This window comes from Candidatus Nitrosocosmicus agrestis, from assembly GCF_008389435.1.
GTDB classification, from domain to species: Archaea; Thermoproteota; Nitrososphaeria; order Nitrososphaerales; family Nitrososphaeraceae; genus Nitrosocosmicus; species Nitrosocosmicus agrestis.
This window is the reverse complement of record NZ_VUYS01000002.1, coordinates 115,343-173,013: the sequence shown is the minus strand read 5'-3', so window position 1 is coordinate 173,013 and position 57,671 is coordinate 115,343. Positions and strand designations below refer to the sequence as shown.

Annotated in this window: 63 protein-coding genes and 1 tRNA gene (2 of these 64 running past the window's edge); 32 read left to right on the top strand and 32 right to left on the bottom strand. The window is 34.2% G+C overall.

All coding sequences use genetic code 11. The features are described 5' to 3' along the window. Both F1Z66_RS01795 and F1Z66_RS01790 read left to right on the top strand, forming a co-directional pair. Position 1, top strand: a 1-nt sliver of a protein-coding gene (locus tag F1Z66_RS01795) for a cupredoxin domain-containing protein (protein WP_159357400.1). 380 nt of this gene lie to the left of the window's left edge; a 1-nt sliver of its 381-nt coding sequence is all that appears in the window; the start codon falls outside the window, past its left edge; the stop codon is cut by the window's left edge — 1 of its three bases falls inside, at position 1. 155 nt (positions 2-156) lie between these two features. Then, the gene (locus tag F1Z66_RS01790) at positions 157-690 is read left to right on the top strand and encodes a HemK2/MTQ2 family protein methyltransferase (RefSeq protein ID WP_149861884.1); all 534 of its coding nucleotides are present in this window, start codon (positions 157-159) and stop codon (positions 688-690) included. 119 nt (positions 691-809) lie between these two features. Here F1Z66_RS01790 and F1Z66_RS01785 read toward each other — a convergent pair whose 3' ends face one another. Together F1Z66_RS01785 and F1Z66_RS01780 are read right to left on the bottom strand one after the other, a co-directional pair. Continuing rightward, positions 810-1,835, bottom strand: a complete 1,026-nt coding sequence (locus F1Z66_RS01785; RefSeq protein WP_230207406.1) for an isocitrate/isopropylmalate dehydrogenase family protein — start codon at positions 1,833-1,835, stop codon at positions 810-812. A 45-nt stretch (positions 1,836-1,880) separates the two neighbouring features. Continuing rightward, entirely contained in the window at positions 1,881-2,465 is a 585-nt protein-coding gene (locus tag F1Z66_RS01780; protein WP_149861883.1) for a hypothetical protein, read from the bottom strand. A gap of 86 nt (positions 2,466-2,551) precedes the next feature. On the opposite strand from F1Z66_RS01780, the gene F1Z66_RS01775 reads away from it, so the two are divergent. Beyond that, positions 2,552-2,956, top strand: coding sequence for a ribonuclease HI family protein (locus F1Z66_RS01775; protein ID WP_159357399.1), 405 nt, complete (start codon positions 2,552-2,554; stop codon positions 2,954-2,956). Between the two features lie 296 nt (positions 2,957-3,252). On the opposite strand, the gene F1Z66_RS01770 is transcribed toward F1Z66_RS01775, so the two are convergent. The 3 genes from F1Z66_RS01770 to F1Z66_RS01760 all read right to left on the bottom strand — a co-directional run bounded on the left by F1Z66_RS01770 (position 3,253) and on the right by F1Z66_RS01760 (position 5,844). Further along, positions 3,253-4,374 carry an OBG GTPase family GTP-binding protein gene (locus F1Z66_RS01770; RefSeq protein ID WP_149861881.1) on the bottom strand — a complete coding sequence of 374 codons (1,122 nt, stop codon included), beginning with the start codon at positions 4,372-4,374 and terminating at the stop codon, positions 3,253-3,255. A gap of 69 nt (positions 4,375-4,443) precedes the next feature. Further along, positions 4,444-4,998 (bottom strand): hypothetical protein, encoded by a 555-nt coding sequence (locus F1Z66_RS01765; RefSeq protein ID WP_149861880.1) that lies wholly within the window; start codon positions 4,996-4,998, stop codon positions 4,444-4,446. A gap of 87 nt (positions 4,999-5,085) precedes the next feature. Further along, entirely contained in the window at positions 5,086-5,844 is a 759-nt protein-coding gene (locus F1Z66_RS01760; RefSeq protein ID WP_159357398.1) for a coenzyme F420-0:L-glutamate ligase, read from the bottom strand. Between the two features lie 125 nt (positions 5,845-5,969). Here F1Z66_RS01760 and F1Z66_RS01755 point away from each other — a divergent pair, with 125 nt between their 5' ends. Together F1Z66_RS01755 and leuD are read left to right on the top strand one after the other, a co-directional pair. Further along, positions 5,970-7,241, top strand: a complete 1,272-nt coding sequence (locus F1Z66_RS01755; RefSeq protein WP_149861878.1) for a 3-isopropylmalate dehydratase large subunit — start codon at positions 5,970-5,972, stop codon at positions 7,239-7,241. Further along, the gene (gene leuD, locus F1Z66_RS01750; RefSeq protein ID WP_149861877.1) at positions 7,241-7,729 is read left to right on the top strand and encodes a 3-isopropylmalate dehydratase small subunit; all 489 of its coding nucleotides are present in this window, start codon (positions 7,241-7,243) and stop codon (positions 7,727-7,729) included. The genes F1Z66_RS01755 and leuD overlap by 1 nt, the downstream gene beginning before the upstream one ends. Before the next feature lie 108 nt (positions 7,730-7,837). Here leuD and F1Z66_RS01745 read toward each other — a convergent pair whose 3' ends face one another. From F1Z66_RS01745 to F1Z66_RS15155, 3 genes are all read right to left on the bottom strand, one after another. After that, the gene (locus F1Z66_RS01745) at positions 7,838-8,290 is read right to left on the bottom strand and encodes a hypothetical protein (protein WP_149861876.1); all 453 of its coding nucleotides are present in this window, start codon (positions 8,288-8,290) and stop codon (positions 7,838-7,840) included. 269 nt (positions 8,291-8,559) lie between these two features. Continuing rightward, positions 8,560-9,129 (bottom strand): hypothetical protein, encoded by a 570-nt coding sequence (locus F1Z66_RS01740; protein ID WP_149861875.1) that lies wholly within the window; start codon positions 9,127-9,129, stop codon positions 8,560-8,562. 76 nt (positions 9,130-9,205) lie between these two features. Further along, positions 9,206-9,382, bottom strand: a complete 177-nt coding sequence (locus F1Z66_RS15155; protein ID WP_154670464.1) for a hypothetical protein — start codon at positions 9,380-9,382, stop codon at positions 9,206-9,208. Positions 9,383-9,603: 221 nt separating this feature from the next. Here F1Z66_RS15155 and F1Z66_RS01735 point away from each other — a divergent pair, with 221 nt between their 5' ends. The 5 genes from F1Z66_RS01735 to F1Z66_RS01715 all read left to right on the top strand — a co-directional run bounded on the left by F1Z66_RS01735 (position 9,604) and on the right by F1Z66_RS01715 (position 13,796). Then, entirely contained in the window at positions 9,604-10,938 is a 1,335-nt protein-coding gene (locus F1Z66_RS01735) for a YcaO-like family protein (protein WP_159357397.1), read from the top strand. Beyond that, complete coding sequence (locus F1Z66_RS01730; RefSeq protein ID WP_149861873.1) at positions 10,926-11,591, top strand: TfuA-like protein; 666 nt, start codon at positions 10,926-10,928, stop codon at positions 11,589-11,591. Before F1Z66_RS01735 ends, F1Z66_RS01730 begins: the two co-directional genes overlap by 13 nt. A 48-nt stretch (positions 11,592-11,639) precedes the next feature. Next, positions 11,640-12,227 (top strand): hypothetical protein, encoded by a 588-nt coding sequence (locus F1Z66_RS01725; protein WP_149861872.1) that lies wholly within the window; start codon positions 11,640-11,642, stop codon positions 12,225-12,227. A gap of 207 nt (positions 12,228-12,434) precedes the next feature. Further along, positions 12,435-13,025, top strand: coding sequence for a metallophosphoesterase (locus tag F1Z66_RS01720; protein WP_149861871.1), 591 nt, complete (start codon positions 12,435-12,437; stop codon positions 13,023-13,025). 342 nt (positions 13,026-13,367) lie between these two features. Further along, positions 13,368-13,796 (top strand): hypothetical protein, encoded by a 429-nt coding sequence (locus tag F1Z66_RS01715; RefSeq protein ID WP_149861870.1) that lies wholly within the window; start codon positions 13,368-13,370, stop codon positions 13,794-13,796. A 73-nt stretch (positions 13,797-13,869) separates the two neighbouring features. Here the strand turns inward: F1Z66_RS01715 and F1Z66_RS01710 are convergent, their stop codons facing one another. The 4 genes from F1Z66_RS01710 to F1Z66_RS01695 all read right to left on the bottom strand — a co-directional run bounded on the left by F1Z66_RS01710 (position 13,870) and on the right by F1Z66_RS01695 (position 17,915). Further along, a complete protein-coding gene (locus tag F1Z66_RS01710) occupies positions 13,870-14,202 on the bottom strand; it encodes a hypothetical protein (protein ID WP_149861869.1) in 333 nt (110 codons plus the stop codon). Positions 14,203-14,252: 50 nt separating this feature from the next. Next, positions 14,253-15,431, bottom strand: a complete 1,179-nt coding sequence (locus tag F1Z66_RS01705; protein WP_159357396.1) for a PQQ-dependent sugar dehydrogenase — start codon at positions 15,429-15,431, stop codon at positions 14,253-14,255. A 169-nt stretch (positions 15,432-15,600) separates the two neighbouring features. Continuing rightward, positions 15,601-16,869 (bottom strand): ABC transporter permease, encoded by a 1,269-nt coding sequence (locus F1Z66_RS01700; RefSeq protein WP_149861867.1) that lies wholly within the window; start codon positions 16,867-16,869, stop codon positions 15,601-15,603. A 350-nt stretch (positions 16,870-17,219) separates the two neighbouring features. Further along, positions 17,220-17,915, bottom strand: a complete 696-nt coding sequence (locus F1Z66_RS01695; protein ID WP_149861919.1) for an ABC transporter ATP-binding protein — start codon at positions 17,913-17,915, stop codon at positions 17,220-17,222. Positions 17,916-18,217: 302 nt separating this feature from the next. Between F1Z66_RS01695 and F1Z66_RS01690 the strand changes: the two genes are divergently transcribed. Then, entirely contained in the window at positions 18,218-18,415 is a 198-nt protein-coding gene (locus F1Z66_RS01690) for a hypothetical protein (RefSeq protein ID WP_149861866.1), read from the top strand. A 78-nt stretch (positions 18,416-18,493) separates the two neighbouring features. After that, entirely contained in the window at positions 18,494-18,943 is a 450-nt protein-coding gene (locus tag F1Z66_RS15150; protein WP_159357395.1) for a hypothetical protein, read from the top strand. Between the two features lie 117 nt (positions 18,944-19,060). On the opposite strand, the gene F1Z66_RS01680 is transcribed toward F1Z66_RS15150, so the two are convergent. From F1Z66_RS01680 to F1Z66_RS01650, 8 genes are all read right to left on the bottom strand, one after another. After that, the gene (locus F1Z66_RS01680) at positions 19,061-20,554 is read right to left on the bottom strand and encodes a dihydroorotase (protein WP_149861864.1); all 1,494 of its coding nucleotides are present in this window, start codon (positions 20,552-20,554) and stop codon (positions 19,061-19,063) included. 21 nt (positions 20,555-20,575) lie between these two features. Then, the gene (rpiA, locus tag F1Z66_RS01675; RefSeq protein WP_149861863.1) at positions 20,576-21,298 is read right to left on the bottom strand and encodes a ribose 5-phosphate isomerase A; all 723 of its coding nucleotides are present in this window, start codon (positions 21,296-21,298) and stop codon (positions 20,576-20,578) included. Between the two features lie 85 nt (positions 21,299-21,383). Then, entirely contained in the window at positions 21,384-22,358 is a 975-nt protein-coding gene (locus F1Z66_RS01670) for a hypothetical protein (RefSeq protein WP_149861862.1), read from the bottom strand. Between the two features lie 74 nt (positions 22,359-22,432). Beyond that, positions 22,433-22,603 (bottom strand): 50S ribosomal protein L37e, encoded by a 171-nt coding sequence (locus F1Z66_RS01665; RefSeq protein WP_149861861.1) that lies wholly within the window; start codon positions 22,601-22,603, stop codon positions 22,433-22,435. A 60-nt stretch (positions 22,604-22,663) separates the two neighbouring features. Further along, positions 22,664-22,897 (bottom strand): LSm family protein, encoded by a 234-nt coding sequence (locus F1Z66_RS01660; RefSeq protein ID WP_149861860.1) that lies wholly within the window; start codon positions 22,895-22,897, stop codon positions 22,664-22,666. Positions 22,898-22,971: 74 nt separating this feature from the next. Beyond that, the gene (locus F1Z66_RS01655; protein WP_149861859.1) at positions 22,972-23,706 is read right to left on the bottom strand and encodes a creatininase family protein; all 735 of its coding nucleotides are present in this window, start codon (positions 23,704-23,706) and stop codon (positions 22,972-22,974) included. Between the two features lie 14 nt (positions 23,707-23,720). Then, on the bottom strand, positions 23,721-23,846 hold the full coding sequence (locus F1Z66_RS16180; RefSeq protein WP_255437874.1) for a hypothetical protein: 126 nt from the start codon (positions 23,844-23,846) through the stop codon (positions 23,721-23,723). A 4-nt stretch (positions 23,847-23,850) separates the two neighbouring features. Further along, positions 23,851-24,717, bottom strand: coding sequence for a formyltetrahydrofolate deformylase (locus F1Z66_RS01650; RefSeq protein ID WP_149861858.1), 867 nt, complete (start codon positions 24,715-24,717; stop codon positions 23,851-23,853). A gap of 398 nt (positions 24,718-25,115) precedes the next feature. Between F1Z66_RS01650 and F1Z66_RS01645 the strand changes: the two genes are divergently transcribed. The 4 genes from F1Z66_RS01645 (at position 25,116) to F1Z66_RS01635 (ending at position 27,594) form a co-directional block, all read left to right on the top strand. Next, positions 25,116-25,724 (top strand): hypothetical protein, encoded by a 609-nt coding sequence (locus tag F1Z66_RS01645; protein ID WP_195907446.1) that lies wholly within the window; start codon positions 25,116-25,118, stop codon positions 25,722-25,724. Positions 25,725-26,224: 500 nt separating this feature from the next. Next, positions 26,225-26,395, top strand: a complete 171-nt coding sequence (locus F1Z66_RS15750) for a hypothetical protein (protein WP_195907445.1) — start codon at positions 26,225-26,227, stop codon at positions 26,393-26,395. Between the two features lie 70 nt (positions 26,396-26,465). Beyond that, positions 26,466-26,726, top strand: a complete 261-nt coding sequence (locus tag F1Z66_RS01640) for a hypothetical protein (protein ID WP_149861856.1) — start codon at positions 26,466-26,468, stop codon at positions 26,724-26,726. A gap of 466 nt (positions 26,727-27,192) precedes the next feature. Next, a complete protein-coding gene (locus F1Z66_RS01635; protein WP_149861855.1) occupies positions 27,193-27,594 on the top strand; it encodes a hypothetical protein in 402 nt (133 codons plus the stop codon). A 101-nt stretch (positions 27,595-27,695) separates the two neighbouring features. Here the strand turns inward: F1Z66_RS01635 and F1Z66_RS01630 are convergent, their stop codons facing one another. Beyond that, positions 27,696-28,148: a 50S ribosomal protein L15e gene (locus tag F1Z66_RS01630; protein WP_149861854.1), complete on the bottom strand. Its 453-nt coding sequence runs from the start codon at positions 28,146-28,148 to the stop codon at positions 27,696-27,698. Between the two features lie 186 nt (positions 28,149-28,334). Further along, positions 28,335-28,514 carry a 30S ribosomal protein S30e gene (locus F1Z66_RS01625; protein WP_149861853.1) on the bottom strand — a complete coding sequence of 60 codons (180 nt, stop codon included), beginning with the start codon at positions 28,512-28,514 and terminating at the stop codon, positions 28,335-28,337. 148 nt (positions 28,515-28,662) lie between these two features. On the opposite strand from F1Z66_RS01625, the gene nadA reads away from it, so the two are divergent. Then, positions 28,663-29,613 carry a quinolinate synthase NadA gene (nadA, locus tag F1Z66_RS01620; protein WP_149861852.1) on the top strand — a complete coding sequence of 317 codons (951 nt, stop codon included), beginning with the start codon at positions 28,663-28,665 and terminating at the stop codon, positions 29,611-29,613. A 476-nt stretch (positions 29,614-30,089) separates the two neighbouring features. Here nadA and nadC read toward each other — a convergent pair whose 3' ends face one another. Genes nadC through F1Z66_RS01605 form a run of 3 tightly spaced genes read right to left on the bottom strand, consistent with a single transcriptional unit; the run spans position 30,090 to position 31,982 of the window. Next, complete coding sequence (gene nadC / locus F1Z66_RS01615; RefSeq protein ID WP_201448547.1) at positions 30,090-31,088, bottom strand: carboxylating nicotinate-nucleotide diphosphorylase; 999 nt, start codon at positions 31,086-31,088, stop codon at positions 30,090-30,092. A 6-nt stretch (positions 31,089-31,094) separates the two neighbouring features. Beyond that, positions 31,095-31,283, bottom strand: a complete 189-nt coding sequence (spt4, locus tag F1Z66_RS01610; protein WP_149861851.1) for a transcription elongation factor subunit Spt4 — start codon at positions 31,281-31,283, stop codon at positions 31,095-31,097. Between the two features lie 42 nt (positions 31,284-31,325). Then, positions 31,326-31,982 (bottom strand): DNA-directed RNA polymerase, encoded by a 657-nt coding sequence (locus tag F1Z66_RS01605; protein WP_149861850.1) that lies wholly within the window; start codon positions 31,980-31,982, stop codon positions 31,326-31,328. A 161-nt stretch (positions 31,983-32,143) separates the two neighbouring features. Between F1Z66_RS01605 and F1Z66_RS01600 the strand changes: the two genes are divergently transcribed. Together F1Z66_RS01600 and F1Z66_RS01595 are read left to right on the top strand one after the other, a co-directional pair. Further along, positions 32,144-33,217 carry an Mrp/NBP35 family ATP-binding protein gene (locus F1Z66_RS01600; RefSeq protein ID WP_149861849.1) on the top strand — a complete coding sequence of 358 codons (1,074 nt, stop codon included), beginning with the start codon at positions 32,144-32,146 and terminating at the stop codon, positions 33,215-33,217. 337 nt (positions 33,218-33,554) lie between these two features. Further along, positions 33,555-34,415 (top strand): DUF359 domain-containing protein, encoded by an 861-nt coding sequence (locus tag F1Z66_RS01595; protein WP_149861848.1) that lies wholly within the window; start codon positions 33,555-33,557, stop codon positions 34,413-34,415. 510 nt (positions 34,416-34,925) lie between these two features. Here the strand turns inward: F1Z66_RS01595 and F1Z66_RS01590 are convergent. From F1Z66_RS01590 to F1Z66_RS01580, 3 genes are all read right to left on the bottom strand, one after another. After that, positions 34,926-35,981 carry an adenylate/guanylate cyclase domain-containing protein gene (locus F1Z66_RS01590; RefSeq protein WP_149861847.1) on the bottom strand — a complete coding sequence of 352 codons (1,056 nt, stop codon included), beginning with the start codon at positions 35,979-35,981 and terminating at the stop codon, positions 34,926-34,928. 392 nt (positions 35,982-36,373) lie between these two features. Continuing rightward, positions 36,374-37,444 (bottom strand): hypothetical protein, encoded by a 1,071-nt coding sequence (locus F1Z66_RS01585; protein ID WP_149861846.1) that lies wholly within the window; start codon positions 37,442-37,444, stop codon positions 36,374-36,376. Positions 37,445-37,503: 59 nt separating this feature from the next. Next, positions 37,504-37,959: a hypothetical protein gene (locus F1Z66_RS01580; RefSeq protein ID WP_149861845.1), complete on the bottom strand. Its 456-nt coding sequence runs from the start codon at positions 37,957-37,959 to the stop codon at positions 37,504-37,506. A gap of 363 nt (positions 37,960-38,322) precedes the next feature. Here F1Z66_RS01580 and F1Z66_RS01575 point away from each other — a divergent pair, with 363 nt between their 5' ends. The 5 genes from F1Z66_RS01575 (at position 38,323) to F1Z66_RS01555 (ending at position 42,184) form a co-directional block, all read left to right on the top strand. Beyond that, entirely contained in the window at positions 38,323-38,835 is a 513-nt protein-coding gene (locus F1Z66_RS01575) for a hypothetical protein (protein ID WP_149861844.1), read from the top strand. A 120-nt stretch (positions 38,836-38,955) separates the two neighbouring features. After that, a complete protein-coding gene (locus F1Z66_RS01570) occupies positions 38,956-39,906 on the top strand; it encodes an iron-containing alcohol dehydrogenase (protein ID WP_149861917.1) in 951 nt (316 codons plus the stop codon). A 67-nt stretch (positions 39,907-39,973) separates the two neighbouring features. Beyond that, a complete protein-coding gene (locus tag F1Z66_RS01565) occupies positions 39,974-40,573 on the top strand; it encodes an SRPBCC family protein (protein WP_149861843.1) in 600 nt (199 codons plus the stop codon). An 86-nt stretch (positions 40,574-40,659) separates the two neighbouring features. Next, positions 40,660-40,748, top strand: a tRNA-Lys gene (locus F1Z66_RS01560). A 95-nt stretch (positions 40,749-40,843) separates the two neighbouring features. After that, complete coding sequence (locus F1Z66_RS01555) at positions 40,844-42,184, top strand: hypothetical protein (protein WP_149861842.1); 1,341 nt, start codon at positions 40,844-40,846, stop codon at positions 42,182-42,184. 43 nt (positions 42,185-42,227) lie between these two features. Here the strand turns inward: F1Z66_RS01555 and F1Z66_RS01550 are convergent, their stop codons facing one another. Continuing rightward, positions 42,228-43,478, bottom strand: a complete 1,251-nt coding sequence (locus F1Z66_RS01550; RefSeq protein ID WP_149861841.1) for a hypothetical protein — start codon at positions 43,476-43,478, stop codon at positions 42,228-42,230. Positions 43,479-43,576: 98 nt separating this feature from the next. Between F1Z66_RS01550 and F1Z66_RS01545 the strand changes: the two genes are divergently transcribed. Genes F1Z66_RS01545 through F1Z66_RS01525 form a run of 5 tightly spaced genes read left to right on the top strand, consistent with a single transcriptional unit; the run spans position 43,577 to position 49,598 of the window. After that, entirely contained in the window at positions 43,577-43,705 is a 129-nt protein-coding gene (locus F1Z66_RS01545; RefSeq protein WP_149861840.1) for an AbrB/MazE/SpoVT family DNA-binding domain-containing protein, read from the top strand. Between the two features lie 3 nt (positions 43,706-43,708). Further along, entirely contained in the window at positions 43,709-43,942 is a 234-nt protein-coding gene (locus tag F1Z66_RS01540) for a hypothetical protein (RefSeq protein WP_149861839.1), read from the top strand. Continuing rightward, entirely contained in the window at positions 43,932-46,481 is a 2,550-nt protein-coding gene (locus F1Z66_RS01535; RefSeq protein ID WP_159357393.1) for an ArsR family transcriptional regulator, read from the top strand. Before F1Z66_RS01540 ends, F1Z66_RS01535 begins: the two co-directional genes overlap by 11 nt. Then, positions 46,478-48,496 (top strand): DNA polymerase domain-containing protein, encoded by a 2,019-nt coding sequence (locus tag F1Z66_RS01530; protein WP_149861837.1) that lies wholly within the window; start codon positions 46,478-46,480, stop codon positions 48,494-48,496. Before F1Z66_RS01535 ends, F1Z66_RS01530 begins: the two co-directional genes overlap by 4 nt. Then, on the top strand, positions 48,480-49,598 hold the full coding sequence (locus F1Z66_RS01525; protein WP_149861836.1) for a hypothetical protein: 1,119 nt from the start codon (positions 48,480-48,482) through the stop codon (positions 49,596-49,598). Before F1Z66_RS01530 ends, F1Z66_RS01525 begins: the two co-directional genes overlap by 17 nt. A gap of 327 nt (positions 49,599-49,925) precedes the next feature. Here the strand turns inward: F1Z66_RS01525 and F1Z66_RS01520 are convergent, their stop codons facing one another. Next, positions 49,926-50,441, bottom strand: coding sequence for a hypothetical protein (locus F1Z66_RS01520; RefSeq protein WP_149861835.1), 516 nt, complete (start codon positions 50,439-50,441; stop codon positions 49,926-49,928). Positions 50,442-50,572: 131 nt separating this feature from the next. On the opposite strand from F1Z66_RS01520, the gene F1Z66_RS01515 reads away from it, so the two are divergent. Together F1Z66_RS01515 and F1Z66_RS01510 are read left to right on the top strand one after the other, a co-directional pair. Beyond that, entirely contained in the window at positions 50,573-50,938 is a 366-nt protein-coding gene (locus F1Z66_RS01515) for an ArsR/SmtB family transcription factor (protein WP_201448546.1), read from the top strand. 10 nt (positions 50,939-50,948) lie between these two features. Further along, entirely contained in the window at positions 50,949-53,180 is a 2,232-nt protein-coding gene (locus F1Z66_RS01510) for a heavy metal translocating P-type ATPase (RefSeq protein WP_149861834.1), read from the top strand. A 340-nt stretch (positions 53,181-53,520) separates the two neighbouring features. Here F1Z66_RS01510 and F1Z66_RS01505 read toward each other — a convergent pair whose 3' ends face one another. Further along, on the bottom strand, positions 53,521-54,846 hold the full coding sequence (locus tag F1Z66_RS01505) for an MFS transporter (protein WP_438502933.1): 1,326 nt from the start codon (positions 54,844-54,846) through the stop codon (positions 53,521-53,523). Positions 54,847-55,394: 548 nt separating this feature from the next. Here F1Z66_RS01505 and F1Z66_RS01500 point away from each other — a divergent pair. Next, positions 55,395-56,393 carry a hypothetical protein gene (locus F1Z66_RS01500; protein WP_149861833.1) on the top strand — a complete coding sequence of 333 codons (999 nt, stop codon included), beginning with the start codon at positions 55,395-55,397 and terminating at the stop codon, positions 56,391-56,393. A gap of 897 nt (positions 56,394-57,290) precedes the next feature. Here F1Z66_RS01500 and F1Z66_RS01495 read toward each other — a convergent pair. Next, positions 57,291-57,671, bottom strand: partial view of an MFS transporter gene (locus F1Z66_RS01495; RefSeq protein WP_149861832.1) — the end only. It continues 1,257 nt past the right edge of the window; the window shows 381 of its 1,638 coding nt (coding positions 1,258-1,638); its start codon lies beyond the right edge, outside the window; the stop codon is at positions 57,291-57,293.

Genomic DNA, 57,671 nt, shown 5'->3' with positions numbered 1-57,671 from the left:
AAATTTTTTTTATATTTTACTAATTCCAATTATTTGTTATGCACTGTAGTTGATTACTTTTTTAACCAAAGTAATTCGAACGAGTATTCAAATCATCAGGGCTTGTGAAAGAATTTGCTCATATTTTAAATTATTAATACTCTTGATAAATTCTAGATGTACAAGCCTGCAGAAGATACATTTTTTTTGGAAGATGCCCTTAAATTCTATAAGGGAAAATGCGCCTTGGAGATAGGAATCGGATCAGGTTATCTCACTCATGGTTTGTGCAAAAATTATAATCTAGTTGTTGGAACTGACATCTCTTTTAATTCGCTGTTATTTGCTAAAAGCAATTATTTAAAAAATGACAATAATGTATTCTTAGTTTGTACTGATTTAGCATTCCCTTTGCAAAACAAGTTTGACCTGATCATTAGTAATCCTCCATATTTGCCTCAAGGATCGGTGCAATTTGAAGATAATACGGTTCATGGGGGTGCAAAGGGTATTGAGGTAAGTTTGAAATTAATAAAAAATTGTCTCCCTTTGTTAAATAGAACTGGAAAACTTTTGATAGTCCGTTCAAATTTATCTGATTTGAGAAGAATGGATCAAATGATGCAAGAACTTTCCATCAATAAGCGAGTGGTAGCAAGAAAAAGGCTATTCTTTGAAGAGTTAGAGATTCTCGAATTATCTAAAAAATAAGCGGTTCAGCCTAATATTGCTGAATCTGTTATCTATCTACCTATCTACCTATAAATCTATTAATAATAATAAAATATTGTATTTGCATACAGACAGCCTGTTATGCAGATTCATCGAATCTATTTTCTCAAAAGACTAGCAGATCGATTTGCTATTTCATCAGCCATTTTGGACAGTGATGTACTTCCACCCATATCATAAGTTAGAAATTTCCCTTCGTTAATGATTTGTTCAGTGGCAGAAAAAATAGACTCTGATATAGATTTCTCCCCTAAATATTCTACCATCCATGCACCTGATAAGATGGTTGCAACTGGATTAACCTTATCTTGTCGAGCATGTTTGGGTGCACTTCCGTGTGCAGGTTCAAACATTGCATATGTGTCACCGTAATTTCCTGAATATACGTTACCAATGGAACCAACATGACCTGAAGCACATTCTGATATGATGTCCATGAACAGATTAGTGCTTAATAAAAGACTATCATTGAACCTTTCAGGATTCTTTACTAATTGTTGCGTCATATTGTCTATATAATACTCTTCAACCTCGATATTTGGAAATTCTTTGTTTATTTCGTTGACTGCGTTCCAAAAAATTCCATCGGTTTCTTTGAGAATATTTCTCTTTGTAATTGCAAATATTTTTTTGAATTCCTTTTGCTTTGCTAACTCAAATGCTTTTCTTACCACTCTCCTACAACCTTTTCCGGTAGTTTTCCTGATGGCAACGGCAGAATCTTCGCTGGTCTTGAATTCAATTCCGGCATACAGCCCTTCTGTTGACTCTCTTACACAGACAAAATTTAGATGCAATTTTGATATATTGTACGTCTTTATGGGGCGAATATTTGCATATAATTGAAATTTTTGTCTAATACTTACAGCTACGCTTCTTGGAGCTTCCGGGTTCGGAACTGTAGTAGTTGGACCTTTAAAACATGCGTTAGATTCTTTTAGTAAATTCCAAACTTGATCTGAAATGTATGAGTTACCCTTGTTTTTCTCCCACCATTCTGAACCTGCATCACATGTTATTAATTCAACTGCTGTATTGCATGATTTCAATACCTTGATCATGGCGTTTACTAACTCGGGACCTGTACCATCACCGTTTATAATAACTGCTTTCTTGTTGGTCAAATGACTACAAAAAATATGTGATGATATTTATATCTATTTTTTCAACTATTTTGAAATGAAATCAATTCTACCAAAAAATGTATTAGAGAAAGGCGGAAATTGGCTATTGTTGACTATTTTGGTAAACTCGCCCTTGTCAGAGTAGTAGGAGTAATTTATGTTATAGTCGGCCAAGTCTATCGTACTGTTAACATATTTCCCAGAAGCGTTATCAACCAAATCTAATGTTTTGTTATCGTATGAATACACTTTCATTAGATCTGGCAATGACAATTGAACTGGTCTTATGTATTGGACGTGTAAAGTGTCGCCAACGGAATCTGTGTGGATGGGTCTCATACATTCCTTTCCTTCCTTTGGCTGCTTGCCTAGAGTATCTGGGAACAAATATTGCTTATTATCTACATATACTTGGACTCTTGGATAAACGTTGTAACTGTCCAAGTTATGTGCTTTGAGACATACGCTGAGTACCTGCGGGGGTGGTACAATTTGAGTGAACACAAGACCAAACAAAACTGCCGCACCAATTATTATAGGCGGCAAGAGCAAGTCTTTTTTTCCCATTTTTTGAAAAAAGTTCTTCTTTGGGGCTTGTTCTCTAATCTTTCTCTTTGGCACACGATTCATTATATTACATTAATATAAATTCTTTAGAATTATTCACGAATTATAATATTAATAATTAAATTGAAAATGCTTTTAGATATTATTTGTTGTTAAGTGTACATATTGATGGCGCCAGTCGTGGGAATCCCGGATACTCCGCAATCGGTATTCTGATTAAGGATGATGGGGGGAAGACTATAACAGAGTATGGTGAATATGTGGGCATCAAAACAAACAACCAGGCCGAATATTTGGCACTAAAAAAGGCCCTGGAAATTTGCTCCAGTATGACCAAAGAAATAAACATTCTTTCTGATAGTGAACTTTTGATTAATCAGAGGAATCAAAAGTATAGAATAAGAAACCAAGAACTTAAGAATTTGTCCCGAGAGATCGCCATACTTGAGAAAAATTATGTAACAATAACATACAAGCACATTCCTCGCTCCATGAATAGTCGTGCTGATTTTATTGCAAACAGGGCGTTAGATAGACATCTAGAAAGGGTTTAATTCAACATAATTTTGTCACTTGGGTTTTCACTTTGGATTGTATTTAGATTGATTTAAGCATCCCCTATTGCTGTTAGTGTCTGTTTTTTTGTCTTTTTTTGGCTGATACTTTTACTTCTACTTTTACTTCTCCATTCGACCTTTAATGACTTTAATTTACTACTTGATTCATACAATCAAATACCAGGTACTTGTAACATAAGAATGCGGCAGTGAAGAATCAGAGTTATCACGTATCTAATATGAAGAGAAGGCATTTGACTGAGCCGCTACCTATATCTTTATTTCCGCTGTAATTATATCGCATTTATTTTTTTTACAATGGTCAGAATGTCTTCATCAACAATTCTATGTTCTAATCCCACTTTTTGACCTCCGTATTTTACACTCTTTCCCCAAACTTGAGCAAACTTAAAGTCCCTGACCATATTTCTGTGAATCTTACTACAAATATTTTGAACTGTACTGTCTCGTGGCATGATTAGAGGCTCTTTCATATCTGCTTCTTGTCCCTTCGGTTTCATGTAGATCCTTACAAAATCTAATTTATTGTAAATTTCATTCTTAAGGCTTTCTATATTTTTATTAGTATCCGCCGAGACTGCAATAAAAGGAACTTTCAGTTTGGCAGTCGCTGATTTGATGTATTCTGGGTCAACTAAATCTATCTTGTTTACGACAACAAGGGAAGGTATGTAAACTCTATTTCCTGACATGACATCTATAAGCTGATCGATTGTAAGACCTTTTTCTCTTATCGTAATACGTCCATTGTGAATCCCATTTATTCGCATAACATTTCTAATAAAATTTTCATCGACATGTATTGGAGCCTGAATATTAACCGATATACCTCCTGTTGATGTTTTTTCCAACACAATGTCGGGAGGCTTCTCATCTACCTTAACACCTATTTCAAAAAGTTCCTTTTTGATTACTTCAAGGTGATTGATTTGGAAAACATCCAAAACTATCAAAACTAAGTTTGCATTCCTGGCAACCGATAGCACTCTTTTTCCTAAACCTTTTCCAGCTGCAGCCCCTTCAATAATTCCGGGTAAATCCAAGATTTGAATTCTGGCTCCTTTGTAGTCTAACATTCCTGGTACTGCCGTCAAAGTGGTAAACGAATATGCCCCGGTCTTTGATTTTGCATTAGTTAATGCATTTAACAATGTTGATTTACCAACACTTGGAAATCCAATCAGGACAACAGTGCCGTCACCTGCTTTTCTAACATCAAAACCCGCACTTCCTCCACCTGAAGCCATGGTTTTGCCGTGTATGTTTTCTTCTTGTTCTTTTTTTAGCTTGGCAATTTTGGCTTTTAATAATCCTATGTGAAATTCAGTTGCCTTGTTTATCTGCGTTTTGTGAATTTCGTCCTGTATGGCCTTAATTTTCTCTGGAATTCCCATAGATTTTAAGATAGTTAGTAAAAATAATAATAAAAATTTTGTTAATCTTGAGTTCTCAGATCTAAAAAGTCATTTTAATATCATAAAGAATTTGAGACCATACAAGATTGCAATACTGCTGATGAATCCAAGCATTCCAATCCACGGTAATGCTGGAATTTTGGGTGATTTTAATTCGATTTGATGATCATCTACTATATTTGTTATATAGTCTTTGATAAAAGAATGCCATAATTGATACTCGATTCTGTGTTTCTTTAGTATGGACTCTATCTCGTACACTACTGGAACTCGTACTGACTTTATATGCTGAAAATAATTTCTGGATATTTCTACTTCTGCATGGATTCCTATTAGACCTTGGTTGAAATCAAGTAACCTCACATGCATTTCCCATGGTCTCTTTAATTTTTTTGAAAATCCACTGCCTATCTGAGAAGGTTTTTTGTGTTCAAATTTTACCATTTTAAATCCCTCAGACATCAATGTACTAACAATTTCATCTTTTCTTATTTTGACCATCAAAAAAAGATGATCTAGCTCTACCTCTTCTCTCTTTATGAGGTTCTGGATACCTTGCAAGAGGTTTATTCTCCTAGGATATAGCGTTGAAAATTCAGACATCCACAGATTTCTCCAATTACTTTTGTTATTAGAATGATTGAGTATTTATAATTTAAAAAAATAAAACTTTTTTTATTTTGTTCCGGCTTAAAAATTACTTGCTAGTCCTCTTATGTAAATATCAAATCTACGATCAATTGCTAAAGAATCATGAGGTTTTTGAGCATTATTCAATTTAACATCAAATCCTCTTAAAATAATCACAGGTGTAGATGCATCCGATTCTCCCATCACCATTGTACCAATAGAAGCTAGACAATCTGCAATATTTTGCGAGGTATATTTCAGAGTATTTCCGAAAAGGTCTTTAGAGCCTTTTAAATCGATAACTGGATCGATTCCACACGTTGCTAACGCTATACCCACTGTGCCTTTTCTCATGGGCAGGATTCTGCTATCCGACAGAATTATTCCAACTCTTTTTCTCAAATTTACCAGGAATTTGTTTCGGAGTGTCTCGATTGACTCTAAAGGATATTTTGGATATAAAACAACCTTTCCATTTGGTATATTTGATTTGTCTATACCGGCGTTAGGCGCAAGAACCTTGTGAATTGATGAAAGAACAAATCCATAAAGACCTCCGTAAACTTCATCCGACTCTCTTAATATTAGTTCCATAATTTTTGGGTCCATGTGATACTCGTCTGCTTTTTTGACTGCATATTTACTAGGGACAATCGAGTTTAATTTCTTTACCCTCCCTTCGCTTATTGACAGAAATTTGCTTGATATTACCAGTATATCATGGTCCTCAATGGTAATACCGTTTTTGTTGTTCAGAATGGCTTCGAAAATATCAAATTCTGAAAACTGTTTTTCCAAATTGATTGGAATAATTTTCAAATTTAGTATTCAGCTATGTTTGTTCGGTAAATAAGGTTTTTACTTCGAGACGATAAATTAGACAAATATCTGCATTCAAAAAGTATTAATCTATTGTTGTACCTTTTTTATATAATAATATGGGAATGACCTTAACCGAGAAAATACTAGCACATTCCTCTCAGTCAAAACAGGTAGTACCTGGAGATATCGTATTCTCAAAAGTCGATAAAGTTATGATTCATGATGTCTCTGGTCCAGGTGTAATCAAGGTGTTTAAAGAGTTGCAAAAAAAAGGCATTGAATTAGAAAAATTGTGGGATCCAGACAGAGTATGGATCTCTGAAGATCATTTTGTACCGGCTGCAGATAGGATATCTGCTGATAATGTTATCCAGTTAACAAATTGGGCCCAAAAATACGGAATAAAAAAACATTTCAAATATGGAATGGGGCAGTATGGTATTTGCCATACCATCTCTCATGAAGAAGGACTAGTACTGCCGGGGGAAGTATATGTTGGTGGTGATTCTCATACTAATACTACAGGAGCAGTCGGTGCATTTGCTGCTGGTCTCGGACATACTGATGTCGCTTACGTATTAAAATATGGCAAGATCTGGTTTAAAGTTCCTGAAACAATATTGTTTAGATTAAATGGAAACAAACCCGATCACCTTATGGCTAAAGATATCATATTGAATATAATTTCAGACATAGGCACGGATGGTGCAAATTACAGTACGATGCAGTTTAGTGGAGATGTGATTGATAAAATGGAAATGGAAGAACGATTTACACTTACCAATATGACCACCGAAGCAGGTGCAAAAAATGGAATAATAGAACCTGACAATGTCACTGTTGATTACTTAAAAGGACGAACTAGCACACCCATCGTTAATTTACTAAAGGGTGATGAAGATGCTACATATAGTGAGATTTTTGATTATGACTGTCAAAAGATGGAACCGTCTGTAGCCAAGCCATATTCACCAGAAAACGTTGTTTCTGTTAGGGAAGTACAAAATACCGAGATTGACAAGGCCTACATTGGATCCTGTACCGGAGCAAAACTTTCTGATTTGAGATCTGCTGCAAAAATCCTCAAGGGAAAAAAGGTTAAGGTTAGAACCGAGGTTTTGCCTGCTGCTCAGTCAATATATATGAAAGCCATCAAGGAAGGATTAGTTAGCATTTTTATGGAGTCTGGTGCTGTAATTGGACCTCCTACTTGTGGGGCATGCTGTGGAGCTCACATGGGGGTATTAGGTAGAGATGAAATTTGTGTTAGCACTACAAACAGAAATTTTCCCGGACGGATGGGAAATGTTACTTCTCAAACTTACTTGGCTTCGCCCATGGTTGTTGCGGCCTCAGCTGTTACTGGTAAATTAACTGATCCGAGGGATGTTTGATGCTGCTAAGAGGAAACGTTCACAAGTATGACAAGGCCAATATAGACACTGATGTAATAATTCCTGGGCCATATTTGAAGATTCACGATCATGATGAATTGGCCAAGCACGCTATGGAAGGAATAGATGCTGATTTTACCAAAAAGGTATCAAATGGTGATTTCTTGCTCGTGGGCCATAATTTTGGATGTGGTTCAAGTAGGGAGCATGCACCCATAGCACTTTCAAAGACGGGCATTAAAGCGATATTGGCACCATCATTTGCACGAATTTTCTACAGAAATTCGATAGACGGAGGCTATCTTTTGCCAATTGAAATTGAAGAGAAAGTTCTAAGTAAAATCGACAACAAAGATAAAATTGAAATAAATCTTGAAAATAATCAAATAACAAATTTAACCAAAAATGAAACATATAAAATTAAACCTTTTAGTAAAATAATATCGGGTATAATAGAAGCCGGGGGATTGTTTAATTATAAAAGTTAAGATGGATAAAATTACCGCATTTTGGATTCATAATTATTATTAATATATTGGCATACATTGTATGTATATATATTCTCAATTTCCTACTTTATATTTCTGATAACTCCATCAATAATTTTTTGATCTATTGCTTGCCCCAAAATATGAATTAGAGTTTGAAACCAACTTGTCTAATTCAAAATATTCAAAATCGAGGTTTTGCTGCTTATGAAAAAATATCATCCTTTCCCTTGTATCTTCATCAACAATGTCATTTTGAGAGTAATAGATAACGATTTCGGTCCTGTGAGTCTTGACATCTTTATTGGCATAACACAATTGTATTTCTCCAAGATTCTTAGATAGCACAACAGATAGTGCGGAAAGGAACAGGATATTTTCTCCTAGAAATTTTATGACGGTCAAATCAGGCCCAATTGTCTCTTCAACTTCGACCAAATCACCGTCATAAAAGATTTGGTAGTTATTTCTGACTGTGTTACCTATTTCTTTCTTTGTATTTAGTACCTTTACTTCTATATCGGTCCAAGAAGATGCAAGAGTCCTTTTAAGGTTTGACAAATGTTTCTTATGGAGGCTGCCTTGATTTTATTTGTTATTTTGTTATTCTGAGTTGTTACTGTTACTATTACTATTACTATTGTTATTTCTATAATGGTGGTTTCTGTATACATTATATTCTTATCACTAATAAAAAATTTTTTTAAGACAAGTTGATCATATAGTGAGATATAAAGACATGACAATTCAATTGGTGTTATGCAAGGCTCTGTTGATGTTTATTGTTCTCAAGCCTTGATTACAAAAAGATGATGCAAGTAGCTATTTCTTTATGATCTTGTCCCAACGATTTGTCTATAGATATCTAAACCGCTTTCGATATTATTCTTGATTGTTGATTCAAATTGTTCTCCGCTGAAAGAATAGGTTACCAGAAAGGGCTCATTTGCTATGAATCGGATTGTATTAGAGGAAAATTGTATACTACCAGCGTTTCTCGGTTCATCAAGGATATTGCTTGCAATTATTACAGTGTTATTAACGGCTGAGGTGTATAAAGTACCAAACTGAACCGGTAACTTTAAGGAATTGTTTAATGTCAAAATGTTTATTGTTTGTACTTGAACTGGTTTGCTGGAGGTAAAGGAAAGAATCCCTGAATAAGTCTCATTTATGTTACTAAGAGGGAATATATAATAGGATTGCTCTAGTCCTGTATTCTGACTAGGATCGTGTTTTGAGGAAATTGTTCCAATTATTGATATCTTATGAGATGTGTTTTTGGAGCTGTCGACAACACTTGATAGTTCGCTAATTGGGTATAGTGTGGGTATTAGTGCAAGTATTGTTATTAAGAAAAGTATCAATGTTTTATAAGATGTACCAGGGGAACCAAACATATTAAATCGTAATTAACCCTTCCGTTTATACCTTTTTGCCACTTAAAGTTGTAGTATAAAGCGTAATTTTGGTATCCTATTGTATCAAATCAGTTATACTTTTTTGAATAATCTTTTTGGCTTCACTGGATATATCATAGCACTCTAGGATTTTATTTGGGTTCTTTATTAATCGCTTCCTGAATTCGGGTTCACTGGCAGCCTTTAAAAGGATCTCACTAATTACTTCAGCTTCCAAATTAATAGAATTCAAGTAATTCCTCAAGTGAATTAAGAGTATATATACTTTTTTTTGAGGAAATAATGGCTGAATGGCTGAATGGCTGAATGGCTGAATGGCTGAATGGCTGAATGGCTGAATGGTGGATTCTTATTCATTTAAGGAAAAACCCAAACAGGGTGGTTTGAGGATAACGACTGAATTCTATTATCAATATATATATCGATTTTATCAAAATATCATGTTTAGCATTATTGGCCAATAAATCAAGTTTTAGACTTCAATCGCGAATAAAATGGACCACCTTGGGGACCTCGCGAATTCAGCCGGTAGAAACTACCCTCAAGAAAGTGATTCCTTTGACCAATAAGATCGGAATTACAAGAATTGCTGATATTACCCGCATGGATCGGTTAAAGATCCCAAACTATTCTGCCGTTTTGCCTGGAACTGAAGATTACATTTGGGTGTACAGCGGAAAGGGACCTACAAAAAATCACGCTAAAGCCAGTGTAATTATGGAAAGTATTGAAAGATTTTCCTCGCTTCCTACTAATTTTAGTGGATCGATTATTAAAGGGAGATACAGAGAACTTGCGAAAAGTTACAATGTTTTGGAATATGATGAAGTAATTGAGCCCCTGTCTTTTCAATTAAATGAAAATATGATAATGGATTATTGTATTGGATATGATCTTTTAAACAAAAAAGAAATACTGGTTCCGTCATCTCTGGCTTTGTTTCGATATGCTCCAGAGCCACCATCTGTTAATCCGTATTCTTATTTTCACACCAATGGCCTTGCCTCTGGTAATGTTTTGGAAGAAGCTATATGTCACGGATTATGTGAGGTGATAGAAAGAGACGCCGTAAGCATAGCTGATTTTGCATGTAGTGCATTTCAATATCATGTTCTAAAGAGTGTTGAAAATACTGTTTTAAGAAGTGGACGATCCATAAACCAACTTGAAGCAAAAAAGTTTACTGATGATAGTTCTATTTATCCTGACGTCAATTTGGAGAAAATCACCTATCTGCCTGTCAAAAAAATTGTAAACAGGTTCAAACGCTGTAATATTTCCTTGATGGTTAAGGATATCACAACGGATCTAGGAATTCCAACGTTTATAGCAAGTAGTGTAGAGTGGGTTAACCATGATTACGGTTACTTGGTCGAAGGTCACGGAACCCATCCCGATGCACGTATAGCCATACTAAGGGCCATTACAGAAGTATCTCAATCAAGAGCTGCAAACATCCAAGGTTCAAGAGACGATCTGAGGAAAATGAAATATGATCCAGAAGACAGCGATGAGAATCGCTCGTGGCAATTCATGAAGGCTGGATATGAAAGGGAGTTTTCAGATATACCGTCAACAGAAAATTCTGATATCATTGATGACATAAACCTGATACTTGGACGTCTTAAAGAAAAGGGACTCTCAAAAGCAATAGCCATTGACTTGACAAATCCTGAACTAGAAATACCTGTTGTACGCATTATAGTTCCGGGTTTAGAAACATTCAAAATAAACAAACAAGTTGTGGGAAGCAGAGCACAGGAGAATGCGAAAAGATGTCTGCACTAAAACCGATAATATTTTTAGGACCATCGCTCCCGGTTCAACGCGCAAGGGCTATACTGGATGCAGACTATCGTGGGCCAGCTAAAAAAGGAGATCTTCTTCAGCTCATTTTAAGAGAAACTGAGATAGTAGGATTGATAGATGGTTTTTTCTTGCAGGATTATCCGCCTACACCCATTGAAGTCTATAACTTGGTAAAGAAAAAAGGAACGGTGTTATACGGTTCTTCAAGTCTAGGAGCACTCCGTGCAGCGGAATTATCAAAATACGGTATGATAGGGGTTGGAAAGATCTATGACCTTTTTCGCAGAGGAGTCTTAGATTCTGACGATGAAGTTGCAGTTTCATTTACAGATTACTCCAGCTATAAATCTGAAGCGTTAATCGACATACGGTATAACCTTTTTTTGGCGGAAAAGAAATCTGTGATAAATAACGAAACCAAAAAACACATTCTTAAAGTATCTAGGAATATTTATTTTCCATATCGGACCTATGATGATATTTTAGATAGATGCAAACAGAAATACCCCTCTGATATTCATTTTATAGAACAGTTTCGAGAATATCTGAAAACGGACAAAAAAAGCCTAAAGGAGATTGATGCAATTCATTTATTAAATACTATTAAACGGCGGATAATGGGTGATAAGTGATAAAATAAGGTAATTTTATATCATCTTTAATTCTTTAGAACACTATTCATGAGCCCGACCATACAAGATTTTTTTTCCAAAATTGATTCTTATCATGTCTATATAGTAATATTTTACTTTTCAGCATTCATGATGCTGTATATTACAACTTTTGGGATGTACTGGAGCTGGGTTGATTATCACAATACCAAAACAATTACCATTGGTGAGATTATAGTAAAACATGATCTTTTTTTCGATGGCTCAGGTAAGCTGGTATCCTATTTGGCCATGTTTTCGGTTATCACCTGGTTTTGTGTCACCAAAATTGGATACAAGAGAGTACAGAATACCCCAAAAATAGTGCGTTCAGTATTATCTGTTATTGCACTTGCTTTGATTGTTGTAGCTGCCTATGAGTTTACTTACAATTTTTTCGTTTGGGGTTCGTTAATTACGGTAAATACCATACATCACTCTATGAATGTCGATGAAATAAATATAAGTTATCCAAACCCCGACACTCCTTGGAATCTGGTCTTTGCTACTAAAATGACACTTGCCGCACTGATAATTGCATGCCATGCATTTTATGTTATTCAGCGATCGGGGAAGAAATTTGAGTCCCGCTTGGCGACTAGCAAAGATAAAAAATAATTATGAAAATTTTTGGATTTTAGGGGTTATGATATATATTTTTGATTATTGCGGGGTTTTAAATCTGCAAATGATCCTTTAGATGCATTCGTTTCTTGTTTTTTTTGTAGTGGAATATGCGATGTATATGCTAATTCTATCTTTATTTATTTTTTGGATGCTTTGAATTGGTTAAACTTTTTTTTGGCATGGTAATTAAACAGACTATTGAAAATAGGTATAATTTCAGACACTCATGATGACATTAAAAATACACAAAAGGCTATTGAATTATTCAACAAACTGGATGTAAAAAACGTTTTCCATGCAGGAGACTATGTTTTCCCTGGAATCATAAATTTGTTTAAAGAACTTAAACCGAATACAAATATGTATGGCGTGAGGGGTAACAATGATGGGGAGCTTCTGGGAATAGCAAACAAGTTCAAGGAGCTTGAAAATGCCGTATTCTTTAACGAATTTGGTAGAGTTGTTATCGAAAAAAAAGAAATCGGAATATATCATGGGACCAATCCAAAACTTTCAGAAACTCTAATACAGAGCCAGATTTTTGATTTGTTAATTCTTGGACATACTCATATACGAAGAATTGAGAGAGTGGGCCGAACTCTTGTTTTGAATCCGGGGGCATTAAATAGTAGTTTCTTTCCACAAGAAAAACAGAAAGGACCAAACGTAATTATTTATGAACTAGAGCATGAATCCGAAAGTATGAATGGAAATGGAAATGGAAATGGGAATATGAATGAAAAAGTTGGAACAGGATCAGCTAGTTTTGTGACTTTGGATGATGACTAAGAAGGAAGTATATGTATATATGCGTTAATTTTAGGAATTGGAGGATTCTTAGAAGAATGCAGTTTGAGTATTTGAGTGATATTATGTATGTATGTATGTGTGTGTATGTGTGTGTAACTGATTATGTGTGTTTGTACGTATGCATACACATTAGCTAACCTTGGAAAAATTTAAAAGAACATAACATTAGATGACCTCACAAGATATTGCCGTTTTTGCTTGCAAAAAAGTGAAAGAACGACAACAACAACAATAACGATAACAATTTTATTTGATTATATTTGGGGCACAGTAACCAAATAAGTAATATATAAAATCAACCTCGATAGTACAAGGCTTAGTATGAGTAAAAAGGATGATACTGATTTGGATGAATCAAAAGAGGATTATAACAATAAAAAGAATTACAACTCCACTGCTGCTGCTGCTTCTTCGACAAATTCTGTTTCGGATTCAGTAAATGATGAAGAATCCTTGAGAACTAATGTTGATTTGAATTCAAAAAATGAAAATCCAACCGGTTCTTCCAATGAATCTACCTCCAGTAATTCCTTTGATTCAGACAATCAAAAGGATACAATTGCAAGCGAATCTTTTGTTCAAGAAGATGCATATTCAAGTACAAACACTGCTGCTGCTAATCACGGTGGATTGACTGGTAATTACTTTTGCTTTGACTGTGGAGCAATCATGACAACCCTAGAAGACAAGCATCAACATAGTTTGATTGAAGAGGAAAGACACAAAAAACTAGAAGATTCAGAGCATTAATTTTTTAATCTTTCCATAGTATAAACAAGTTCTATGCATTTAGAACAGGTCTAATTTAGAATGATTGAACAAATTATGTGTCGTTTCTTTCAAACCTTTGAATATCGATAACTACTTTATCTCCAACTTTTATCTTCAATTCTTCGTACTCCTTCATACTCACCTTAAACGTTGGGGAGTCACTCATTCCGCCCCCTCCAAACATATTACTGATGTTTGACATTGCCTTTGGCAAATTCTTCATCAAATCCTCTGGAGAGGTAAAGGCCATTACATTGGAACCAAAAGGATTCATTTGTTTATCGCCAGGTTTTAAGTATTCATTCGGATCTTTAAAAGAGACATAAATGTACGGAGATCCGTCTGTTGAAGCTTCAATTTTAGCAACTATGAATTCTTTTTTCATCTATAAAATTAATGATGTTCAATATAATAAATATTTTATTTAGAAAAAAATTATGTAATTTTATATAGAGTTCCGGTTTCAAGAGACAAAACATAAACTGCGCCATCTGGGCTCGTCTCGATATCTGATATACTTCCAAACCCCGTTCCTAGCACAAAATTGTCATTCTCATTCTCTGTGTCAATTACGTTATCTTCAACATCCAGTCCCGACCTATCGTCATTTAGTCTAAAAAAGTACAAGTTTCCGTTGTTATAGTCTCCGACCAGTATGTTATCTGCGTAGTCGTCTCCAAGATTGCTGCTGTTAATAAATTCTATATCCGTTAAGGCGGGAGGTTCAGCCCAGCTGATTTCTGGTTCTGAATAGTTAGAATTTTGGGATAAAGACACGAGGTTTTCTATATCATCGTCTGATGCCGACGGTCCCATAATTGACCTCCATCCGCTATTAAATCCCGGTGCAACAATATTGATTTCGTCAGAAAATGATGGTCCATTTTCCGTATCCCATATTGTACCAGTTAAAGGGTCTACCGTCAGTCCGAAAGAATTCCTTATACCGTAAGCAAAAGTTTTATCGACATTTGGAACGTCGCTATCAGAAAATGGATTGTCTGAAGGAGCTTGTCCTGTGAGAGGGTCTATTCTAAATATTGAACCTGTAAGATCCGGATCACCTCCATCTGCAAAGTTTTGTAATTTTGTGCGATGGTTCAAATCGCCGATAATAGTATACAGGGTGTTATCTTTGCCTAGGACTAATTTACCACCATTATGGTTTGGTCCAGGAGTTCCGGGTAGATCCAAAACAAGCTTTTGGTTAACCAAATCATTGCCATTCCACTCAAAACTGTAGACTCTGTTACGTAGTGTTTCGCCAGAACTGTCACCTTGGAATTGTGGATCATCAATTGTCATATACAAGAAAACAAGTGTAGAATTATTTTCTTTCATTACTTCAATTCCTAATAAACCTCTCTCGCTTTGAGAATTTACATCAAAATGCTTGATCGGAGTTTCTTCTAATACTCCATTAGAAATCAATCTTACGTCTCCTTTCTTTTCTATAACCAAAATATTTTGACCTGAATCGTCTAAAAATGCAATGCCTGTTGGTGAAGTAAATCCAGTATATGCTGGGGTCAATTGCAGATTTGGATCTTTGAGACTCTGAGCAAAGGTTACTTCTAAACCTAGATTATTTGAATACAATACGGTTAGTGTCATTAAAAGGGTGATTGTCGCTATCAGAACCGCGTAAAAAAATTTTGTATTGCTTCTTGCCATTACTTTAATTACGTAAACAATTGTTATAAATATGGTAATTTTTGTCCTTATTTGATGTATCTTAATCTGTTATCTATTTATCTATCTAATATGGCACCACTTTGATTGGTTAGGTTTTGGGCCGCAATGCTTCTATGGGGCTTACTTTAGAAGCTTTCCATGCTGGCAGCAAACCCGCGATGACACTAAGACCAACCGAAATAAACCATACGGTAATCATGTCTGAAACAAAAAAAAGCGGAATTAACGGTGCATCGCCCTCGTTTCTCGGAGTGGCTTGGGATAAGGCATAACCTCCAGCTATACCGCCCAACAGTCCAATGGATGCCCCAAGAATTCCGATTATCAGAGCTTCTATAACGAACATTGATAAAATATTCGAACTTTGAGCACCGATCGCTTTTAGCGTACCAATTTCTCTGATTCTTTCGACTACGGACGTGTATAAAGTGGTAATAATGCCTACAGCACCAACCACCAGTGAAATTATTGCTATACTCAGCAAGAAAGATGTGATACCTCCTGTAAACTGTTTTATGGTTTTGAGGATTGCTTTTACGGTGGTTACTCCTATATCATTTCCGTACAGTTTTTTTATTTCTCCTTCTACTACGTCGACTAAATCACTCGACGAAGCGACCACAAACAAAGAATCAAATTTTCCAGATTTTTGAAATAGGGTGTCTCCTGCTTTTAGATTTATTACTGCAGCGTTATCGATGGTGGGATTACCAGTAGGCTCCATGATGCCGGTCACCAAAAAGTTTTTTGTCTTTGTATCCTGCTCACCTGTTGTATCGTCAACGAAAGAATATTCTAACTCTATGGTTTGCCCAAGAGTAACAAATGGATTATCGTCTCCTGGTGGATTCGCAATATTATCTGATAATATTATAGCTGAGGGATCATTTTGTCTTATCTGAGAACCTGCCTTAAACTCTAAGGTCGGTGCAATTACAAACAAATTGTCTGGATCTATTGATAAGGCTGGATGTGATTTTTCCTCTCCTCTTGATTTCATAGTAACTTGGGATTGATATGAAGGGATAACATCGTCAATAAATGGCAAAGACTTGATCCTGTTTATTACAGCATCATTTAGCGTAATCTTTGAGCCTCCAGAGCTGCCACCTCCTCCGCCTCCACCGGTAGAACCTACCGTTCCGGAACCCTGTTCCTGTCCACCTGTTACAAACAGTATGTTGGGGGCCAGATTGCTAAACTGCTTATTAAAAAACTCTGTAAATCCTGCACCAACACCATTTACAGCGACAAGTAAACTAGTTCCTGCCATAACCATGACAATTGTTAATAATGATCTAATCTTTCTTTCCTTTAGGGCCTGAAACGCTAGGATAAAAATTTCTTTAATATCCATAGGTATTCCGACTCCCTTTCACAACTGGAACCTGTTTAAAATCGTCTTGATATTTACCATGAAAGTATATGACAATTTTTCCGATTGTTAGGTATCCAAAGCAGATCAATTCTAAGATATTGTATTTGGAATCAGGTATACGATAAATATTTTGATATGATTGGGATTTTGATTCTGTGTGATTATGAAAGACTGGAAATATTATCATATGTGAATCAGCTACAGAGCATTGCTTATATTACACCTATCTGATTATTTGACTAATATAAAGCAGGTAACTCTATTACAAAAACATTATATCAAACATTTTGACTTGCTTAATTTACTTATTTTTTTTATTTATTTATCTATTAATCATCATTTTGGGCTGTCATGATTCGCTCTTCACGCTCTATCTCACCATCTTTTAAGTAAATTATTCGATCGGTTTTTACAGCCAACTCAGGATTATGAGTTACCATTACAATAGTCCTGTCATATTTTCCTGAAAGCATCTTTAACAGATTAAAAACTTCATTCCCTGTTTTTGTATCTAGGTTCCCGGTGGGTTCATCGGCAAGTATTATTGAAGGATTGTTCATCAGAGCTCTTGCTATTGCTACGCGCTGCTGCTGACCACCACTTAAATTGAAAGGTTTGAAATTTCCTTTGTCTTGGATACCCAGAAGACCCATTATCTTGAATGCTCTATCAATCCGTTCCTTCTTATTTAAACCAGATATTATGCATGGAATTTCAATATTTTTTAAAACAGAAGCTCTATTTATCAGATTATATGATTGGAAGATAAAACCAATTGCATTATTTCTCAAATATGCCAAGTCTCTGTCATTAAGCGAAAACACATCTACATCATTAATGAAAATGTCTCCTGCAGTTGGCCTATCAAGAGTGCCTAAAATATTAAGCAGTGTAGATTTGCCACTTCCAGATGGACCAACAATCGAAACAAATTCCCCCTTATTAACTTGAAAATTAATATTTTTTAATATTGGAATTTCTTCAGCTGAAGATTTGTAGCTTTTGTAAATACTTTCTACTTTCATAATTGGGGACAAGGTAGTGTCTGACAAAGACGTAATAGCTTCGCAATCCTTTCTTATTACTCTTTAAGTCAAATAGGGTTTAGATGGAATGTAATTGGACATATGTACATTTTGAATCACTAAAAGATGATTTTAGTATCAAATGTAGGGTTCAACAATTTTATCTTTTTTTGTTTAACCCAAATCAATTTGAGAATTTATGAATTGTTTGTTTGATTAAATGTGGTATTCTTTCTCAAAACTTAAATATCAATTATAGTAGAATATAATATAACATTCTAATGAAAAAACATATCTTAATAATGTTATCTATTTTTATTACCTGGATAATATTACTGGGTGTTGTTGAGGAGAGCATTAATTTATACGCTCAACAGAATGTTGATAGAAATGTTATTCCACTTTTGATTCCACCTTATCAAATGATCGGTGATTATTCCTCATTTGATTTAAAAAAGTTTAATGTTACATTTGTGGATGATGGTCAAAGAATAAAATAAAATAAATTTCTGAACTAATTATATAGAAATATTTATCAAAATCCATTAATATGTAATTCTAATAATTCAATTACACATATGAATCGCGGATTGAAATCTTATGGTATATTACTTGTAATGATTACCACGTTAGTTTTTACACTTGATTTTGGAGTTGTAAATGCAACAACTAGCGCCGATCAAAATCCATCAACTCAATCCAGCGGTTTGCCTGAGCTGAATCATGATTCCGGCGATAAAAATCAGTGTGACGATTGTAATAGCAATGGCAATAATAACAATAATAACAATGACGATGATGACGATGATAGTAATAATAATAATAAAAATAACCATGACCTCGAAGATGGCAGCACTAGCAGCACTAGCAGCACTAGCAGCACTAGTAGCAGCAGTAGCAGCAATAATGATGGCGAAGAAAACATCAACAGTGGAGATGTTCCAATGTCTTTGCCCTTTAACTCCAATGTAGGGGAAGAATCTGATGATAACGAGAAGGATTATTCCAGCATTATACCATTTCCCTAAACTCGATGACTTTTTATAAAATCAATCTTTGAATATTATTTTTTTGCTATTATTTTAAAAATTATATCTTGTATTCTCACTTTTATCATCAAAATTATTAGAGTAGTTAATTCGCCTTTACTTTAAAAATTTTCCATGACCTTTGTTATGCTGATAGACTGTTTCATTCTCCATGATTATTTTACCTCGGGAGATTGTAACAGTGGGCCATCCTTGCAATTCCATTCCATCATAAATAGTATAATCTGAGGAGGATTGCAATAATTCTGGGGTAACTTTTTTAGAAATTTCCAAATCAATTATAACCAAATCTGCATCCGATCCTTTTTGTATGGTGCCTTTCTTAGGATAAAATCCAAAGATCTTTGCTGCATTATAGCTAGATAATTCTGCTATTTGAGTAAGAGGAATATTGCGTTGTATTACTCCAAAGTGCAGCAGAACTGGTAACATGGTCGCTAGGCCTGGGAAACCTGCTAATGCTGTCCAGATATCGCCATTTTGTCCATATTTAAGGGCCAATGTATTGGCTACATGGTCGGTACCTATGGTGTCGACGAGTCCGTTTTTAATAGCATTCCATAAACTGGCAATGTCATTTTTTGTTCGCAAAGGTGGAACCACTTTTCCTCTCAAGTTACTATAATCAATTGAATGAGTCAAGTAATGCGGACACGTTTCGATATAAGCGTTACAACCACCTAGTTGCCGCTCATTTAGAATCGTGTTTAAAGCATGGTTTGAACCAATATGCACAAAGTAAATATTTGATCTCAATTCTCTGCCCATTTTCATTATCTTTTTGATGGCAATTTCTTCGCTTATCGGTGGCCTGCATTCAGACCAAACCTTTAGTGGATTGTAATTTTCCGCGGTATCTGTTTTTAAATTTTTTTCGTCTTTTTGATCGGCTTTTATTTCTTCTCTGCTATTTGATTTCTTGGCATGTCCCAAAGATTCCTTTTTCTTTTCTTCAATAATTCGGGCACATGTGCTGTGATCCTCTGCATGCACCAAAACTGTCGTATTTTTTAGTGATGAGCAAGCAGAAAGAACTTGAAAACAAAGCTCGTCTGTGATGTTGACGTTTCTGGGAAGGTGGTTATTTTGAGATGGATACATGTCCATTAGGATTCTATTGTCTGTAGATCCAAGGTTCATGTACAATTTAAAAGAGCGAATTCCACTTTTATGTAGATGCGGTATATCAGATACCTGCTGAGGGTTTAATATAGATGCGTGAATTTGATAATCTATATAATGATTATTCACACTACCTTGTAACTGCTTTTCAATTTCTTGTGTGTAGGGTTCATATACGCGGAGCATACGCATAATTGTGGTTACGCCGCCTAAAGCTGCAGTCCTTGACTCAGTTTCTGAGGCAATTTCTATGGGTGAGAACACTCCGTAATGCACGTGAGGATCGATGAGTCCTGGTAATACGTATCTGTTATTGGCATTAATGGACGCTGTATACTCAATACCATCAATTGAGCTTGATAGATTCTTAATTTTGCCATCCTCGATGAGAATGTTTGTTTTTGTTATCCCTATTTTGGGGATAACTGCCTGTGCATCCTTGATTAATAAATCACATTTGTCACTCATATCTCACACCATATATACTTCTTATATGCTCTTTGAACGATCTTCGAATTTTCCATTTTCTAGGGCGCAATAGCAGTGGTCGGGTGGTTTGATAAACAGACCTGTCTCCATGATGCCTGGGATTTTCTTTAATTGTACTTCCAAATTTTCAATATTAGAATAATCATCAAACATGGTATCTAAAATGAGGTTACCATTTTCAGTGATGTATGGATACCCTCTATCCAAAGAGCGAAGTGATGGATTACCTCCGATCCTTACTATAAAAGGGATGACTGCATTCCTGCCAAATGGAATAATTTCCAGGGGAACCGTTCTAGAGAAGGATTCAAAAAACTTTGAAGAGTCTGCAACAATAATAGTTTTTTTTGCAGAATAGTAAAGGATTTTTTCTCTTAATAACGCACCCCCGCCACCCTTGATCAAATGTTTTTTCTTATCAATTTGATCTGCACCGTCTATTACTAAATCCAATAGCGGAATCTTTGACTCATCAACTATCTCCAGATTTTTTTTCTCAGCTTCAATTTTTATTTGCAAGGATGTACATACAAATTTACAGTTCTTGATTACCTGGGGTGATAAAAGTTTCACTATCTTAGTCACTGCTCTGCCACTGCCTAAACCTATGAATTGTTCGTTCCCAGAAATGTGATTGTCTATTATATTTTTTGCAATATTATCAAAGCTAAAGTCATATGGTCCATTATTTTGATTTTGAATATTAGTAGGGGTTGCGGACATGACTAACTATAGAGGAACAAATACAGTATATTTAAATCGATTGAGAAAAAGACATGTTATGCTGTCAAATTATTGACCTATTTTTTTATGGATTGTCTTCTAGTCGTCTCAATGTTTTCAAGATATCGCTTTGAATTTTTTCAATCTCCTTACCTGTATCTAATACATTTTTGACATCTTCCTTATCGTCTTTTGATGTCGACAAGGATAAATGATTTTTGTTGTCTTTCTGCTCATTGGTCGACACAAGGTTTGGTAAAATAGGGTTAGAGGTGCTGTCAATAGCATTAATAGAGGTGTAACTAGTTTTGGTTGGATTGGGCAATTGCAAAGTAGAATGTGTATTAATTTTATTATTATCTTGTGATAGATGTGAATTAGGTTTGTTGTCTTCTTTTTTTATTGAGCCATCAAGCTCACTTTTATCTCTAATTGTATCTTTACCAACTTTACTCAGCGTTTCTTTGTCATTTTGCAAAGGCAGTTTTTTTTTCAAATGTATTTTACTATTTTTCTTTGGATTCAGCTTTAGGGATGTAAACTTTGAAAAAAAGGATTCTGATTTGTTTCTATCGGAATTCATTTTGAAAGATGAATCTAATCCTCCTGTTACTATCGTTGCCTCGTCGTCTCCTTTGTTAAGATGGTTATAAGAATTAGGTGAAGTGCCAGTTAGATTTTTTAGCCTCGCATCTATTTTTTTTGTGTATTCTGAAACTATTGAGTTAAGCTCCTTTCTGTATTCGTAAATCTCTTGAGCTTCCAGAATAGGAGTAAGCTGGAAAACTCGTTTATCATATTCATCCAACATGTTGTTGTACTTTTTAGCCAGTCTATCCCTTTCAAATTCGTCAATTTTTTTTTCTTTAAAGAATTGATCGATTTTTCCCAGGGCTTCTAGTGCAACAGATTTCTCAAACTCTATATTGTTTAATTCATTTTTTACATTGCCTAATAATGTGAGATTGCTGTTCTTTCTGTTTATCGCGTATCGTGTTATGAATACTGCACTAATTAACCCTAATGCGACAGAAGCAGAAATTATGAACAAATCAATCATTTTCTTGATAATTATTATATTGTAGTAATAGCTTATAAAAATAAAGCTACCTTGGATGGTAAAAATTTAAAATATTATTTTACCCTTCTTTTTATCCAGCTGTATTTTCGGATCTTTGGATCTGGATATCCGCATTTTGCGCAGGTTTTGCTGCGTTTATGATATGAATTGTGACCACATCTTCTACATCTGATGTGGGTTTTCTTTCGGGTAAATCTACCCATCGAAGTTGTTCCTTTAGTCATTTATTATTTTACACCTTCTCTCCTTTTCTTTCCTTTCCCTTCTCGTACCTGGTTTCCTTGCTACTTGAACTGGGGCGGTGAGATTATCACCACGTTGTCTCCTCTTACCACGATATTTCCAATTTCATCGGTTTTTCCTTCTTCCAAAATTTCAACCGAGCTTTCTAATAATAAATTCATATGTTGATCAAAACCTTGCAAGTTTCCTCTAATTACCTTGCCACCTTTTAATTTAATTAAAACATCTCTACCGAGGCTTTCATCTAAGACTTTAACAGCCATATCTACAGACAACTTTTATCTAACCTATTGTGTATCAAATCGATGTCCTATATTAAATTTAGTTTTCTGCTTGTGTGGTACCTGGGTCAATCGTAAACTGGGTCGGTCATCAATTCTGTGATTTTATCGATGATTTGAGAAAGTAATCTTTGTCCTTCCTCGGGACTTGCTTTTAAGGGATTTCCCCAAACACCATTCTTGGTAAATTTTACAAATCCTCCGGGGTTGTTTATTGACATGTTTATTCCATGCCTAAATAAATTCTGGTCATCTATTATATCTCGAATATCAAAACCTTGCTTTGCTGCATTTATATCCACAAACTCGGGATTTATTGCCATCATTAGCGATGTTTCCACCTCGCCTGCATGATCAAACTTTCGATCAATCATTTGCCAATAGTTGATAAAGTAAAAGAAATTGGACTTTAGCCCGTATCTTGACTGTATATTTTGACCCACATACTGGAGCAACCCCGTGTTGCCATGATGGCCGTTTATCAGGAATACTTTTTGTATCCCTTTTTTTGACATGGATAAACAGACGCTTGAAATGAAATCTACTAAAGTATTGTAGTCAACAGATGCATTAAACTTGGGGTCATGTTCATATGATACTCCGTAATAAATTGCAGGAAGAACAAACATTTTTACACGCTTGGAAATGGCCCTTGAAATATGTTCCACTATTAGGGTATCAGTTGAAAATGGAAGATGATCACCATGTTGTTCTGTTGAACCAAGAGGCAAAATGACTGATTTAATATCTTGATTTTGGATGCTGTCTGAAAACCTGCTTTGATTTAAAGTCTTTATTTCCATGCCTCTTTAAGAATTTATTTAAATTCGTCTATAAATGCTCCTGCTTCTGACCGTAATGATACTCCTACTACTACTATTATTATTATTACTGCTTCTCCTCCTCCTCCTCCTACTCCTCTTGCTGTTTTCGATACTTTCATATTTTTATTTGTAGGTTACTTTGCCCCAATAAACTTCCAACTTGTCTTCCAAAAACAACTTTACGGCTTCTAATAGTGCAAAGGCTTCAGCTATTTGGCCTTTAATTTTTATTGTCTCTAAGGTATCTTCTGGTGCAACTTTAAACGATTCTTGAATGATTATTGGTCCTTGATCAAGATCCTCTGTCACAAAATGAGCAGTACAGCCTATAATTTTTGCTCCTCTTTCATACGCCTGTACATAAGCATAGGCTCCTGGAAAAGCCGGTAACAATGATGGGTGAATATTTATTATTCTGTTTGGGTAGCGCCACACAAAATTAGGTGTGAGTATCCTCATGTATCTGGCCAAAACGATAAGATCAATGTCGAATTTTTCTACTAGATTAAGGATCTCCTTTTCGGCTATGTTCTGATCAGTGTGATTAACAAAGAAAAATGGGATGGAGTAGTTATCTGCGATCGGTTTTAGCTTCTCATCTGAACCAATTATTAAGGAAATATTGCAGTTTATCTCGCCTGCTGTTTTGGAGTTTAGTATTTTTAACAAACAATGGTCCTCGCGACTTACTAATATCGCAACATTTTTTACTTTATTTTCCTCATGAAAATGAACCTTTACCTCCATCTGAAGCTTTTTTCCCAGTTCGCCTAATTCTTTTTGCATCTTGGCCTTGTCTATGGTGTGGAAGGAAGCTTCAAGATGCATACCAAATAAACCTTTGACTACATTCTGGTTGATTTTTTCAATGTTTCCACCATTCTTGAAAATATAATTTGTTGTATCTGCAACTATGCCTTCTTTGTCTTTGCCAACTATAGTTACCTCAACAAATGTTTTACTGTCAATAATATCAGTTTTTTCGGTCATACTATTGTCTCCATTTTACACCTATTATTATAAAAAACCATGCAAATCCGAGATAAATATGATACACACGATCCATTCAATAAAAATATTCACTTCGTTTGCTTTGGAAGATGTTTATACTCTTTTTTTCAACTGGTTTGCTTAAAAAAAGGGTAATAGTTAGTTAGTTAGTTAGAAGATATATATCTACTCCGTCAATATCTTTAATTTTTTTCCCTGATTAGTTGACTATTGCTATTATTATCTTTGCCCTGAAAAATATGTTCCTCTTGTGAAACTAGTACCAAATAATCTTTAGAAATAGTTATGCAGTTTATTATTTAGTAAAAGTTTAGCATGATAAAATAATAGTTTCATTTTAAGAAATATACATATTATACAGACTACCTTAACTTGTGATGTTTACATTAAACAATAAAAAACCATTGATTTTAGCGGTGGTAGCAGTGGTGGCATTTACTTTGTTTTTGAGTCCCACATTTACAGTAAATGATGTAATGGCAAAAGAAAAGAAAAACAAAGGTAATGATAGTGACCAAGACATCGATCAAGGTCAATCTTCAAAACAAAACGCACAATGTGTGTCTGGTGATGATGTATTGGCCTCTTGCAATAACTTGAGCGCACAAGACCAAGATAATGATGGTAACAATGCAGCCGGACAGCAAAATGGTAAAGGAAAAGGTAACGACAATGACCAAGGAGTGGACCAAGACCAAGACAGCAAACAAAATACACAGTGTGTAGCTGGCGGCAGCATAGCTCTTTCGTGCAATAACTTGAGTGCACAAAATCAAGATAATGAAGGTAACAATGCAGCAGCACAACACGGTGGAGATGGTCACAAGAAACACAACGGTAACGACAGCGACCAAGGAGTAGACCAAGACCAAGATAATGATCAAAAGGCACAGTGTGTTTCAGGTGAAGATGCAATTGTATCCTGTAACAGCTTGAGCTTCCAAAACCAATTCAATGAAGGAAGCAATGCATTAGGACAGAATTAAAATCCTTCTTCTTTTTTTCCCAGATACTTTTTGTCACATTAAGTCAAGATTTTAAGTATTTATAAAAAAATTATAGCTAACTATTTCCTTATTTTTTTTATTTTTATTTTTATTTTTATTTGCTTTATGATTAGGATTGATGAGCACTATCTAAATCGAGATGGTTCTATTGTTATCTTAATTACACTCCTTATTAGCCGATGGTTAGAAAATAAAACAAGGATGCAAGAGATTCTGTGGAAGAGGAAAGAGCTATAGAGAGATAGCTAGGAAGGCAGGAAGAAAGATGGAACAGATGGAGATTTAAGAATATTAATGATTTAGAATATTTGTTTGTAGAGGCTTAAGGAGTTGGGGGGGGGGAAATTGGGTAAGTTGAAATTTGAAATATCTTTATTTGTACTTTGAATCTTTAGGAATTTTTAGGCTAAAAATAGTCTGTTAACAAAAGTTAGATTAAATTAATTTATTAAAAGGACAAGGTTTATTATATTTGTAATATGGGTAGTAGAAAGAGAAAAACTTCGAAACCGGTCAGAAAAACCAAATCTACCGAAGGCAGATGCCCTAAATGTAAAACAATAGTACGATTTAATGTTTCAGGACAGGTTGGTAGCGAGATCTACGAGTGTGTGGGTTGCACGACTAAATACAAGATAGATGAATTATAAGATTTTTTTTTGAACCGAACACTTTGGAATTTACGGGAACATTTTTTTATTGCAAATTTTAAGGTATTCTGTGTCTAGTAGAATAGAGTACACCGATAAAGTTTATTTATATAGTAGTGGAATGCCCGCAGAACTAATTGACCGCAGCAAAGAAAAATTAATCGAACACGGTGTAGATTTAAAGGATCTAGTTATTATTGAATCGCCCGAAAATGTTCCGGAAGGATCGATAATGATTACTCTATGGCCTCATTATCTTTCTGTTGCTAAAGTTAAAAGAGTTAGGGAAGGGTCGATTTACGCACCACAATTATTTAATATAGATATTTAGTTATTATGTAAAAGGTAGTAGATTGTTTTTAACGTTTTTTTGTAAAAGAGAAAATCACTCCGATTGCCCAGGCGAATGGCCAGTAAACGAGAACTGTGGTCCAGATGAAGATTGTTCGTTTGATATGAAAATGGTTAAATGTCAATGTACTTGTCACGCAATAAATCAATCTGCATAGATGATATTGATAACAATAACTTGACAATCCTTAGAAGACATATGTACCTGCATTGTAAATCACTTTTATTTTTGTCATCCTACTATTTTTCAAGTTCTTTAAGTTCGTTGCAGTATTTTGAATAATCGGGTGAATTGGACCATTTCTACTACTACTACTATTATGGCATATTGCTGATATTGCATAAAAAATTAAAAAGAAGATATATAGATTTGCTCTCGTGCGAATGTCAAAAATACCCCTAGAGGAAAAATGCTTTATTAATCAATTGGACAACAAGATTACTGTATGGCTAACAAGAACGACGATTTTTCTGCAATTAGACTTTCTTTTCAGAACAAATGCCTGGAACTTATGGGTATTTCAGAAAAAATACGCTATGTTGGAATTATCAACAGATACGGTAGGACCGTAGCAGGAAAACTTAGAAAAAATGTTACTCCACTATTGTCTCCTGAACAAGCGAGGGATGAGCATTTTGTTGAAGCAATAAGACAACAACTAAGAAATTCTTTTAATGAATCTATTGGAAAAACGGATTTTTCCATAACCAAGAATGATTTGGTGACACTTGTACTTGTTCCTTCTACCAAAGATAATTTGTTGATTTACATCACACTAGATAGAGACGTACCATTGCAAGATGTCTCGGATGTTATTGTAAAAATTAAGGAAATCGACTCAAAGTAGAACTCGGTTTGAAATGAAAGAAATGTAGTGGGTGGATACGCCTTTATGTATATTTATTTATTTATATACATATAAAATATTTTTATGTGCGTTCTTACTAGTTAGTTAAAGTTTATCCTGCTTCGCATTTCTTTGTCTTTTGTTATCGCAGGATGACTTGGATCAGCTAATATAACTTCAAACCACGAATACATACCATCTTGATAAATCATATAAGAGCCCATTACTTTCATATTTAAGTACTTTTCATTTACACGTCTTTCTGCAACCCTTTTCATGCTAATTTTTTGTTTAATGTGAACTACACCAATATGTTTTGGTCTTCTTCCTGCTACTGGTCTTTGTTTTCTCATTCCACCTCTTCCTACTCTGATTCGCACTACAATGATCCCTTGTTTGGCTTTATATCCTACTGCTCTTGCTCTATCCAAACGGCTTGGATGCTCAATTCGATTTACCGTTGGTTCTCTCCTCCATGTGTATGCCTTTCTTTTAAGCTCAGGAGATCTGTTTTTTAGCATTGTCTTCCATGTTTCCGCAATGTGGCTGTACATATCCTTGAGTTATTTAATACCCATTAATATTTTCTTTGGGAGGTGATTGTAACCTTTCTATTTTTAATTTGACAATATGCAGGTAGGATAATAGATAGCAGTTATTTTCTTAAAATGAAAAAAACATGTTAAAATACTGAAAAAGAAAAGAAACCAAAAATTGAGTATTAACCAAAAAAAGAAATCTTAACGTCTTCGCATTCTTTCAGGCTTTTTCTGACCTGGTTGAACCCTTTTTTCAAATCTCTTAACAAAATTATTTTTGTTTCTTACCCTTGAAGGTGGGCTAGTTCTTTCTCGAGCTTGGATTTTGGGGGTTTGACCTCTAACTTTCCCAGCTTTTGTTAACGATCCGTGAGTCGGCATAATGTTGATATTATCTATCTCATATTTATTGTATACATTCTATGAGGGATATACAGGCAACAATTACCAAGAATAAAAAATTCGTGGCAATCAAGGACTAGTTCATTATTATTTAAATGGCGGCACATCTTTATCTGTTTTGCAACTAATGTCAATTCTGAATTTTGACTTCAGTAAGGAAATTCAAAGGCTAAAGAAAGAAAAAAATGCCATTATTTTGGCACATAACTATCAAATATCACAAGTACAAGAAGTTGCTGATTTTATTGGCGATTCGTTGAAATTATCTCGATTAGCTGGAGAAACCGATGCCTCATACATAGTATTTTGTGGGGTACATTTTATGGCCGAAACTGCTTCAATCATTAGTCCCGACAAGAAAGTTCTCATCCCCGACCTTGAAGCAGGATGTTCGCTTGCTTCATCCATTAATCCAAAGGAGCTACTAAAATGGAAAAATGAAAATCCTAATGCAGTTGTGGTAAGCTATGTTAATACCTCTGCTGAAATTAAAGCACTTTCGGATTACTGTTGTACATCCTCAAACGCAGTAAAAGTAGTAAAAAGTATTCCTGCAGATCAACCCGTGCTGTTTTTGCCTGATATGTTTTTAGGGGCATATGTTGCTGAAGAAACAAAAAGAAATAATATCAAAATCTGGCCTGGTGAATGTCACGTTCACGCTGGAATTACTGACAAGGATATCAACTCAATGTTAGCAAAATATAGTAATGCTGAATTCATGGTGCATCCTGAGTGCAGCTGTACATCATCCACTCTCTATCACGTTTCAAAGGGTGATATTAACAAGGATTGTAAAATATTATCTACTGAGGGAATGATGAAAGAGGCCAGAGAGTCAAAGAATAATCAATTTCTGATAGCAACTGAGGTTGGAATATTGCATAGGATGCAGGAAGAGAATCCCTCTAAGGAGTTTATCCCAGTTAAAAACGACGCAGTTTGCAAATATATGAAAAAAATTACAGTTGAAAAAGTTCATAATTCTTTGATAAACGATGTTTATGAAGTAAAGGTTCCTGAGAAGATAGCGCGAAAAGCTATCATTCCAATTGAGAGAATGTTGGCCATAACCTGATAAGACTTTTTTTATCTTTATTCTAGACTCTTTCCCTCTTCCTCTCTTTCCCCCTTCCTCTCTCTCTCCAAGCCTCTTCGAACCTTCTCTTGTTTTATACATAGACAAATAAACGACGTTAAAATTGAAACCTTTGGAAAAATTTTGTATACATGTATTTACGAGAAAAAAATAATAGGCTTTACTTTTCAATTCATATGCTCTGATAAGTTGCAACAGTACTTGGAAATTTCAAATTTGGGTGAAAACAGATACCGACAAAATAGTTCCATGTCTTTATCTGATTTTCAGATGTGTTTTAATTATGAATAGATGAATAGATGAATAGATGAATAGATGAATACTGATCTTTACTAAAAAACAGTATTGTTATTGTCCTTTGTTATTGTACTGGTGGGTGGGACAAGGTCAACCAATATATCGTCATTTTGGTAGTAATATAAAAAAAACAAATGCAATTAAACTGAATATACAAATTAAGTTATTTCCAAACTAAAGTCTATTGCCTGTACAGAGTGAGTCAACGATCCAATCGAAATAACATCTGGTCTGCAAGCTGCAAATTCCTGAACATTTTCGTATTTAACTCCACCACTTACTTCTATAATTGCTTTATCTCGCAAACCTGCTTTTTTTAGCCTTTGAATGGAATTATCCACTTGTGTAGGTGTAAAATTATCTAGCATTATTATATCCGCTCCTGCATCAATTGCGTCCAGTATCCCTTGATAGTCTGTTACCTCGCATTCTATCTTTTTCCTGCCTGACGGGTAAGCCGATTTTGCCTTTTTTATGGCCTCTTTAACTGAACCTACTATGGCAATGTGATTGTCCTTTATCAGAATCAACTGATCCATTCTTTCTCTATGTGATATACCGCCTCCAAGAACAACTGCTCTTTTATCAAAGTATCGCAAACCCGGTGCAGTTTTTCTAGTAGAAGCGATCTTGACTGTCTTTGAAAGGTTACCGAGCCTTCTTACAAATTGTCCGGTTTTGGTGGAAATACCGCTCATTCTCATAAGCAAATTGAGAGCTGTTCTTTCTCCTTTCAGAATCGATCTAGAGGATCCGGAAACTGTCATGACGATTGTTCCATTTGAGATTGCTGATCCGTCTTCCACCATTTGAGATACTTTGCAACCGCAAATTTCAAAAATTAATTTCGCTTCTGCAAGGCCGCTTACAACTATTTCACAGACTTTGCTGTCCGTACCGCTATCACTATTGTTATTGTTATTGTTATTGTTATTGTTATTACTGCTCTTGCATACTATATCACCTTTAGATATACTTTCTTGAGGAATTAGTAGATTGCTTGTAATATCACCAGTACCAATGTCCTCTGCTAAAAAATCAGATAATGCTTTTCTAAGCTCTAATTCTGAATCATATATATTCTTGTATGGGGAATTTTTTTCAAAATATATTGTATTTTTACTACTACTACTGCTACTACTAAAATTACTATTCAATTCAAATTATGTGACTTTCAAAGCATATTTGTGGGGAACTTTGATTTCTAACGTCGAAGCAACTTTTGATTTTTGTGGGTTCATTATTAACAAGATCCCAAACCAATCTTTTGAAAGTTCAGTTGATTTGCAAACTGGACACATCTTACCAGTTGTTAATGCTTTACATTTTTTGCATGCTACTTCTCTTACCAATGCCTACTAACAACCTTATTTCGCATGATGCCTTTTTATCTTTTATCTTTTTTTAGATGATTTGCCATCTGAACCTTTATTTTGTGCACTGGACGCTCCTGTACCCCCTTCTTTTGAATTACTGTCACTGCCGCTGCCGCTGCCTCCACCTTGGGCACGTCGGATCTCTTTTTCAACCCATTCCAAAGCGCCTAAAAATGGCTGCCTGCACGTTATACCTATCTTACCCATTGATGCACTCTTTCCTAAACTGATTGCAGTGATTCTTGCTCGTATTTTGGAGCCTATTCGCAATGTTTTTTCAGATTGATTGGATAAAATTAGGCCTTGTTTCACGTCGCTTTTTAGATAATCATCAGCGATCTGAGACAAATGTAGGAGCGCATCTGTGGGACCTATCCTAACAAATGCACCAAAATCTGTAATCTCAACTACTTCACCTTCTACTACTTCGTGAAGTTTAGGATAAAACGTCAATGCAGTAAAGTTAACTTTGTGATAGGTCGCACCATCACCAGCAATTACTTTGCCGATAGCGTTTGTTTCGGCATCGATTATCAGTATAACATATCCCAAATCAGCACTAACCATACTTTCGTATTTTTCCTTTAAAATCCCGATTGCTGTCAGTTTTAGAGAGTTGGTTAACTTACTTGGAGGGATCCTTACTACATCAGACATATGTGCAATAGCAAACATTATAAAGACAAAAGATATCCAGAATCATCAGTTTATGAACTTTATGTTTTAGTAGTGGGATTAATATCTTGGAATAATCATTCCGGTGATCTTGAAGGCATCATTATTCATTTTGAGAATGAATGATTTAAATAGAATTGCGACCCGATTTTTATATTATTATGGTTACTGTGGATAAAGTCATTAGTGCTTTAAAAAATGTTAAGGATCCAGAGTTACACAAAGATATTGTATCTATGGGTATGATCAAAGATATTACAATTAACGAAGATAAATTAGCTTTTACTTTGGAATTGACAACACCTGCTTGTCCTTTTAATAGTGAAATTGAACAAGATGTCAGAAATACCATTTCAAACCTGGGAATAAAGGATTTGGATCTTAAGGTAACAGCAAGAGTAATGGAGGGGCGAACCATAACCATGGATCAGATTCTGCCCGGTGTAAAGAATATTTTGGCGGTTGCCAGTGGGAAGGGTGGTGTAGGAAAAACCACCGTTTCAGTGAATTTGGCAGTTGCTTTAGCAAAAACTGGAGCCAAGGTTGGTATACTGGATGCTGATGTATATGGTCCAAGTGTCCCATTGATGCTGGGCCTTAAAGAAACTCCTGAGGTAATTGAAGGGAAAATACAGCCTCCTGTCGCTGAAAATGTCAAAGTGATGTCTATGGGATTTTTCTATGAGCAATCACAGCAAGCAGGTATCTATCGTGGACCTATAATCGCAGGTATAGTAAAACAGTTCATCACCGATGTAAATTGGGGAGAACTTGATTACCTTATAATTGATTTACCGCCAGGAACTGGAGATGCCCCACTTACTATGGCCCAAACAATACCAATTACAGGAATATTGATTGTAACAACACCTCAGGAGGTAGCTATGAACGTGGCTGTAAAATCCATTGGAATGTTTAACAAACTCAATATTCCTATTATCGGTGTTATTGAGAATATGAGCTATCTCAAGTGTCACAACTGTTCTGAAAAGATTCACATTTTTGGTGAAGGAGGTGGTCAAAAGATAAGCGAACAATTTAAGGTTCCATTTATTGGGGAAATTCCATTAACTGCTCAGATTATGAAGGGAAGCGACACAGGGACTTCAGTTATTATTTCCGATCCTAATTCCGAATATGCTCAAGCATTTTACAAGATTTCAAAAATTACTGCAGGAAGGATTAGTGTTATAGCTTCTGAATTGATGGAACAAGAACAACCACAACAAACCTAATCTGAAAAATTCGAGGCATTTTTTCTTATATATTTACATATTTACTCATTTACTCACTTACTTGCCCATACCCATACACACATACTTTCAATCATTCACCCAAGTACTGGGACATATATTCATGAACTCCCGTCATAGTTTTTTATCTTTAAAATTTTTTTGACTGTTATTGTGGAATCCAAATCCCATTTTAGGCATACAATAAAGTTATAATCTTTATTTTTTTCAAAAACCAGCATCTACTTTCTTACCCTATTACTCTGTAAACTTTCAATAACAACGGTTTGTCAAATTATTTTGAGATAAACATCTTTGTATGATATAGTAGTTTAATTTTTTGAGGAAGTTTAACGAGATGAAGGTGAATCCTGAGAAATTGGATCTTTTAAAAGAACCATTTGGAATTTTGATAAAAGACAATCTTGTCAATAAAAAAAATGTTACTCAAACACTAGGAAATGCATCCAAGATTGTGACCGTGGGAGATACCACTACAGAAAAATTACTTGGATTTGGAATTATTCCAGACATTTCTGTTATCGATGGGAAAGAAAAGAGGGTCATAAAAACCACAAAATTAGATTATGAGGTAGATAGAGTTCTTAAATTAAATAACAATCCTGGCGAATTGGATGAAAAAATAATCTCTGAGGTAAGAAAACTTGTTTTTCAAACTGAAGTGGAAGCTGATGGTAATAATTCAGAGGACGAGGAGAACGAATCAAAAGTGGCAATAGTGACAGAGGGGGCAGCAGAAAGATTTGAAGATAAAGATAAAGATAAAGATAAAGAAAAAGATAAAGAAAAAGATAAAGAAAAAGATAAAGAAAAAGATAAAGATGAAGTAATTGGAAATAAAAAGGAAAAAGATGCATCTAAAACTGCTGAAACTACTTTAATTTCATTAAAAACGGCGTCTAAAAAAACAGACTCAAGTGATTTGTCTGTATCACAAACAAAAAGGATATCAAGTGATGTTAAATTCCACGATCTTGACGAGTTTGCTGCTACCTCATCTGAAAAGGTGCAGATAGTGATAGAAGGGGAGGAAGATATAGTGGCACTTCCATTTTTGATCTTTGCACCCGTTGGTTGGGTTGTTTGTTACGGACAGCCTAATGAAGGATTGGTTATTGTAAAAATAACTGAAGAGTCAAAGAAGCGTGCAGAGTCAATCTTTAATAAAGTCTTTCTTTGATTTTTTAACACAGGGTATGATGATACGGTGGCTGTATGATTTTTTAATACAATAAAAAGTATGATTTAGTATTACCAATATCTGACCCTGTCTTGATCTTGTTCTATTTTTTATCTTCCAAGACTAGCTAGTTATTTTTTTTGAATAGGTATATTTGCTGGTGTATTTTTATGTGTAAAAAGTGGTCGTTGTTTTCATATATGTATATCTAAAAATATTGATCAAGTCCCACAACCACAACCGTCCTTACTATTATCGTAAGAGCCTATTCCATATTTTGTTCTACATTTGCCACAAACACTTTCGGATTCACTGATTGTGGTGGTTTCGCAAAAAGAACATACTTTTGTCATATACTGATTATCTTTGAATAAGGTTAAATCTTTAACTGCCGCTATAAAAAAAAGGACAGATTTGCCTGTCTTGATCTGTATTTTTTTTCTTTTTTTATTTATTTATTTAGATTACACGACTGCAAGGAGGGCCATCGACACAAAGTAAAATGGTTATTTAGGCCCTGTTTAAATACAATTTGTAGATTTCTCCAGTTTCATCACTTATATAATTCCAATTCTCGGGATTGATATCTACAATAGAAAAGAATTCTTGTTCTTCTTTTGATAATACGTCATAAATTAGCTGTCCAACGATAATGTGATTTTCACGGGCATAGGCTGTCATCTTCGAAGCAATGCTTATGGTGTATCCTAAAATATCATATACAGGTCTTTTACCTGAAATCAGGTCGCTATTTTTGTGCACTGCCTTGTAATCGTACAGTGACAGGTCCTTGATCTTATCAACATGTGGATAATACTTTACAATTACATTTTCTCCATAATCAATTCCAATTCTTACGCCGATTTCGGGGTAATCGTACTGACCAAAAACCGGATTGAAACCCTGATTTATTACTTTGATCATGGTTCTTGCGCAGTTGATCGCATTAATACACAGGGTGTATAGATGGGCCGAATCTACGTTGAAAAACCCAAGTATTGCATCTCCGACGTATTTTAAAACATATCCTCCGTAAAGTCTGATTATTTTTGTCATCTCTTGGGTAAACGTCTGAATAATTTTTGACACTCTTTCAATTGGTAGATTCATTGATAGTTTGGTGGAACCTACAATGTCGATGTTTAATATTATCAGTTTCATTTTGTCATATTTGTAGCTGCTTAATACTTCTTGAGTTTCCTCAAATGGTGCGGTAAATATCGGATCCGATCTTAACGCTTTCCACATACTTGATTGGGAAGCAGTAATGATTTTTTGGATATCGATTAGGGCATCTACATAAAATACTGATTGATTATCATCTGTTTCATCATTATCACCATCGCTACTAGTCTTGGCAATTAGCCTGCTGTTTTCTTTTTCAATTTTTTCATTTAGATTCTTTATCGCCTCTTCTACTTCGGAGGGCTCAACGTCTAGTTGTAATGAAATGATCTCGGGCGGGATCCCCGAGTCAAATAAGTTGATGATGGTTTGATGTTGTTCATATTTGTCAACCTTTTTGGGTTTTTCGTCAACACCTTTTTGGTTATTATCATCATCCACGCCAGAAATTCTCTTTTCACCTACAATGATGTCATGGCATCGATAAAATGTTTACGAAAGTTTGGCATTTATAATTTATGACCATATTCTAATTTGAGGACATGAGTGATTACTGGTTTTGTTTTACGTGAGCTTGCTTAGTATTGTTTTCAATAGGCCATAAAACCTTGAATTAGCCACGTAATCAAAGGAAGGAATTTGCTCGTGGTAAGAAAAAAGACGGGTTAGGAAAGGGAAAAGAAGAAAAATTTGAAAAGATTTGGTCCATATTTTTTTTACCTTTTTGAATGAGGAAGGATGCGTGTGTGAGTGTTATTATTGTTATTATAATACTAATATTATCAGTTTCTCATACCTATTGGATTCTTTTTTCGAATTTGTTGCATTGTCATTTAATTATTTTCTTTATTTTCATTGGCGAAAGTGTCTGCAGTTTCATTTTCATTGGCTGAAGTTTCATCCATTCCTCCTAGTCTTTTAAGTGCAGAAAGGATCTCTATATCTAATTTGTCTATTTCTGGATTACTGTTTCTTTCATTATTGTCCCCTGTCTGGCCGTTTGAATTTGAGTCCTGGTTTTCTTTGTCGGTTTTACGATTAGTCTGTGGATTAGATGAAATATCCTTAACTGCTTCAAGTTCATTCGGAAAGCTTGGTGACGATGGATTCATTTCTCTTGAACTTTCTGATGCTACAAACGGTAAATCGGCGGATTCTTTTGTTTTTTTGTCGATTGATTGGTTATACCTTCCTTGTTTTTCTTCTTCTCCTTCTTCTTCGGATGAACCGTCTTGAAGAACCGGATGGCCTAAGTGTGCTTTTAACCCAATTCTTGAACCCAAGTTAAGGGAGGAAGGTGAGAAAACCTTGGACTCATAGTTCTGGGCGGAGATGAAAGAAGAGATAGGGGAAGAAGAAAAGGAGGGGGAGGAGGGGATGATCTTGCTTAAGCCCTTTTGATTTGGTAATCCGTTATAGTTCTGTACGATAGCCGGGTCTATTTTGATTTTATCAATCAGATCTGCATCGCTATCTTTAACATTCGGATCGCCTTCATCAATTTCTAAAAACTGGGGTTGAATGTAATTACTGTCAGTAACGCGTTCGAATAAGCCTGAGGTCATTGCTGGATTCAAAAGTGCTGACGACGCATCAGATAAAGAGGACAGTGATGAATTTGCTGTAGCCAAGGCGGCAGCAGTTGATGCAGAAGTTGCTTCGACTGTAGATGAAAGTTTTGTAATGTTTTCGGTATTTTCTTTTATCGCCTGAGTAAATTCGTTTGAAATCAAAGATACTTTGGTATCTAGACTGGAGAGTTTTTTTGATAACTCGTTGTCTATTTTATCAGTTGCTGGTTGATTGACAGACTTTTTAATCTTAAAAAGAATAAATACCATCAAAAATGCTATTATGACTGTTTGGATGACGGTAATGGTTATAAGGAGATCTGTTAAAGTCACTATTCCAAACACTTCAATAAATGGTTAGATTTTTTCTAGCTTTTAAGTCATTCTTCAAATTATGGACTCTTCCAAGTGATGGAGTCTGAATTGCTTACCAGGTATCTTATTCTTTTAAAAACACTCAATGGATCGTCGCCACATCCATATTTTGAGTAAAAATTATTTCCTATATAGCACGCTTTTGCACATTTTTGTTCAACTAAAGATACCTTTTTGTATTTACTTAAGCCTAAAACCATGGGGATAAGGTCTTTGATAAGAGAGATTAAACCCAACCTTGAAGCTGAGGCTTTGCCTTCTTTAATGTACCAGAACATGCGGGTTGTATCCTTGTTATAGTCTTTAAATACTATTTCTTTGAGTTTTTTTGTTCTTTCAATATCAAAATGCCCAAGAATTTCAATTTTTTTTCGTGAAATTAGGTAAATTATATGAGCAAATTTAGAACAGGATGTACAGTAGTTATCGTATATTAGAGTAGGATAATGGAAATCTCCGGATACCGTATTCATACTTACATGACGTAAATGACGAATCTATATTTCTTAAATCTAACTTTGATCATATATAATCAGTGCTCATTTGCCGACAATATGGTAACTTGAAACTATCCAAACATTGTCCCTACTACCAACCACGGTCAATCTCTCGTCAAAACATTGTCCCTACTACCAACCACGGTCAATCTCTCGTCAAAACATTGTCCCTACTACCAACCACGGTCAATTCTTTGTACACATACAGAACAAATCCACTTCCAAAGGCGGTTAAAACTACGTCCAAAGAGAATTCAGACGTATTTTGATATACCTGAATACAAGATTAGAGGATTATTTCTTTTATAAATTGAATTACATATGATCTAATTGAAATATTTGGGTTCAAGAATTCCATATGAAATTAAAATCAAAGTGCGTGACCAGTGGTTTTTGGGTTTACCTCGCGATGTGATAGCTAGTTGTAATGGAATTGGATGTGGCAGTGTAACCAGAATTATTAATTACTGGGGTTCAACTGAAGTTCCTGATATAGACCTGTTAAGAGGAGTTGCGGTACAAATCAGAAACGAAGGTTTGACACTGAATAAAGTGGCGTACGGTATCCGCATACACAATTATTTGCTTCAGATGGGATCATCCGAGGCAGAAATGGATAGGTTGCTGCGGGAAATAGATGTTCATTCATTCAAAACCAATCAAACTTTTCATGATTTTGTCATGCAAATACATGAAGTTCATGGATTTGCCCGGAGATTGGGAATTTCCATTCACCAAGTCCCTGAATATATTGCTGACAAGAAAAAAGAAATTCAAACTCTGGAAAATAGGTTGCGTGAATTAAATCATCTGATTTTACAGAAAGAGATCGAATCTCGAAGGTTTAGGTGAAGATTATCTGATTTGAAATCCTGCATACTACCGTTAGAGGATCTAATAAATCCCTGTTCAAAATCATGGACATTTATCAATAAGAAAATATTTAAATTGAAATATGATTTCAGGGTTAGTGTGTGGAAGATTCTAATTCCTAAAAAAATTGCATTTGGTGAGAATGCTGCAAAAGAATTTGAGTATCCTGACAATGCTTTAATAATCACTACTACTGAGAGCAAAATCTATGAAAAATGGATTGAATATATGGGTATCAAAAATTACACTATTTATGATAAAGTAACTCCTGATCCAGCCATCGAAACTATTGAGAAGATAAAGAATGAATTTGAAGGAAAGAATATTTCTTGTTACATCGGTTTGGGTGGAGGTAGTTCGATGGATGTTTGTAAATATTTGAGTAAATTGACTGGTGTTCCAAAAATTTTGATTCCTACTACCTTTGGAACTGGTGCAGAAATGACAACCTATGCTGTAATCAGTTTCGACCACAAAAAGAAGCTCCTTCAGGATGAGGCATTTTTGGCAGATGCTGCTATAGTCGATCCTTATTTTCTGCCTGGTACGCCATTTAACATTATGAGAAACTCTGCCTGTGATGCTGCAGCACAAGCTTCCGAGGGCTTTGATAGTAAGTTGTCTAATCCTTTGACCAAACTATTCTGTAAAGAAGCTTTTGATATCCTGGAAGATGCTATTATAAATGACAAGCCTGAATTATTGCCATACGGAGCAATGCTCTCAGGAATAGGATTTGGAAATTCTTCAACAACATTGGGTCATGCATTGTCCTATGTATTTTCCAACGAGGGTGTGCCTCATGGGTATGCACTATCCTCTTGTACTACTGTGGCTCATGAGTTTAACAATTCTGTATATACAGATAGATTTAAGAAAATATGTCAGAAATTAAAGTTCGAACCATTAAAACTTAAGCTACCTTTAGATGAAGCAGCGGATGTTATTATGCCTGATAGAGGGCATCTTGACAATAACCCTATAGATGTGTCAAAACAAGATATAGTAAAGTGCTTAGATAAGATTGTTAATAGCAATCCCTTAGCATAAATACACTTTTTTATACTTTAATTAGGAAAAACTATAAATTCATATTGTTTCTTTTACAAGTTATCTTATGACGACTACCATTAAAAAGAGTATGGATATTGCTGCACCTTTAAGCGAAGTTTTTACTTATTTTGCCAGACCAGAACATATGGCAGATCAATTCCCTGAAAATATGGGTCTAAATGTAATTCCATTAGAAGTTAAAAACGGATTTGGGGTAGGTACAATTTTTAGAATAAGTGGTGATTTTGATGGCAAGAAATTGGAATGGGATTGTGAAACCATTGACTATATTCCACATAAAAAAATAGTTGCTAAGATGATTGAAGGTCCCTTTAAACACTGGCAAATAACAGTAGATTTTGATGAGTTAGAAGAGAAAAAGACAAGGACATCACTCACAGTGGACTATGATATGCCTATGGGTCCATTAGGAGGATTGTTAGACAAAGTAAAATTAAAGAAAATAGCCGAAAGAGGTATGGAGAACGGGTTGTACCGTGTTAAAGCATTACTAGAAGGAACCGGATCAATTCCCGTCTACATTACTTTAGAAGCATATAGGAAGGTTCTAAAGGAAAAAGAGCGACGTAAATGCTCTGTTTCTGAAGCCATTGTTGAAATCATTAATCAGAATGAACAACCAAGGGCTACAACTCCTGCCTAATTAATCCATTTTTTCTAAATTTGTTTCGTTCGATTATATGTTCTTAGTTTGATTTAAATAGTGTTTTTGCAACTCATTTATTCGTAGGGTTCGTAGCTCAGCCAGGCAGAGCGTCTGGCTCTTAACCAGTTCGAAAGAGGTTAAAATGTCGTGGGTCCGAATCCCACCGAACCCGCATAGTATACGGGTCTATATACAAGTTATTCTATATTATATTCGTCATAAAATAATGTATATTACCGATATTCGTGATAGCAGGAGGCTTTGTTAATGCCAGTAAAGTTAGAGACCTCCATAAAAAATATTCGACTATTGGATAACTACAATAATGCTCAATTAATTTATGAATTTTATCTGTACTTGAGATCTGTTAATACATCTGAAAGTTATCAAAATCAGAATATCAAAGCCCTAATTAATATGGCAAAATTCTTTGGAAAAAATTTAGATTTTATTCAAATATCTAAAAAGGAAGAGATACTGTCATTTCTTGATTCTAAAATAAAAAGTAAAGAGGATGATCCTGACGGAAAATGGATGCGAACTTGGAATGACTATTTACAGAGAATTAAGTATTTTTTTAGATGGTTATACAATGAAAAATTAAGACAACAGAGAAATGAAGAATCATTGGATCCTTCAGATTGGGTGACTCCATCTTTTCTGAAAATCAAAGAAAAGAAGAGTAAAAGAATCAGTCCATATCTGGAATCTGAAATATGGGATAAAGATGACTTTCAAGCAATAATAAAATATGAACCCTTAAAAAGAAATAAAGCTGCATTATCGTTACTTTGGGACCTAGACGCTAGACCTCATGAGATTTCAGGTCTCAAAATAAAGCATATAAAATTAAAGCAAAAATATGGAGAAGGTGAAATTCCTTTCGAATCAAAAACTGGAACTGGTCCTATTCTACTTACTTTTTCATTTCCTTATGTTAGAGATTGGATTAATGAACATCCTTTTAAAAATGAACCAAATGCAAGTATAATTTGTAATCAAATCACCGGTGCTCCAATACATGCTGACGCTCTAAATAATTTTATGAAGCATCTAAAAGAAAGAATTGAAAGACTAATTGAATCAAACCAGATAACGGATGAAGAGGAAAAGGAAAGATTGAACCGTTTGCTCAAAGTAAAGAAATGGAATCCTTATTGCATAAGACATTCAGCGATAACTGCCGATTCCGACTATCTTCCTGAATATGCATTAAAGAAGAAAGTAAGGTGGTCAATGAATTCAAAACAAGGATCTAGATATATCAAGAGAAGAATGGGTAATGAACTAAAAAACAAAATATTAGAATACAATGGAATAATTACAGAAGAACTCCAAAAGAAGAAACCTATACAGTCAATATGTCCACGATGCGATTTACCAAATATATTGGAGAATAAATACTGTTCTAAATGTTCCTATCCTCTAAAACCAGAAGCATTTGATGAAATTAAAGAAGAAGAAAACAAGAAGATAATGGAACTAGAGACCAGATATAAAGAAATGGATTCTGTCTTGCAAGATTTAGTCAAAGCCTTTTCTTCAGTTGATGAACAAGGAAAACAGCTGATAGCAAGACAGCTAATTCAATCAGGCAACTTTGACTAGGGTTTTGTTAAATTCAAAAATCAAATAATTCATTAATAACGTCTTACGGTTTTAGTCCAACTGCATCCCAAGTTTGACTTTCTATATTATATAAATATGAGAATATGTGACTACACCTTTGACATTTTACGATCATCGTAATCTTATTTGAATTAAGGTTGTTGTTTTTTATTATTTCCCATTCATTTCTTATTTGATGATTTATAACCTTTTCTCGTTCTATCTTTTCATATAATCCATTTTTATAGACATGGTTTGGAATAAAACGTTTTTTTTGGCTATTGGTATACTGAAAAGATTTCATCATGTGGGTATCATATTTTAAAGACTCCCACATGTCTTTGTCAATTTGAGACTCAATATCTGATTTAAAGCAGACTTTAATCATATGTCTGCTTTTTTCAATATTTTTTAATTCCGTATCTAATATTTTTTTGTCCAATTTATCTTGTGGTTCTTTTGAAAACAATGGTGTTTTAAAATTATTTAACGTCTCATAGAACAATTCCCTAAAATTATTGTCATTTAAAATTTTTTCAAAAATGAAATTGTTCATGGTATATCTTAAATCATGAAAATTTATCAAGAACCCAAAGGAATGTTTAGACATATAATAAAAAAAGTAGTCGAGAATATCATCGTATTTGTTTATACATTTAGTCAAAAGAGTCTTTAGAAAATAATAATAGTAATTATCGTAGTTCTTATAATTTGGAGGAATAGATATAAGGTACTCGTTCAACGTCAGGAGCAACATTTTCTTATACCTGTCTGAACCCTTATCGCAGTTCTGTAGATCCAAAGTCAATGCGACTAATATACCACTCCTTGGAACATGATATAATAGTGTCTCCAGACCCTTGTTTCTTTGAGATTTGACCTTGTTTTCATCAATATCGAATAATCCTAACTGTACAAGTCTTTCTAACCTACGTGCAACTTTTCCTTTAATCTTTGTTGGTCTCTTCTCAATAGCAACCCGTCTGCTTCCATATTCCTCTTCATATGCATCTTGCAAATCCTTGTTATTGTTAAATAACCACTTGCATAATGGCCAAATCCTAAAAGAAACTATAATCGGTATACCGTTCATGTCATCCTTCTCAATTTCTGGGTTGTATTTGTCCTTATAATCTGAAAGAATAAAACGGATAATGTCCCGGTAAAGGCTAATCTCCTCTTTATACTCTTTCTCCTCATCATTATTAGATTCGAGTTTTTCGACATCGCGATAAAGAATATCTTCGATAGTGATGCTTTTGATCGTTAATTTGTTAGTATTAGATTGTAACATATACGTGATACTATCATATACATAATAGTATCTTCCTAATAACAGTATCTACAGTCTATATTGTAATGAGAGGACATATTCATAGAATCAATGGAATCGTGGGTAAAACATCACTAACCGTTGTCTTACCCAAAGACTTTCTAAAAGATCTTCAAATGCAAAGAGGAGATTTTGTCAAAATCAACAAGGACAATGACAAGATCATTATCGAAAAATTAGAGGTTTAAAAAATGAAAGATGAAAAGAATTTTCCCATTGTTAATAAGGATAAACATGAAATTAAACTTTATGAAGGTAACAATGAATCGATAAATAGTTTTTCAATACTGGAATTATCTATTGCTAAATGTCCGATAACTTGTAACAAGTGTAAAACAGTCTATTCAAACAAACCAACAGGGATTAGAATTGTTTGTAGATGTCTCTGTCATGACCAGAAGAAAGGTGAAAAATTTGAGTCATAGTCGCGACAGCAATATTGGTCCAATCGATAAAAATACGAGAACGATCAGATTCAAAATAACTGAAAATGTCTCTAAAATGGGGATAGATGAGATCATTCTAGATAGGGGTATATTACAATTTAATTCTGGAAATGAGACTATTTGCATAGTAATAGTAGGAAAATCTAAATCTTCAATTCAAAAATTATGTAAGGAGGTTAGAATCAAACTAAAATACCTCAAGCAAATGACAGGTGATTCTCAATTAATAGATCAAGGGATATCAGATATAGAGAATCAGATTGTCTCATATAGAGATGAAATTTTTCTTTGTCAAGATAGACTTGATCCTAATATTGAAGATCAACCAAACGACGAATTTAAATCTAATTTTTTAAATGACGTAAAGAAACTTAGAAGTCAATTCCAAGAAGCATCTGATCCCTATAAAGAATGGCAATCTAAGGTAGCCGAAAAATATGAGATTTTAGAAAAGATATTCAAAAGTCATTATCCAGAAGCCTGGATATTTATGGAATTTTGCTTAACGGTTAAATCAATACTGAACGTTATGGATTTCACTCTCCCGTTTATGGGCGTAATAGTTGCACCTCCATCTTCAATGAAAACCATGGTAATTCAGCTCTTTAGAAAATATGTCCATGTTTTTTACACAGACGGCTTTACTCCAAGCTCACTTATCTCACATAACGCAGCATTAAACGAGGAACAACTACAAAAAGTTGACATGTTACCAAAAATGAAAGGTAAACTCGTACTTACTCCCGAATTGGCGTTATTTTTTACAGGCAAGGAGGAAGATCTTCAAAAAACCATGGGAATAATAACCCGAGTTCTTGACGGACATGGACTGGAAAATGATTCTGGTGCCCATGGGCATAGAAAATACGGGGATACTATGTTTGTATGGCTGGGAGCCGCAGTCGAGATCCCTTTTAGAGTGTGGAAATTATTGGGAACATTAGGTCATAAGATATATTTTATCCGTCCTAACCTTCAAAAGAAAACAGTTTGGGACTTAAAACGAATAGCCAAAAACAATAATTTTTCCAGCACAAACAAAGAAATTGAAGAAAAACTTTTAGATTATTTAAAAGTATTTGACGCTGCTCCTGAAATAGAAGGTAGGACAAGGCTTGAAAACAACGTTATAAAAATAAGATGGAATGAAGAAGAGGAAGGAGAACAAGACAAGGCTTTAGAATATATAGCACAACTAGCAAATTTACTCGCTCCTCTTAGAGGAGACGTCTATGTCTCTCAATCAAAGTTTACAAAACATAAATCGAATTATAGTAACGAAAATAATGAATCAAATAATGAACAAAATGGTAACTATTATCAACAACCACATCAAGTAGAAGGTCAAGATTATGATACAGACTTTCCTGTAATTGAGGATGCATCTAGAGCGGTTATTCTTTTACGTAACCTTGCAATCGGACATGCAATTTCTCAGGGAAGAAACTCCCTGACCATACAGGATGTTCCAATCGCTGTCAAAGTTGCTTTATCAACAGCACCTGTGAGACGTGTAAGGTTATTAGACCTCCTACTAAAAAGCGAAACTGGAGAACTTACAACATCACAGATATGCAATGAACTATCAATTTCACAACCGGTGGTAACTCGAACGATGAGAGAATTTGAAGCTTTAAGGATAGGGGAGATATCAACAGTAAGTGATTATAGTAATTCAGAACTTAAGATAAGATTGAATTCTGAATATGACTGGTTTAGAACAAAAGAATTTCTCGATCTAAAAGAGGATTTTGTTCCTTATGATCAGAAATCTAATAAAAATTATGAGTGCGACACACAATCTGTTGATGATAATGATTTTGAGAATGATTCTGTTCAGAATTCCATCGACAAAGCTGATACTATTGAAACAGTAGAACCGTGTGACAATAACAATAATTACTGTCACACGTTCAAAGATATTTCATCACCACAGGCTCAGCAAAAACATGATGGTGATTTAGACGATGGCTTAAGTAAGAGTCGAGATTCAAAAGAAAAATCGGAGAAATTTTTACCTGTAAAAGAGGATAAGACTGAAAATCTCTGTTGTAACCCAATAAAATCATGTGGGATCTTTAACATACAAAATACCAAAAAAATCACCGTGCCTCTCTCCGGGTCAGAACCATTTGAGCATGTGACAAGGTCACATGCAGAAGACGAAGACGAAGAGGAGTATCAGACACAATATCCCGTTTCTCCCATAATTACAGATAGCGACGGTATTAAATACACTGCTTTACAGGAAATTCTAAAAATTATACAATTATCTGATGGCTCGATAATAGCCGTCAATTATGCCATAGGATCCGTTTGTAAGAATAATGAAATAGTTAGAAATTATTTGGGAGATAAGTTAACTTCAAGAGAAAATCGAATTGTAAGGGATCTCGTTTCAAATATTATAAGACATCCAAATATCAAAATCATAAAAAACAAACCGCAATTGTTGGTAAAGTGGTTTGAAAGTAATAATGAATCTTTGACTAACCCTCAAAAGGGGGAAACGGTATGACAAGTTCAAGTTCAAACGTTCCTTTAATCACTTCCAATACCAATTATAATATTCAAAGGAATGAATTGCTAATGCAACCCTACGCTGCTCTTGATTTAGAATATAGATATGATGAAAATAATTCTCAAAAACCGTATTCAATATTTGCAGGAGCAATAGTTGATAATTTAGGAAACATAAAATCAAAGCATGAATTAGACTTTGTCAATCACATGCAACCAGAAAAGGAATTGGTAAAATGGATCATGTCTGAAATTCTACAGTATAGATTAACAATTGGTTGGAACACCAAGGGTGTTAGAATTCAAAACAGTAGAGGTAAGTTTAGTGGAATAAATTCTGATTTAAAGATAATAGATGAAGTTTGCAAATTTTATGATATTTCTTCAATTGTTGCTTTTGACCGTAGAGGCGTTCCTTATATCAGAGGTCACGATATACGAAATTTTTCTGCCGTTCCAACCATTAGAAAATTAAACAAATTTAGGTATTATTATCACATAGACCTCTATAACGTTTACAAAAAGGAAATGGTGATGGGTATTTACAATGGTAAATATCTAAATCTGAAACTAGATACAGTATGCAGAACAATTTTAGGTGAAGGAAAGCTTGAATACATGGATGGACAAAAGATACAACAATTATCTAATGTTAAACAACTAGAATATGTTATAAAAGATGCATCATTAGTTATGGACCTTTCCAGACATAATAACTATGAAATCTTTGATTTGATGAATGCCATATCTATAATTACAAAAGTACCATTTGATAGAGTCTGTAACAATAGTTTAACTAGTTGGTGGACCAAAGTCATCAATGACAAGATTAACAACGGTGAATGCAAACCTCCAACGCTTGATCCTATACAAAGAGGAAAAAAGAAAATTGAAGGTGGATTAGTCCTCGATCCTAAAAAAGGTTATTATAGAGATAAAAAACTCGTGTATGTTTTTGATGTGCGATCGCTTTATCCTACTTTGATAATAATTTACAACATTAGCTTTGACACTGTTAACTGTTCATGTTGTAAAGATGACCCCGAAGCTAGAGTTCCAAAGGAAATCATGAATTTAATACATGACAAAGGTGAAAAAGAACAACATCAAGGACAAAAAGAATATTGGATTTGCAAAAGATACAGAGGTATAATTCCAAAGCTCCTAGAACAGTATAGAAATGAACGATTCAGACAAAAAGACCTGGGAAATAATGCTATGCAATTAGGACTAAAGATTTTGATTAATGGTTGTTATGGTCTTTTTAATACCAAGTTTTTTGAATTTGCTGATTACCGAGTAGCAGAACTAACTACTGCCTTTGGTAGAAGAACTTTAGACTATATGAAACATATTGCAGAGAAAGTTTATGGATTTGACGTAATTTATGGAGATACCGACAGTATTTTTGTAACAGACGTAAAAGGTGAACTAGATATCGATAAATTTCTCGCAGAATGCTCTATAATGCTCGAGGATACAGAAATTGAATTAGTCAAAACTTATAAAAAGTTTCTACTTTTAGGTAAGAAGCATTACATAGGAATACATCAGGATGATGTAACTAAAGCTCCGGATATAGTGGGAATGGAAGGTAAAAAATCTGATAGACCCCCATGGATAAATAATCTTCAAAGAGGGTTTGTTGAAGATCTAAAACATGGTAGAAATCCTACAATCAAACTAAGAAAAGCATATCAAGATATGGAAAAAGGTCAAGTTCCACATGAACGGTTAGCAATTAGTCTTACTTTAGAAAGAGATCCATCTGAGTATTCTGATAATAAATTTCAATATATTGTGGGAAAACAACAAAATGCTAAGGAGGGAGATACCATACATTATTACAAAGCTAATTGCCTTGGAAAAGCACATTCAGATCCCGCATTCATAGACAGAAGCGAATACCTCAAAACATTACAATCAATATTTGAAAAACAGGTAGAATGTTTAGGTTATAATTACAATAAGCATGTTAAAGGGGACTCAACTTTAGATGATTTCTGGAAATAGTGGTGTTGACTATAAGAAAAAGGATGATAGAATCAACAAAGTTAAAGAAGGAATAGATTTTATTCTTTCACATTTTGAAGGAAGACAACAATTATTCCCGAGGAAAATATCAACGGCTTTTAGTAATAATAGACAATTTACAGTCTATAACAAAGAACAAATACTAAATGAATACATTAAAGCAGATTTTATAGATTGTAGAATCAATGCTTACCCAGTTTTAGACAACAACGATTATCTCAGTTATTCAGACATACAAGCTCCAAATATTATTTTTATCGATCTTGATTTAGAAAAAAATCTACCATATCCGGAAGCAATAACTAAGTTAGAAAAGACAAAGAATAGGAGTATAAAGACAATCGAAGAAAAATTATATAGTTCTCAACCGACTATACTGTGGACAGGAAATGGTTATCATATCTATATTGTGATAGATACCAGACCGTTAGAATTAATTAAAGAATTAAGTGAATTATCTAAAAAACCTTCAGAGGAGTTTCTCAGGTATGCTGAAATGACTTTTAGTTTGAAGAAAAAGGATTCGAGTCATAATCCTTCGTTCAAATCCTCATTACTAAGGATACCTTATACTTTCAACTCAAAAAATCTAAATATTAATGATGAAAATGACCAAATTAGATATCAGATAAAGATAATTCAGGAGTTTGATAAGGATAACGTTCAATCAATAAACATCAAACTGATTAGAGATTTTAGACTCTGGCTTGCAGATATTGACCTCAAAAGAAAGAAGACTTCTAGATTTCAAAACAAAAGGTGTGAGATTATTTTAAAGAGTGATAAAGTAAAGAAATATTATTGGATAGAAAGATTGTTGCAAACTCCCATACCTCGCTTTCGAAGATATTGTTTATATCGTATATTGGTTCCATATCTCGTTAACATAAGAAAACTAAACTCAGATAAATGTTCTGATATCTTGAAGATGTGGCTTGAAAAATGTAGTAAGCTTTCTAAAATATCCTTTAATATGGAATCAGAAATCAAAACCAGATTGATTGCAGTTAAGGATTACAAACCGTTATCTCTATACAAATTAAGTTCTGAAAACACTGAATTGTATCATTTGTTAAATTAGCACTATATGACAAAAATGCGTATCTCTATCCTTATTTCATTTGTTAGGATGATGATAATATTTATGATAGATCAAATGTCACATGCTCTAATTCTTTTAGATGGGGACAGATGAATATGATTTTTGTGCTTCTTAATATCTCGCTATTCTAATACTTCTTAAATTGACCTCTTTTTTGAATAAGCTAATGGTCATATGATAACAGGAATATATTTTAGAATTAAAGTATACCTTAAATGTTACCTAAGAAATTTTGGAAAGTGCAAATTATTTAATTCAAAAATTTGATTGTTAAAGAAATTATGATTATACATTAAATCTTAAAACCTATTTTTTATTCTGAATGTAAAGCTTGATCTGCTGACCTTCTTCCAATTTGACATTGGTATAATTGGTTACCGCTTTACCATTAACTGTTGCATTTACTACTTTGTCATCTGTATCAAGTTCACCCCATATTCTTAAGAAATCTCCAAGAGTGTAGTCTCTTTCTGTAATTGAACCAACTGTTATTCTGCCTTTATCATTTGTAGTGTATAGCGGAGCCATTCCTGGCATAGTTGTTTTTCCTTCTTCATCCATTGGCATTCCTGGAAATCCAAATTTGTCAAGACTATGGTCATTCCATAACTTATAGTCGATGCCAATTTGACTTGGTATTTTAATTGGTTTTCCTTCAATTGAGATGCTCAAATTCGAATGAAAGTAGACCGCAAATGGAGATACTTTCTCAGAATTCATACCCAGGTTTTGAGGTTTCATCATAAATTCAATGTAGATAATAATTGAAGTAACTACAACGACTACTATACTTATTATTATAACCTGTCTTTTTTTGCTCATCTCATATCATCAAGCTTTCTTAACTTTATACAAAGGTGAATAAATCCATGTCCATTTTACTATACTTAGATGAAATATGACTACAACCATCCAAAGATTTTAGTATCTAGCAATTACATATTAACATATCATTGAGTGATAATATATCAATTAATATTCGAAAGTTATCATTAAAAGCCAAGTTATTTAGAGGATTAGCAGATACAACTAGGCTTTCCATTTTAGAGTGTCTAAGGAATGGAGAAAGGACTACATCAGAAATAGTAAGAGAAACAAATCAAAATCAATCAAACATATCAAACCACTTAGCCTGTTTACTAGACTGCGGACTTGTTCGCAATAGACGAGAAGGAAAAAAAGTCTTTTATAATCTCAATAATGAAAGGGTAGCAAAATTCCTAGAAGAAAGCGATATCGTTCTTGCAGAGATAATTAGTGGGTTATACAAGTGTGTGAATTACAATGATGAATCCACTATGATAAACATTAGAAAATAAAGACAAGAAAATGAAAAGGAAATTTAATCTCTCAGTTGAAAATCCAATAGAAAATCTAAGAGATAAAGAGATGGAAAATATCAATTGCAATATAAAACTGCAAAAAGAAGTAGAAGTAGAAGCAGCAGAGGATAGTTGCAGCTGTTGTTCTAGCAATTCCGAACTTTCCCAAAGATTATCATCAATAGGATCAACAAACGGAAAGTCAGATTTAGAAGACCTAAAAATTATTGAGAAAATTGAAAGAAAAGAAAACAAAGAAGCAAAGATCCTCATATTAGTAGGGTTAACATTAACCATTCCTTTAGTAATTCTAGAATTACTAGAGTTCTATAATTTAGTCGGAGATAGTTTTATTCTCGGTTTTATTTTACTACTTTTAGCTACTCCTGTACAGATTCTACTAGGTAGACCATTTTACAAACGCTTTTACGATTCTATCAGAAAGAGAAAAAACTTTACCGTAGACGCCTTGGTGGTATTAAGCACGTCAGTTGCATATGGCTATAGTGTTATTGCACTTTTGACAAATCAAGATATTAGATTTTTTGAAGCATCTGCCTCTGTCATGACAATATTTACAATAGGTGAATTTGTTGAAAGTAAGGTATTAAGAACAACTTCTGAATCTATTAAGAGTCTGGTTGCCCTAAAACCACAAAAGACTATTGTAATAAGAGATAATGGAAAACAGGAAACTATTACTATTGAAAATTTAAAGGTAAATGATATTTTTATCGTTAAACCTGGCGAAAACATTGCAACTGACGGCATTGTTACTTTAGGTGAAACCTCAATAGATGAATCAATGATTACAGGTGAATCAATTCCAGTTGAAAAAAGAGTAAAAGACAAGGTCATTGGAGGTACCATAAACAAAAATGGATATGTTCATGTTAAAGCAACGAGTGTCGGAAGTCAAACAGTATTAGCAAGTATAATAGAATTAGTCTCAAAGGCAAAAACAAACAAACCTTCTATTCAAAAGATTGCAGACAGATGTGCCAAGTATTTTATCCCTATTGTGTTCTCAATAGCCATTATCTCTTCTCTTTATTGGTTATTAGTAGTGCAAGCGCCAATTCAATTCAGTGTAACAGTATTTGCCACCATACTGGTAGTATCATGTCCATGCGCCTTAGGCATTGCGACCCCAATGGTGATATCCTTAGCCATTGGTAAAGCTGCCAAACAAGGTATCATAGTTAAAGGTGGAATATATCTTGAGAGATTGGCGTCTGTTGATACAGTGGTATTTGATAAAACAGGCACATTAACTAAGGGTAAACCTGAAGTAACAAATGTTATTCCATCTTCTGGATTTGATGAACACCATTTGTTGCAGATGGCTGCTTCTACGGAAATTAAATCGGAACATCCAATAGCAAGAGCAATAGTGAAAAAGGCTAACGAGAGAAAGATATCCCTCTTTGAAGTTAATGAATTCAATACAATGACTGGTCATGGAATTATAGCTAAATATAACCAAAAACAGATATTGATTACCAGTCCACGCTCAAATACACAAAATACTCCTAAAATCAATGAAAATTCCATATCGAGGTTTAAGTCAAAAATTCCAATAGAATTTGAACAAAGAATTACGGATTTAGAATCAGAAGGCAAAACCGTAGTAACAATTTTTGTGGAAGGAAATTTTATTGGTATCATAGCAGTAGCAGATATGATAAGAGAGGATGCCTTATCCATAGTTAAAAAAATTAGATCTATGGGAAAGAAAGTAATTCTTCTGAGTGGAGATAACGAAAGGACTACTCTTGCAATTGCCCAACAAATAGGAATAGTTGACATATTTTCAGAAATGTTGCCACAACAAAAGGTAGAAAAAATTAAGTATCTACAGGAGAAGGAAAACCGCGTTGTAGCAATGATTGGAGATGGTATTAACGATGCACCAGCTTTAATTCAAGCCGATGTTGGAATAGCAATCGGATCAGGAACTGATGTCGCAAAGGAAGCAGGACATATTATTTTGATAAAAAATAATTTATCTGACATCTCATTCATTCTACAACTATCTGCATTTTCGCTGAAAAAAATAAAACAAAACCTGACGATTTCTTTTGCTTATAACTCTATTACCATTCCTATTGCGGCTGGGATATTATTCGGGTCTACAAATTCCCTAATACTGACACCGGCGTTAGCAGCATTAGGATGGGTGGTAAGCGATTCACTTGTTTTTGGTAATTCATTACTACTGAGGAAATTTAAAATTTAAAAAAAAACAGACATGACATAAATACCATAAGCTCAAAAGGAATTCTAAGAAACAAAACCGAATATTTCAATATGAGCCTGAATAAAACCAATGCTTGTGTGAAAAGCAGACTGTTTCTAAATCTGTATGCTCATTTTGTACCCAAGATATTTTGAAAAGTACAATTTTTGCTAGATATATCAACATAATTGTGCTTAATAATGTGGTGAACTACAATGCATAAAAAATTAATCAGTGTATTAGTTTCACAATCTTCCATAACATGATGCTTAATTCAAACTATAAGATGTATTCGAAAGTTAAGGTTCTAGTTGATCAGTTCTAAAGCATGTAATGCTCTTTAATTTTTACTCTTTTTGGGGTTGGTTTTGGTTTCCTTCATTAGGAGCACTACAACAATACCGGATGCCAAGCCAAGCCAAGCTACTACTTGTATTGCTGTAAACATGTTAACCATATCAGCTATAAATCCAATTCCAACTGCACCAAAAACAAATCCGATATCTCTCCAAAATCTATAAACACCTAACGAAGATGCTCGCCAGTTCGGATGCGAAATATCACTTATTGCAGCAAGTAAGGTTGGATATACCATCGCAGTTCCGATACCTAAAAGAGACATTCCCACAATCCAACCTATGTAATCATGTGAATAAAGAATCACCCAAATCCCAATTGCTTGTGTAAACATTCCTGGAAATATGAGAATCTTTCTACCTATTCTATCACTAAGTAATCCTGTGGCTAATTGCAAAACACCCCATATGCCAGGATGCAAAGCTTTCAATAAACCTATGTCAGATGCATTCAAAGCGTAAGAAGAAAAATAAATGGTGAATAATCCCCATGATACACCAAATATCAAATTGTTGACTAATCCTGCTTGACTAATTGCAAGTAAAGACCGATTCTTCCAAGAGGTTTCAAAAAAAACTGTAACAAAGCTTAGACTTCCGTCGCTGGAATTCTCGTTGGATCCAGTTTCCCCTTCTCTTTGTTCAGGGTTATCTCGTTCATGATTCTTTATCTCTAAAATCGTAAACTTTTTTGTGTCCTTGACAATTAACCACGAAATTAACAGACCTAGAACTGCAAAAGCAATTCCAAGATAAAATGGATATGGCTTTAATCCATATAGGGATGCAAGATAGCCTGTTATAATACCTACAATGGCTACAGAAAAATACCCTGAAAATTCATTAAATCCTAATGCAAATCCTCTTTTTTCTTTTCCCACAAGGTCAATTTTCATGTTGACAGTCATTGACCATGCTAGTCCTTGATTAATTCCCAGAAATACATTAGCAACTATAACCCAGTTCCAATCGGGCGCTATTAATAAAATGATAGGAACTGGAATTCCAAATATCCATCCCAAAATTAGAACGTTTTTTCTGCTCCATTTATCAGACAATTTTCCAGCAAAAAGATTCAAGATAGCTTTAATTAATCCAAAACTTGCGATAAAAGAAACAACTAATGTATTGGATTGAATTCCGAAGTCTTCTACACCAATAAGTGGAACCACTGTTTGTTCCAATCCAATCATTGACCCTACAAAAGCATTAACTAGAACAAGAATCAGGAACTGATTAATGTTGGGTCTTAGACCAAGTTTTATTTTAGAATCAATATTAGTGTCTCTGTCTATAGTCAACAAATACACCTATCATAAGATATCACATTATACGAAGATGATGATTCTATGAATGAGTAATTTATCATATCAAATACAAATTAAAACTTTATTTATTGTATATTAGCTTGCTATTGTTTTGCATACTATCATTTTCGATAATGCCGTTATCATATTTCTGAAATGGGAATTATGTTTTATATAACGGAAGCATAATTGTAAATTATAATATAAACTATGCTCATACGCTGAAAACAACTTTAAGAAAACTGAATAAATATCGGCCCTACATATAAGATCTATTTACCAACACCAATACAACAAGTTAAACCAATAACAAAAATAAATCTATTCATTCCATGACGTCTTATAGTTGCGTTTGAGTTATCAAGGCGCAAGGTCGCCCTTAAATTTCTGTGTCGTATGCCATTAGCATTATAACCTATCTAAAAATGCCGATTATCTTAATTATCTTATTTTCTTTAATTATTTAGATTTTGTTGCTATTCTTTATCGATCATTCAGTATCTATAGTAATGTTTAATTGCTTAGGAAATTGATTCTTGCTATTGTCTATTATGTCTCAACACTCGTCTAACGAGAAAACAAAGGTATTGTATCAACCTGAAAGAATGATTAGTACTACTTTACGAGTATATTCACAAACAGCTAGTCATATGGATATCATTTGCGACGAGAAGGGGGTAGAGGTAATAATCAATACAAAACCGATATGGGAGGGAATGAATGTATTAAAAAATAAGGGCATTAAATTAAGGTGCATAACTGATATCACGAGAGAAAACCTAAAGTGGTCTAAAAAATTTGTGAAAATTGTCCAGGTTCGTCATATTGACGGAATTAAGGGTGCTTTTGGAATTCACGATAATACTTACTACCTAGCATCAACAATTGTATTGAGAGAAGACAAGATATTCCCATCAGAATTAATCATAAGCAATGTTAAGACAATAGTCCAGCAGCAGCAGCACATATTCAACCTACTATGGGATAAAGCTATACCTGCAAAGCATCGGTTTAAAGAAATAGAGAAAGGACTTAAAAGAGAATTCATAGACACTATTAGGGATCCAGATGATATACTAGAAACTATTTTCAATATTATTAATTCTGCGTCAGAAAATATTCAAATAATTTTCTATAATTTTGCTACGCTTCATAGGCTGATGAGAATAGGTTTAATAGAACTTTTGAAAAATTTGCAATCAGGGCATAATATAGATATAAACATTTTAATATGTATAAAAGATGGGAACGAAATAAAAAAAATACAAAAAGAATTATCAAATTTTAAGGAAGAGATATCTGAAAAATTAATTTCATTGCATTTTAGATACATATCAAAGAACTCATTCAAATCAAAGGTGACTGCCTTGCTAATAGATTCAACATTATCATTGGTCATCGAGATGAAATCTTACATCGAAAATGATACATTTGAAGATTCAACTAGCATTGCAATTTATTCTAATAGCCAGTCAATTGCCGACACCAATTCCATAATATTTGAGAACCTATGGAATCAATCTGAAATTGAAATGAACTCAATATCATGAACGTGGAACGTATGTTTCAGATGCAATGATATATCATTGAACTTTAAATAAAAACAACTGATTACAGCCATTTTCTTTTTGATATGAGACACTGGTTCTTTAATGATAATTTCATAATGACAATAAGCCATCAATATTTTGCGATTCGATAGCATAGTGAAATGTTTCATCACACTTTAATTGGACAAGTTTTAATTAAGTTCAACTGAAATTGAAATGTCGTTAGTAAGAGAAATCAATAGAATAACTATATTTCTGCTCCGTTGTCCATTTTAGGCAATAAATACCTAAGGTCTTGATCAATGATACATGCAACACTACAATAAATTTGAGGTATTGGTATCGCACTAGTATATCTACTAAAGAACATTGGATGATTTTGCTTTTGATAATTTACTGAAATTCCATTGCCGATTTTTACTCTATATATAAAATCAAAAAACAGAATAAACTAATTATATCATCAATGGTCAATAATTATGTGAGAATTAAAAACTGAGAAAAATTTGTATCGACAAGTGATAGAAGAAATTACAATGAACATAAGGTTCATATTAACAGAGAAATTTTAGTAAGAGATCCCATTAAAAAATTGTAATTTTTGTTGTGAAATATATTCTTAATGTATTGTAAGATTCATACAATGACTCATAGCGTATTTTCACCTTATAAAAACATTATAAAGGTTACACATCAATCAATCCCTAATAGGGCACGTCTCTAGATCATGTTCAGAATCAAATGTTATGACAATATAATTTATTTTTTCAGTTGTTTGATGGCAAATAAAATATTTTTGGGATTATAGACAAATCTAACATTTCGTATGATTCTCCACGATTAGAACTAAGGCATTCCGTATTTATTTGGCCCATTACATCATTTGTGGAATGTTGCTCAAACAATAATTTTAGATGGCGATTTTGCTTTTTTCATGAGGAATAGTGATATGAAAATTGAAATGCTTGACAATATCACTGCTGTAAGAAAAATAAGGTCAAAAGAAAGAGATGATGGCAGCATTTCAGTAATCCCATTTGTGGTGGCGATCGTTGACTGATTTGTTTGCATATACATTGCAGCCAGGGCAGGACCGATAGAGCTACCTACTATCCTCAACATACTGCTCATCCCTATGGTTACTCCTGAAAACTCTCTAGGTGTTGCAACAAGGATAATGTTCATAGCGCCGACTGCAGCTAAGGATAAGCCTGCGGACACGATCGTTAATCCAACGGAAATCAATATCTCCGAGGAATGTAATAACAATATTATCAT

Excerpts from the sequence above, each read along its gene's own strand:
- F1Z66_RS01790 (WP_149861884.1), top strand. The coding sequence starts at position 157 with ATGTACAAGCCTGCAGAAGATACATTTTTTTTGGAAGATGCCCTTAAA.
- F1Z66_RS01780 (WP_149861883.1), bottom strand. The coding sequence starts at position 2,465 with ATGAATCGTGTGCCAAAGAGAAAGATTAGAGAACAAGCCCCAAAGAAG.
- F1Z66_RS01770 (WP_149861881.1), bottom strand. The coding sequence starts at position 4,374 with ATGGGAATTCCAGAGAAAATTAAGGCCATACAGGACGAAATTCACAAA.
- F1Z66_RS01765 (WP_149861880.1), bottom strand. The coding sequence starts at position 4,998 with ATGTCTGAATTTTCAACGCTATATCCTAGGAGAATAAACCTCTTGCAA.
- F1Z66_RS01755 (WP_149861878.1), top strand. The coding sequence starts at position 5,970 with ATGACCTTAACCGAGAAAATACTAGCACATTCCTCTCAGTCAAAACAG.
- leuD (WP_149861877.1), top strand. The coding sequence starts at position 7,241 with ATGCTGCTAAGAGGAAACGTTCACAAGTATGACAAGGCCAATATAGAC.
- F1Z66_RS01740 (WP_149861875.1), bottom strand. The coding sequence starts at position 9,129 with ATGTTTGGTTCCCCTGGTACATCTTATAAAACATTGATACTTTTCTTA.
- F1Z66_RS01730 (WP_149861873.1), top strand. The coding sequence starts at position 10,926 with ATGTCTGCACTAAAACCGATAATATTTTTAGGACCATCGCTCCCGGTT.
- F1Z66_RS01725 (WP_149861872.1), top strand. The coding sequence starts at position 11,640 with ATGAGCCCGACCATACAAGATTTTTTTTCCAAAATTGATTCTTATCAT.
- F1Z66_RS01715 (WP_149861870.1), top strand. The coding sequence starts at position 13,368 with ATGAGTAAAAAGGATGATACTGATTTGGATGAATCAAAAGAGGATTAT.
- F1Z66_RS01710 (WP_149861869.1), bottom strand. The coding sequence starts at position 14,202 with ATGAAAAAAGAATTCATAGTTGCTAAAATTGAAGCTTCAACAGACGGA.
- F1Z66_RS01705 (WP_159357396.1), bottom strand. The coding sequence starts at position 15,431 with ATGACACTAACCGTATTGTATTCAAATAATCTAGGTTTAGAAGTAACC.
- F1Z66_RS01700 (WP_149861867.1), bottom strand. The coding sequence starts at position 16,869 with ATGGATATTAAAGAAATTTTTATCCTAGCGTTTCAGGCCCTAAAGGAA.
- F1Z66_RS01695 (WP_149861919.1), bottom strand. The coding sequence starts at position 17,915 with ATGAAAGTAGAAAGTATTTACAAAAGCTACAAATCTTCAGCTGAAGAA.
- F1Z66_RS01690 (WP_149861866.1), top strand. The coding sequence starts at position 18,218 with ATGTTATCTATTTTTATTACCTGGATAATATTACTGGGTGTTGTTGAG.
- F1Z66_RS15150 (WP_159357395.1), top strand. The coding sequence starts at position 18,494 with ATGAATCGCGGATTGAAATCTTATGGTATATTACTTGTAATGATTACC.
- F1Z66_RS01680 (WP_149861864.1), bottom strand. The coding sequence starts at position 20,554 with ATGAGTGACAAATGTGATTTATTAATCAAGGATGCACAGGCAGTTATC.
- rpiA (WP_149861863.1), bottom strand. The coding sequence starts at position 21,298 with ATGTCCGCAACCCCTACTAATATTCAAAATCAAAATAATGGACCATAT.
- F1Z66_RS01670 (WP_149861862.1), bottom strand. The coding sequence starts at position 22,358 with ATGATTGATTTGTTCATAATTTCTGCTTCTGTCGCATTAGGGTTAATT.
- F1Z66_RS01665 (WP_149861861.1), bottom strand. The coding sequence starts at position 22,603 with ATGACTAAAGGAACAACTTCGATGGGTAGATTTACCCGAAAGAAAACC.
- F1Z66_RS01655 (WP_149861859.1), bottom strand. The coding sequence starts at position 23,706 with ATGGAAATAAAGACTTTAAATCAAAGCAGGTTTTCAGACAGCATCCAA.
- F1Z66_RS16180 (WP_255437874.1), bottom strand. The coding sequence starts at position 23,846 with ATGAAAGTATCGAAAACAGCAAGAGGAGTAGGAGGAGGAGGAGGAGAA.
- F1Z66_RS01650 (WP_149861858.1), bottom strand. The coding sequence starts at position 24,717 with ATGACCGAAAAAACTGATATTATTGACAGTAAAACATTTGTTGAGGTA.
- F1Z66_RS01645 (WP_195907446.1), top strand. The coding sequence starts at position 25,116 with ATGTTTACATTAAACAATAAAAAACCATTGATTTTAGCGGTGGTAGCA.
- F1Z66_RS15750 (WP_195907445.1), top strand. The coding sequence starts at position 26,225 with ATGGGTAGTAGAAAGAGAAAAACTTCGAAACCGGTCAGAAAAACCAAA.
- F1Z66_RS01635 (WP_149861855.1), top strand. The coding sequence starts at position 27,193 with ATGGCTAACAAGAACGACGATTTTTCTGCAATTAGACTTTCTTTTCAG.
- F1Z66_RS01630 (WP_149861854.1), bottom strand. The coding sequence starts at position 28,148 with ATGTACAGCCACATTGCGGAAACATGGAAGACAATGCTAAAAAACAGA.
- F1Z66_RS01625 (WP_149861853.1), bottom strand. The coding sequence starts at position 28,514 with ATGCCGACTCACGGATCGTTAACAAAAGCTGGGAAAGTTAGAGGTCAA.
- nadA (WP_149861852.1), top strand. The coding sequence starts at position 28,663 with ATGTCAATTCTGAATTTTGACTTCAGTAAGGAAATTCAAAGGCTAAAG.
- F1Z66_RS01605 (WP_149861850.1), bottom strand. The coding sequence starts at position 31,982 with ATGTTTGCTATTGCACATATGTCTGATGTAGTAAGGATCCCTCCAAGT.
- F1Z66_RS01600 (WP_149861849.1), top strand. The coding sequence starts at position 32,144 with ATGGTTACTGTGGATAAAGTCATTAGTGCTTTAAAAAATGTTAAGGAT.
- F1Z66_RS01580 (WP_149861845.1), bottom strand. The coding sequence starts at position 37,959 with ATGAATACGGTATCCGGAGATTTCCATTATCCTACTCTAATATACGAT.
- F1Z66_RS01565 (WP_149861843.1), top strand. The coding sequence starts at position 39,974 with ATGACGACTACCATTAAAAAGAGTATGGATATTGCTGCACCTTTAAGC.
- F1Z66_RS01555 (WP_149861842.1), top strand. The coding sequence starts at position 40,844 with ATGCCAGTAAAGTTAGAGACCTCCATAAAAAATATTCGACTATTGGAT.
- F1Z66_RS01550 (WP_149861841.1), bottom strand. The coding sequence starts at position 43,478 with ATGTTACAATCTAATACTAACAAATTAACGATCAAAAGCATCACTATC.
- F1Z66_RS01540 (WP_149861839.1), top strand. The coding sequence starts at position 43,709 with ATGAAAGATGAAAAGAATTTTCCCATTGTTAATAAGGATAAACATGAA.
- F1Z66_RS01530 (WP_149861837.1), top strand. The coding sequence starts at position 46,478 with ATGACAAGTTCAAGTTCAAACGTTCCTTTAATCACTTCCAATACCAAT.
- F1Z66_RS01525 (WP_149861836.1), top strand. The coding sequence starts at position 48,480 with ATGATTTCTGGAAATAGTGGTGTTGACTATAAGAAAAAGGATGATAGA.
- F1Z66_RS01520 (WP_149861835.1), bottom strand. The coding sequence starts at position 50,441 with ATGAGCAAAAAAAGACAGGTTATAATAATAAGTATAGTAGTCGTTGTA.
- F1Z66_RS01510 (WP_149861834.1), top strand. The coding sequence starts at position 50,949 with ATGAAAAGGAAATTTAATCTCTCAGTTGAAAATCCAATAGAAAATCTA.
- F1Z66_RS01500 (WP_149861833.1), top strand. The coding sequence starts at position 55,395 with ATGTCTCAACACTCGTCTAACGAGAAAACAAAGGTATTGTATCAACCT.